This window comes from Paeniglutamicibacter gangotriensis Lz1y (genome assembly GCF_000348945.1).
Taxonomy (GTDB): domain Bacteria; phylum Actinomycetota; class Actinomycetes; order Actinomycetales; family Micrococcaceae; genus Paeniglutamicibacter; species Paeniglutamicibacter gangotriensis.
The window spans coordinates 57,672-114,556 of sequence record NZ_AOCK01000010.1 but is presented as its reverse complement, the minus strand read 5'-3'; the positions used below and the strand labels follow the sequence as shown (position 1 = coordinate 114,556).

Genomic DNA, 56,885 nt, shown 5'->3' with positions numbered 1-56,885 from the left:
GAAAGCGCGACATATCGCTTGAGCATCATGGATATTCTTGTCTCAGACCACCGCTGGTACGCCTATAGGCTGATCACCGCGCTTTTATAGGTCGAGCTGTTCCATTAGGAATGGTTTTCCGGAAGAAGCGCGGCTATGACTCTTTTGCACGGGTCACCGGCCAAAATCCGTATGCAGGTCTCGGTCCGCGGGGACAGCCTGAAGTCAGTTTCCAGTTTTAGAATGGTCTCTTGCCGAACTCTCAGCCCAGATCCAAGACGGTTCTTTCTACGCCAATCGCAGCCATCCTGAGTTCCAGAAGCCGCTTCAACAGCGCTTCTGTATGCCAAGGCAGCGCAATTTTCCAATGCGGGAGACACCACTCGTCCCACTCTGGTGCGCTCCGAAGAAGACCAGGGCTGAGTTCCGGATTACTCCCACAAATCCCCTAGTCGATTGGTCCACAAGTCTGGTTCCTACGAACCCGACACCGGCTTTGACTACACGTACAGCGACAGCGGCGCTATATATCGACGCTACTTTTTACGCCATGGTCACCAGCGGGTGGATGTTCGGGATCGTCCGTTCTTGCTGTTCTCCTGGTTCGCCCGGCCATCAAGGTCATCAGCACTTGCCGCAACCATGGATACACCGGCTTGCCTGGCGGCGTCATGCCACTCGTAGGTTCCCACATCGCTGCACGAATCAGGAGTGAGCTCCGGGACACCCACATTAAGTGGTGGGGCGAAACTGCTTTTCGCCCCACCACCGATCAATGATTCATGCCTAGACGGTAACTTCGGTCCTCCAGCCCGACTGGTATTCTTTCCGCGCAGTAACCGAGTACGGTGCTGGACTGACGATGACGCGGATTTCAATTTGCTGATGCGGCTCGGTCGAAGCCTTTCCGCTTCCGCCATCCGGCTCACCCCAGACCACGCGCAGTTCAGTTCCAATTTCAATGCTCTGATCCACTGTGGCCAGTGACAAAGCCGTACGCTCGTTGCCGCTGTACCCGGTGAATACCGACAGGCCTACAATTTTGCCCTCGGCATCGATCACTGAATCGAAACTCGACGAACCATAATTGGCATTGGGCAGGTCGAAGAACTGGTATCCATCGCTCTCGGTATCCAGCATCGAGGCCCAGATCTTCGTGACGTCTTCGGCGTTCCATGCCAGAGTCACTTTCTTGCGCTGCAATGCAGGGTCGATCTTTTCCAGTGCCTCACGACCGATGAAATCATGGTCGAATTTTACGAAGGATCCGTAGCCTAATTCCCACGGGTTCAGGTAGTAGTCTTCGATGTTCTCCGACACGAAACTACCGGCCACTGCATTGGTAGCTTCGTAACTATCAGTTCCCAGCCATTCCCGGTATGCCTTCATCTCGTCCCCCGTATAAATAGCCGGAAGCGGCGAAGGAATCCATCCGGACTCTAGGGTGTTTGACGAGTACGCACGTGCGCCCGCCGGCAGCAGACCGAACTCACGACCTGCAGCAAGAATGGTGGCGCGTACCATTTCATAGGATTCGTAGGGGCCCCACAGCTCCAGGCCAGGCGCGCCTGCCATTCCGTGGCGCAGCGTTCTGACTTGTTCTCCGCCGACGTTCATGTAGGACATGTGGAAGAATTTGAGCTTCTCAAGCGGCCCACCGTGCACCTTTTCAATAACCTTCCAGGCGTTCGGACCCTGAATCTGCAGACGCCAGTACTTCCGTTCAACGGCGTTGCCGTATGGACGGGACGGGGAACGATCATCCATGACATTCTTTACGTCATAGCCGCCAGTCTCGGCCTGATACTGCAACCAATTCGCGACCGGAGCCCGGCCCACGAAAACAAGCTCGTTTTCTTCCTCGCGGAATAGGATCCCATCGCCAATGACATGCCCAGCAGGTGTTACTGGCACGAACTGCTTCGCGGTGTTGACGGCAAAGTTTGCGACGCTGTTAATCCCAGTATCCGAGATCAGTTTGAGGGCATCCGGTCCAGAAATGAAAAGGTTGACCATATGATGGGACTGGTCAAAGAGGATCGCAGTTTCCCGCCAAGCACGCTGTTCACGGCGCCAGTTACTGAACTCGGGCGGTACCACCGGATAGATGTAGGCACCGATCTGCGAATTTCGCAGCATTTCGACGGTGTTCCCGGTCTGATCGAGCAATTCTTGCAGATTTTTCGCAGTCATGGATCTTCAGATCCTTCCCGGCTCAATGGCCAACGGTTTACTTGGAATAGCGTAATAGCGACTTTTGGCGCCATATCTCGGTTTTTTCAAGTTCATTAAAGGTAAAAACGTGGAAGTCAGTAATGTTGTTATCCGGCTGTCCGATGAAAGGCTTTAGCCCATTGACCAACTTGCCTGGGCTGTAGCCCCCGGGGACAAAGAAGCGCCAGAACATGTTCTGCTGCTTCTTGAGGAAATTCACGGAATCGCCTACGCCCGAAGCCATCGATATCCGCAACAGTTTTTGTCTGGTCACCGCGCCGGGCATGCCCACGCGTATGGGTAAGTTGACGCCATCTGCTTTAACCTCACGAGCCCATGACGCGATGGTCTTGGCGTCGAAACAGATCTGTGTGGCGATGTAGGTAGCGAGTTCAGATTTTTCCCGCAGAGAACTAGCAAGATTTGCTCGCGAGATGAAGGCATGTCCTTCGGGATAGCCGCCGATACCGACTTCGCCGAAATGATGACCGATCTCATCCAGCGCTTTCAGTAGATCGTAACCGTCTCGGAACTCGCCGGCCGCCTCTTTGGCATCACCACCAACGACGAATACCTCGTTGACGTTTGATGCCTTCATACGTGTCACGATCTCAGTGAGCTGGACCTTGTCCGTGATCATGCGTGCTGAAAGATGAGGCGCCACCTGATACCCCGCTGCAGCCAGGCGCTCGGTCAAGGCAATTGTCGCTTCAATACCTTTTGGTGGAGAAGCGGTGACTGTCAGACAAGTACTCTTTGGAATCCACGTAACGACGTTTTCCGCGGTGCTTTTGAATGGCAAGACTTCATAACCGAGATTGCCGAACACTGCTGGGAGGTCGCGCTGCAGTGGTGGACTTTTTTCTGAACTCATGAATTCGCCCCGTGTTTCTCGCGGTCGAACCGCTTATAAAAAATTGGAACGACACTTGCGCAGATAACGACCTGATGGTGCACGTCCACCTGCTGCTTGCATGAAACCGAGGATTTCTCCCACAACACCTTTCTCTCGGTGCGGGGCTGGACATATTCGATCTGATGAGCGAAGTGGCTGCAGTCAATCGATTCCCTCACCCTCTGGTCAGTCATCAGGACCTGGTCCATTTCTCTATCGGTCATAACCCCCTCCTCCTCGGTAGAATCCCCATCTGGGTATATAGGCCCTATTTGTCGGACTTGTCGATAAGGCGCATTGCACAAATGATGTGGCGCGTTAAAGTTTGCAAACATGGCCTGCTTTTCTAATGAGAGTTCATTAGCAAGTGAGTCTCGGTTCCCTGGGTTGAACCTGCGCCCAGATTTCGCTCAGTAGATCCACTGTGCTGACCAACCAGCTCCACGTTTTCAACTCGTTCATTTGAGCTTAGGACTGTGCCCGAGCCCACTCCTCGGTCATTTGTCCGAACTTCATGCGCGTCATTTGTCCTGAATTACTACAGGAACCATGCTGCTTGGCAGATGTTGCCGATTCCTTGCACACAGCGTCTCCACGAACATGTAAATAACCTGCATGTTCTGCCCGAACTCCTAGACCCGCGTGTGCATACTGATTGATCTGTTTTCCAGTTTCCAGCTCATGAGGCAGCCGGGCAGTTGCGTTGTGGAGAAAGGGAAGACTGGCCATCACGCGATCGTTAGAAGAAGCGCACGTGAGGTGGAAGGGCATGAAGCCACCATGACAAGAGGTGCCTGGCGGCACCTACGAAAGTGGCACTGGATGCAGATCAACAGGGTGACACTTCAAAAACCGTCCCTCTGACTAAGGAACAGTCGCCTACTGGTATCTGTGCGGCGACTACCAGCTATCCACAAATAGAGATGCAACGAATAGTCCAGACCTGCAAACATAGCCTGTGTCACACAGGTCCGGATTGGGCGCAGTCTCTACCCAATTTCCATGAAGCCGGCGCTGGATGACCACAGAAAACACTTGCTGAAAGGTCTCGCCACCCATGGAAACTACTGTCAAGAATCCCGCTCCACGAAGTCTGCGAACCGAGTTTTCCCAGGGCTGGCAAGTCCTCCTTTTCGCCACCGTTGGTGCCGGCGTGGGATTCAGCTCTCTCGGATATATTTTAGGTCCGCTCGTGGTTCCACTGCAGGAAGAGTTTGGGTGGGGCCGAGGAGAAATCACCTTGACCAGCCTCTGGAGTTCCTTGGGTATGGCTCTAGCGCTACCCTTCATGGGACGGCTATTGGACCGGTTTGGGGTCAAACGAGTGGCGCTTGTTTCTTTGCCGATGTTTGCGGCCGTGCTTTTCGCCCTCAGCCAATTTGAATCGACATTACTGATCTTTTTGGTTTTATACGGGCTGACAGGCATCTTAGGCGTGGGCACCTCCGCCGTGACCTATGCGAAGGCAATCGTCGAAAAATTCGACACCATGCGCGGGTTAGGTCTGGGGATCATGGCGACCGGATTAGGCGCCGCCGGCCTGACCCTGCCTCCGCTGGTAAGCGCGTTGGTTTCCCTCCATGGCTGGCGTTCGGTCTATTTTGCCTTGGGCCTCTTGGGGCTGGTGCCCCTCGTGCTGTTGATTTTCACCAAACTTCCTCATCTACCCCGTCAAAACCGAGTGCCTCAGGAGCACGCCGGATTCCCGGGGATGCCCCGTCCTCAGACAAAGTACGGACGCGAGTTCTGGACACTGATGGTGTCATTTTTCATGCTTGGCTGGGCATTGCTGACCATGGTCCCGCACTTCGTGCCGATGCTGATTGACTCGGGAATTACTCCCATGCGTGCAGCTTTACTCTCATCGTTTATCGGCGTCGGTACGGTGATTGGCCGCCCCATCATCGGATGGCTCATGGACAGGTTTTACGCTACCCACGTGGCAGTGCCGCTATTCGCAGCCACTGCATTGGGCTGTGTCCTGCTGTTGCTAGCCGGCCCGCAATATGCGGCGCTTACTGCGGTACTGATTGGTATCGGATTCGGTGCGGAAATCGACTTGATGTCCTATTTGAGTTCTCGCTACTTCCGCCCACACGAGTTCGGAACACTCTATAGCTACGTCTACAGCGCCTTCATGATCGGTTCGGCTTTAGGGCCGGTCGTTGCGGGATTCATTTTCGATAGCACAAAGTCCTACAACATCCCGCTGATCATGGCGACCACCCTGCTACTGCTCGGTTCCGTCGTTCTCTTGAGCTTGCCTCGATACGACCAGAGAATCTCCGAGCTCAACACACAGCCCACCACACCAGCTCTCAAATAAGGATCATGACCATGACTGCAGACTCGCCAACACCAACAAACCCTTACCTCGTTCCTCTCGCAGAGGATGTCTGGGCCTATATCCAACCCGATGGCGGTTGGATGGTGAACAACATGGGGTTCATCGCAGGCAAAGAAACTGTTTTCAGTGTCGATGTTACGTCCACCGAGCCCCGGACCCAGGCGTACTTGGAAGCTATTGACCAGGCGACAGGAAAGCCAGTCTCACATTTGCTGTATACCCACTCGCACCCAGATCACTGCAACGGGGCTTCCCTCCTGCCCCAGGCCGAGATCATCGCGCATCAAATGACAGCTACTGAATTGCAGCACCCGCACGGCGTGGAAGATCATATTTTCACAAAATTCGAAGTCGGCTCCGTTCAGATGCGCATGCCAACCAGGACCTACAGTGATCGGATCACGCTCAAGTGGGGCGAACGTGAGCTACAAATCGTCCATCCGGGACAGGCGTCCCACTCATCTGGCGATTCCTACCTTTTCTTGCCCGATGATTCGGTGCTCTTCGCCGGCGACCTCGTATTCAACGGAGGCACCCCGTTCGCTCTATCCGGATCCCTCTCGGGATGGATTGAAACCATCGGTCAGTTGCAGGCTTTGGGAGCCCGCACCATTGTGCCGGGACACGGCCCCGTGGGCGGACCTGAAATGTTAGAAAACGTTCGGGAATATTTGGAATTCGTGCTCGCAGCCTCGCACCGTGCCGTCGAGCAGGGGCTGAAGCCACTTGAAGCAGCCCTGGCCCTGGATTTGGGTAAGTTCGCTCAATTGATAGATGCTGAACGCATCGTGGGCAACTTGCACCGAGGCATGGCAGAAATTCAGGGCAAGGACATTCACTTTCCGACTGTGTTTCAGCAGATGTACGAATACAACGGCAGCCGTCCCTTGCTCACACATGCCTGAGCAAGACGCTGGTCCTAGAACCGGACAAACGACGCCGACAACGTCTTATTAGTCAGATGGCTGAGCATTCCATCAGCGGTCCAGCTCCGCCTGGGCCACAACCTTCGATGGGTCGGCCCGGGCCTGCTGTCCACCGGCCTTCGAGCAACTTGGTCCTGGGCCGGGCCGCTGACATGAGAAAACTGTTGGGAGATGTGGGCGAGTGCCTTCGAGTCCCGTAGGACCCGGGGCCGCCCTCTTGCCAGTTCTGCCGTAGTTAGCAAAATGCCGTGGGGGCTTTGCCCCCACGGCATCAATATTCTGCATGGCAGCGCGCGCTTCGAACGGCCAATATCTGCACGGCAAATCGTTTTCAGGCCTCAGAAGTCTGCCCCGCCCCAGGCACCACGATTTCCTAGATGAGGCATGGACCTTGGCTGAGCGGGGCCGCCAGCTGGAGCAGCAACAGCAAAACCTCATCGGGCTCAGCTATGTGAGTCGACTAGATGCCGTCCATTCGACGGAAGGTTGCATGGCGTACGTTCGGCTTTAGCTCGTCAAGAACTTCATGAATTTGTTGGCAGGCGCGCTGCACAACGGATCGTAGCCAGGAGTTGGCTGGGTCATCAGACCGCCCCGTATGCCAGAACATGCCTTCAACCAACACCGGTTCGGTCTCGATGGGGAAGTCAATGATGGCAAGGTTTGCACCCCGGGAGTACTTATAAGCGAGCATTCGTGGGACCAGTGCTAAGAGGTCTGTGCCTTCGACCAGCAGCGGCAGAGCAAGCAGGCCATGGACCCGCGCCGCGACGGTGGGCTGTCCTCCCAGCCTCTGCCAGAAAAGGTCCGCCGGGGTTCGGATCGTGCTGCCAAAAGTACCAACTGCTTGAGGTAACTGCAACAAGTCTTCTGCACTGAGATGTTTGGTTTCCAGCACAGGATTGTTGGCATCGACCACCGCCACAAAGCTATCCCTAAATACCGGTTTGTTGGCTCCTGGAAGGTCGTATCCCATCGGTCCGACCATCAAGTCCCAGCGTGAAGAGTCACCGGTATCCATGGCGGCCATGGACGTCGAAAGAATTTCGACGGAGACCGCTGGTGCTTCTTTCTGTAAGATCACACGCAGCGGTTCGGCGATCATGGTGGCCGCATAGTCGGATGCCAGAATGACGAATTTCCGATCACTCGTTCCAGGATCGAAACTGATATTGATCGAGGAGACCCGATCCACGCTGTGCATGGCAGCCTCTACCAAAGGCAAAAGATCCTGGGCCAGCGGCGTCAGTTCGTAACCCCGGCCAGCCCGCACCAGCAGCTGATCGTCAAAGTACCTGCGCATCCTGGATAGTGCGGCGCTCGTGGCCGGCTGGCTCAGCTCCAGCGCTTCCGCGGCCCGCGTCACGTTGCGTATTTGAAGCAGGCTTTGCAACGCTGGCAGAAGATTGAGGTCAAAGCTTTTCATGTAGCCAGCTTAGACTTCGATCTTCCGCGTTTCCCCGAGCGCCTGTCCCGCAGGTAGCTGGACAGGCCGACGGCCACCAGAAGGGCCAGCCCGTTGAACACCTGATCAACCCAATTCGCGGCTCCGCTGAGAATTAGACCGCTGACGCTGACTGCCACAAAGAGCACCCCAACCACGGTCCCCACGATATTGAATCGACCCGGTTGAATGGCAGTTGCCCCCAGGAATACCGCGGCAAGTGCGGGGAACAACAGGTAGGTGCCGTTATCGGCGTTTGCCCCTCCGGTCCGGGCGGCCAAAATGACACCAGCCAGCCCAGCCAACGTCCCCGAAATGGTGAACGCGAGCAAGGTATAGCGGTTTTTTGGCAATCCCACGAGTTCCGCCGCCCGCGCATTGGAACCGATAGCGTAAAGCGAACGTCCATAGGGAGTGTTAGTCAGCAAGTACCAAGCCATCAATAGCAGAACAATCACCACGAAGACCACCGATGGAAGTCCGAGCCATGTTCCTGACCCAAAAGCGGTAAAGGAGCGGGCAACCCCGATGATGGCCATGCCACCGGTGTACCACTGGATCAGACCACCCAACAGAGTCGCCATCCCCAAGGTGGAAACGAAGGCGTTCATTCCGAACCGTGCCACCAAGATGCCATTGACCGTTCCGATCACCGCACCGCTTGCTACCCCCAGCAGACAAGCGAGGGGAATAGGTAGGGAATACTCGGCCATTGCCGCGGCCGTGACCACGCTGCTGAGCACCGCAAGTCCACCGACTGAAAAGTCGAAATGGCCTGCGACCAAGGGGAAAAGCACCGCGACAGCCACCAGAGTAATGACCGCTTGGTTGCCTAAAACTACCGATACGTTTGCGGGGCTAAAGAACAGCTTCGAACTTTCTGGGTTCAGGGCGAAAAACCCGATGATCACCAGCAGCAGGATCGGCAGCGCGAAGCGTTCCAACAACGCGAGCGGATTTGCTCGCTGAACGTGTCGATCGGTGACCGACGTGTCTCTACTTTCAGGCTCCTGCGGAGGCTTCCTGACCGTTTGGGTGGCAGCCGTCTGTGTGGGTTCCATGGCTATTTGCCTTCCTTGATCTTGGATCTATGGTCCGTGTCCTCTGACATGACCATGGCCGCAAGCTGGCTGCGGTCCATCAAACTAGGTACGAATTCTCCGGTGATCGAGCCGTTGCGCAGGACCAGAATCCTGTCGCACACATCAACGAGTTCATCGAGGTCGCTGGAGGCCATCAAGACCCCGGCTCCCCTGGACACCAGTTGCTCCAAACTGGCGTAGATTTCACGGCGCGACATAACATCGACGCCCTGTGTGGGTTCATCGAGCAGGAGCAGGTCAGGCGACCGCTGCATCCACCGGGCCATAATGACCTTTTGCTGATTCCCGCCGGACAACGCTGAGACAAGGCTTTCGGTACCGTTGGTCCGGATCGAATGTTCATCGATCAAGGCTTGGGTTGCTGTCTGTTCCGCCTTCTTGTTGATGAAGCACTTCTTCCAGTAACTTCCGAGGACACTAATGGAGCTATTTTCTCGCACCGTCATGTCCACAAAGGCCGCATCGCGTGACCGGTTCTCTGGAACCATGCCGATCCCCCGCGCCATGGCTCCCCGAGGGGAGGACGGCACATAGGGTTTTCCCTTCAGGACCAGGTTTCCCCCGGCAGCGGCGACGTCCCCGAAGATGCTGCGCAGGATCCTTGAGCGGCCCGAGCCGGCCAGCCCGGCCAATCCGACGATTTCGCCCCATCCCACTCTCAGATTCACTGCCGAATGCGGGCCGACGGGCATGTCCCGCACCTCGAGAATGTGCTCACCCGAAGGCTGCGCTCGGAACGATTCCACTGCCGCCGACGGTTCCGGTGCCATGCCAGGTGGTTCGGCCTGGACGCCGGACATCATCTCGATGACCTGCCCCAAGTGCATGTCCCTGGCGTTACCTGCGCCCGCGACGATTCCGTCCCGAAAAACCGTGATGGCATCGGCGACTTCTTCAACTTCGCGAAACTTGTGGGTCACCAGAACAATCGTTTGGCCCTGGTCAGCACGTCTGCGCAGGGAGGACATGAGCTCTCGCGTCTCGTCCTCCGGCAACGAAGCAGTTGGTTCATCGAGGATGAGCGTGTATTCCCCGCCGCGCTGGTCGGCAAGTGCCCGCGCGATGGCCACCATAGTCTTTTCGCTGGGGCGCAACGCGCCCACCTCATCGGTGGGGCGCGCCGCGATTCCGTAGTCCTCCAGCAGTGTGGCAACCTTGTCCCGCAGCGCTTGCCAACGAATGGAACTCAGTTTTGTGGTCGGGAACCCCGAGGCAAAGGCAAAATTCTCTGCGATGGACATCGAGTCAAAAAGAGCCAGGTCCTGATGGACGAATCGAAAGTTCGCTGCTGCAGCGACCTTCGGGCTGATCTCAGAGGCTTGAAGTATGCGACCGTGAACCGATACCGTCCCGGTGTCCGCTGGATAGACTCCAGCCAGACACTTGATGAGTGTCGACTTTCCCGATCCGTTTCCGCCCAACAGTGCGTGGATGCTGCCCGCCGCCACATCGACATCAACCCCGCCCAAGGCTTGGGTGCCGCCGAACTGTTTGCTCAGCCCCTGCACGGAGATCGCCGCAGGGCCATGGCCACGAATGGCCATGGACTCGTACTGCACTGTCACTGTTTCCCCCACGCAGCAAGATAGGCCTGCTTGAAGTCAATCTGTGGGTTATAGCTAAAGTGCTCCCCCTTTTCGGGGACGTTGGTTTTGGCATCAACTACCTGCAGCCCAATGCCCGACGGCTGAATTTCCTGCTTGTCCATGAGCCGCAATGCAGCATCCACACCCGACCAGCCATTCCACTGCATGCTGAAGGCCACCGAGGCGTCCTGTCCCTGGCCCGCCTCGATCAAATCAATGTTGCTGCGCTCGCCGAAGGCTCCAATGACAGCCAGCTCATCCGAACGCTGGGAGGATTCGATGGCCTGCGAAAGGCCGGCCATGAACCAACCGTCGATTGGCACTGCGATGGCATTCGCGTCGCCGGCTTGGAGCAGTGCACTGGAAAGCTTCTGGGCCATGGCTCCGCTGGCTGCGTCCTGGTTGCCCAGTTTCAGTGTTCCAACAACTTCACAGGTATCGCATTCATCGAGTACCGAGTTCAGCCCTGCGCTAGACCATTTCCCGAAGAGAGCCTCAGAGAACGTCACCTCAAGCACCTTCGTGTCGCCTTCAGTTTGGCCAATGAGCCAGTGAGCCTGCAACTCACCGAGTTTGGTCCACCACGCCTCGTTGTCCATTCCCTCCATTTGCTGAGTGATGCCCGTGTAGAGGGGTTCGCCTCCGGTGACGTCACAGTCGTTCGCCCCAACACCGATGGTCATGATCCCGGCTTCTTTGGCCTCGGCGAGTGGCCCCTGGAAGCTTGAGCAGTCCTGCCCGATCACGAAGATGACGTCAGCGGATGCGGCAACACCCTGCCGGATGCAATTAGACCAGCCATTGGGGTTGAGCTGACCGTCGCAAATATTGGATTTCCAGCCGATGGCTTCGGCTGCTTCGGCTGCCGCTTCCGAGGGGGTAGAGCAAGTTGTCTGAGATTGTCCGCAGGAAACGATCCAGGCGGAGATGCCGTCGGGAACCGTGACCGGGTCCGAAGGAGGGGTGCCAACGACGCCGGCGTAGGCGGCTTCCAGTGCGCCAGAATCGGCCGTGTTGCTGCTCGGCTGGCTTGCATTTTCCTCGGCTTCGCTCGCGGCTGCGCATCCTGCCAGCGCGATTCCGAGGCTTGCCACGAGTGCAGTCAGGCCAAGCATTCGTTTCTTGTTGCGAATGGTGCTCATGATAACTCCGTTGTCAGCTCATACGAGTTGGTGGTGCAGATCACACCACCTGGGTCTACTGTGCGTACAGTTACTTATTTGGGGAAGGCCCCGTTCGAGATACTATGAATTCGCCTCATGGATACCTCGAGTGCTACGTGTACCTAGCGAAAGGAACCGTCGGCGCAGAATAATCGTGTTTCAAATCGACGTGGAGGCGCGGCCTCGATAGCACCCGAGGTACTTCTTCTGGGTTATCTCCCGTGGTCACCCAAGGGCACCGATGATCGCGACTGCATGAAGCCCCGTTCCTGCGCCTTGTGCCATCTGGGCGTCGAAGAACCCTAGTATCCGAAATCGACCATGCTCTTGTGCGGATACAACACCGACGCTTAGCAGCAGAGTGCCCTCAAACTGGACCGGTCACATCCGGACATTGGACATGCAGGGTGGCCGGAGCAATCGCGTCTCGGTGAGCCCGTGGGCCAGAACCGGTGAGCATCACGAGAGCTCCGGGAATCCGCCTCCATCACTACACATCTGCCCGAACGCGAAGGCGCGGCCGTGACCTCGCGGGAACCCTGGTAGTGGCCGTACGGCGCTCGCCGACCGTGTTGATGATCGTTCCGATGCCTTCAATGCTCATTTCCACCACGTCCCCGGTTTTCAGCGGTGGCGGTGTCTTGGCACCGTTTCGTCCCCACAGCTCAGCCAAACATCCGCTGCCGCAGGTTCCGGAGCCTAGTACGTCACCAGGGCGAACGACGGAGTCGGCCGAGGCATAGGCAACCAGCTCTGCGAACGGCCATCCCATATTGGACAGCAGATCCCTCCCGATCTCCTCACCATTGACGGTTACTTTCATTTGGATCGGGAGGAACCCATCGCCATCATGCAAATTTTCAAATTCATCTGCGGTCACGATCCACGGGCCAAGAGTGCTGGCGAAGTCTTTACCCTTGCAGGGGCCCAAGCTCACTTTCATCTCTCGCCGCTGCAGGTCCCGGGCCGTCCAGTCGTTGAAAACCATGTATCCAAAAATGTGGCGGTGCGCCATCCGTGTATCTAGGTTTCTGCCGTCGCTTTGCGGTACCGCACCAATGACCGCAGCCACTTCTAATTCAAAGTCCAGTTCCTCACAACCGGCAGGAATGCCGATCGTTTCACCGGTTCCTCCGATCGTATGTGGATTGGTGAAATAGAAGGTGGGCGCTTCGTACCACTCGGGCATGATGCCCGCGGCCCCGTCAACGGATTTCCGTACGCCTTCAACGTGCTCTTCAAAGGTCACGAAGTCCCGCATGCTGCGTGGTTCCAGCGGTGCCATCAACGTCACCTCATCCAGCGCCGTGCCCGCATCCGTTCGCACTATGCGTGAGGCCATTTCAAGTGTTGCTTCCAATCCCATGTCGAGGAGGTCCTGGGTGCACAATCCAGAATCCAGTCGGTGGCATTTGCCCTCATCGATGAACCCGCTGTAAACGGCTCCGTCCTGTTCTTTCCAACGTGCCACGATAGCCATGGGAATCAGCGCCTTTCCAAGGATTGTTGGGTGTTTTCTTTCAGTGCTGCCAGCGGCCGTAGCCCGAGAGACACAGCATTGGTGCGCAGGATGGCCTCGCGCTCGGCCGGGCTTATATCAGCTTCCGCCACCTCGATCGTGGGATCTTCGGTGCCCATGTCAAAGGGATAATCTGAACCGAGAATGATCCGTTCTATTCCCACCGAAGACGCGAGGGATACTAGCTCTACGGCGCCATGAACCAAGGAATCAAACCACAAACGCCCCAAGTAGGCTGATGGTGGTTCGACGCAGTCACGGGCTTCGGGCCGCATCCTCCAGGCGCGGTCCGATCTGCCGATCGCCCGCGGCAGGTAGCCGCCGCCGTGGGCGGCCAGAACCTTCAGGTCGGGATAGCGGTCCAAAACACCGGAGAAGATCAGGTGTGACAGCGCCACAGCATTTTCCGCGGGCTGTGCCACGGTGTTGGACAGATAGAAACGGTCCAGCCGGGCTTCGAGAGGACAGCCAAATGGATGCAGGAAGATCACAGCATCCAGTTCTTGGGCTCGAGCCCAGAAAGCATCCAGCCGAGTGTCGGATAGTTCGACGGTTCCACCCTGTCCGTCGGGAGCATAGGAACCTATTTCGACTCCCAGCAGGCCATTCCCGATGACCGCGTCATCGAGCATTTCAACCATCAGTTCGGGATGCTGCAGAGGCACCAGTCCCAAGCCATGAAATTTATCGGGGACCTGGTCAATATATTCTCGGACCAATCGGTTGGTCATCGTCGCGAGCTCTCTGGCGAGTTCCAGCTGCGCGAAGGCATAGTAATGCGATGGTGAGGGGGAAACTATTTGTACGTCAACGCCGCTTGCCTCCATTCGGGCAAGCCGGGTCGGCAGATCGGTCAACAGCTCCCAGCGTTCACGAATCATGGCCCCGGAGTATTTCTGCGACGTCGCTCCGTGGCGGATCGCATCCACCCGCCGATGTTCGGCCAGCCCCTCGGGATCCTTTTCGGAGACTAGTGCATCAAGCTGTGGAAATAGCACGTGGGCATGCACGTCAATCACCGGTAATTGGGCGCTCATGCCGGGACCACCAATCGGGCAGCCAGGGTTGCCAGCAACCCTGGGACATCGGCATCCTTGTTGCCGTCGAACAGCCACTGGCCTAGTTGCGCCGAGGCGTTCACCACCGCACCTGCCCGTTCGAGCCGACGGTCATGGAACTGTTCCCAGAGCCGCTCATCCAGTGTCTCGGAGTTGATCAGTAATTCGGCCAGGACTGCTGCGTCTTCCAGTGCCATGGCCGCTCCCTGGGCGATGGTCGGTGGGCAGCTGTGTGCCGCGTCCCCGATGATCACCGTGCGTCCGCGATGCCAGTTCCCTTCGACCAGGTGCGTGGTGAATCTGGTGTAGTTCACCTGAGCCCCGTTTTGGAGATATTTGCGGATCTCGGTCCAGGGCCCACCGTAATTGGCTGCCAGATCCGCCATGACCCCGGCATCGTGCACGTCGTGTCGGTCCTGGGCCTGCTCCACGAGGTAGGCGTACATGTGCTCCTCCCCCGTCGGGCAGTACCCTGCGATGTAGCAGGTTCCGCCGTAGGTAAGGTCAGTGCGCACAACCTCGGGCGGGCGGGGCACGAAGGCCCTCCAGATGCCCATACCTGTTGACTCGGGCTCGGTTTCGATGCCCAGGGCCCGGCGTACCGTGGAGTGGATGCCGTCGGCACCGATGAGCAAGTCGTAGTCATGTTTGTCCCCATCGGCGGTGTGCACCTGGACCCGGGTGCCATCGTCGTGGATGGATTCGACCGACTTTCCGTAGCTGATCTTCACGCCCGCTTCACGGGCCCGTTCGCGCATGATCGATGCGAGTTCGGGTCGATTCATGCCCAGGGTCGCCGGCAGGTCCTCCCCGCCCATGAGTGCGTCGTCGACGATGGCCAGCACCGTCCCGTTCGGATCCGGGGCACGGAGCCCCAGCTCATTGAACGCATATCCGTGCTCGGAGATCCGCTCCCATAGGCCCAGTTGCCGCAGTACCCGCAGGGCATTGCCTTGCAGCGTGATTCCCGATCCCCAGGTCGAGGGCGCATCGGTCTTTTCCAGAATTTCCACTTCAATGCCGGCGTCGGCCAGGAATATTGCCACTCCCAGTCCGGCGGCACCGGCACCGACGACGCCGACTTGCGATACTGCAGCCATCTGATTTTCTCCTTCGTTATTTGCCTTGGACGATTGCTCCTTGGAGAGCCCTCGGTTTCACCGGCGAGGCTCTCGGGTTCCCACGATTCTCTGCGGAGAAACCCCCGGTGCGCACCGGCGGCTGTGCGCACCGGCGGCTAGACATTCATGCGGGAGCACGCCCACTCCCCCACGCCGGCACCCACCCGGGGTCCGCTTACTACCGAACTTCGTCGCGGCACGGCACGTTTTGAGTGCCCAGCCCGGTGATGCTGCCTTCCATCACGTCGCCGTCGCGCAGCAGTCGCCCCCAGTGCGCACCGTTGCCCGAGGGAGAACCGGTGAGCACCAGGTCCCCGGGCATCAGCGGCATGTTCCACGAGGCATGGGAGACCAGTTGGGCCACGGTGAAGATCATGTCGGCCGTGGATTCGTCCTGCATGATGCGCCCATTGAGTTTTAATTGGACGGTCAGGTCCTGGGGGTCCTCAACGAATTTTGCTGGAACCAGCCAGGGGCCTGTCGGTAGGAAGCCTGGCGCGTTTTTGCCGCGGTACCAGTCGGTGCCGATGGCCGGCATGTCTTTGCGGAACACCAGGTCGCGAGTGGTGATGTCGTTGACGATGGTGTAGCCAAAGACGTGCTCGAGTGCCTGTTCGGGAGTCAGTCGGAAGGCACGCTTGCCGATCACCGCGGCCAGCTCGAGTTCCCAGTCATGGGTTTTGCTGTAGTGCGGGAGTTCAAGCTCTTCGTCGGGTCCGGCGACCGCGGCGGGGAGACCAATGAAGAAATACGGGAGACCTTCCTGGGCTCGCTTGTCCATGACCAGCGCTGTCGCTGCCCGGACTTCCGCCTCGTCTTCGCCCTCTTTTTTGTGGGAAACGGCCAAGTCGATCACGTGGGTGCGGTAGTTGGCGCCCGCCTGGATGATCTGGGCTGGTTGCACAGGCGCCAGGAGTGTGACCGTCTGTGCGTCGAGCCAGTCGTCCGTTGCTCCGGATGAGACCATCCGGTCGAGTTCGCCTTCCCAGCTCGACCAATCTCCGATGATCGAGTTGATCTGTCCCTCGAGCTTTTTGATGCGTCCGTCGACCAAGAGGCCGAGGTGCTCTTGTTCGTTACCGGGCTGCGCGAAGCGGACCAATGAGTACCCCATGGTCTTAGCCACGCCCTTGCTTCGCGTAGGGGTTGAGCAGCTCGGCCTTCATTTCATCCGAGGCACCTTCTTCGGTTGCGGTGAAACCGTCAGCGGGCGGGAAGGATTCGGTCAGGGAGTGTGGCATCGCTCCGTTGCGGTAGAAGTTGTTAGAGCCCTCGGCAGGAGTCCAGGTCTTGGCTTCCCAATCCGGGACGTAGTTGCGGTAGCCTCCGGAATTCAGCTCCACACGCAGGCCGCTTGGCTCGCGGAAGTACAAGAAGTTCTGCTCGCCGATGCCATGGATGGACGGGCCGTATTCCATGGGGGTGCCATTTTCCATCATGACGTCTGCGGTGCGCAGCAGGTCTTCGGTGGTGTCCACCCAGAAGGCGATATGGTTCACGCGGCCGGCGGTGTCGGAGGTGTCCATCACGACGCCGAGATCGTGGGACTTTTCGTTGGTGGTCAGCACGGAGAAGACCGTAATGGGGGCTTCTTCCAGCTCGGTGAAGGCCATGACGCGGAAGCCCATGGCCTTGTTGTGCCAGTCGGCGAAGGCCCGCACATCGGAGGCGGCCACGGTCACGTGGTCGAGGAACCTCGGGGCCGCTGCGTGGCTGCTGCGCTTCTCCGGGCGGTCCGGATAGATCGAGGCGAATTCGGTGTCGGCTTCAAAACGGTCGACCTCATAGAAAAGTCGCATGTGGTGCCCAAACGGGCCGGTGAATTCATAGGCGCGGCCGTAACCGACGCCGCCCTCGTTCCAGGTGCCCTGTACACCGTTCTTTTCGATCCGCGCGGCGATAGCTTCGAGCGCTTCTGCGCTGTTGGTGCGCCATGCCATGCGGGCAAGTGATGCAACGTCGCCGGGAACCACTACGAGGCTGTAGCGGTAGTAGTCGCCCCAGCAGCGTAGATAGACATTTCCGTCGGCGCGTTCGGTGATGCGCATCCCGAATTTTTCCTCATAGAAGCGTGCGGAAGCCTCGACATCGGGGCTTGTTACTTCGAGGTGTGCGAGATGGGAAAGTGGACGTTCCATGGATACGCCTTTCAGGTCGACGAGCGCTCCCTGTGAGCCTCACCACCATTCTGTGTCGATCTCAATATTTGCGGAACCGCCTCATGCGTATGCTAACTATCCGCCTTACAAATAATCAGACGCGTTCGAATACACACATTGTGGCGTGCCCGTGGAACGCACACGATGGGGGGATTCTTGAGGTGGAAAGCAAACCTTCATCTCGGCGAGCGCCCTTGCCTTTTCGGCCACGCTTGTCCGTGGCGGGCCAGACGCGACCAAGCCAATCCACGCGGTCGGTTGCCTGATGTTTGGGCTGGTGCTCAAGTTCATGGGTCGGCGTGCTCCGCTGGAGGCGCTGGTTCATTCGGTGTTCCGGACGCTGGGGCGCAGCGCGTAGCACCGTCCTTCGATCCTTGATTCGGAATCCCGCCGCGGACCGCAATGCTTTGTGGCAAGATCATGATTGATGACATCCACGACCAAGATATCTGGTGCCATGAATCACCATCCCCTCCGGGTGCCCGGTGATCCGTTGAGCCCCCGTGAACGCGCACTGCTGGACATACTGTGCTCGGGCACTTGGCGCGGAACCAGCGAGGCGCGCCAACAGCTGGCCCACGCCCGCTGGGGCGGACTGGAATTCGATGACTGCGAATGCTTCCTTATCGACGTGCCCGAAGAGCTGGATCTTCCAAGAATTCCCAAACGTTCGGGCGGGCCGTTTGCAACAGTGGAGGTCCTCGATGGAGAAACTGCCCTTGGCCATTTGAACCTCTGGGCGGTGGACGGATTACTGCATTCGGTGGACTACATGACGTTCGACGCCCCGGATGAGCAGCTCCCCGCCGCGGAGCTTCTCGGCGACGGACCCTTCAAAGGCTGAACAGGGGCACTGCCATGCTCGGGCCGTGGTCTGACGATCGAACCTGGCGGCGCGATTTCTGGCTTCCCACCGTCGCCGAACTTCCGGCGGTCCATCGCTTACCGTGATTCGGACACGAGCAGCTACGGGTCGACCAGCAGCGAGCGCAAAGATTCCCGTGTCGCCATGCCCACCTTCAGCACATCGAAGATCTCTTGGACTCCCCCGGCAACCTCGCGAACCAGCGGGAACTTGTCCGCCAACCCGGAATCAACCTGATTCCTCGTCCATTCGGCCTGTTGGTCGATCGTGGGTGAATGGTTCGCAACACCGGCCATGACGCGGACGGACGCGGCGTAGTCCGCGGCCACGAGAACTGGCTCCACGCCGGCGTTGCCCAGAAGCAATGCGCAGATCATCCCAGTGCGGTCCCGCCCCGCACTGCAGTAGACCAGCACGCCCGGGATGGCCGTGGCAATGGCGTCATGTGCCGCCTTCACCAAATGCGGCTGCAGACGCCAGTTGTGGCTCCAGTATTCGGGCGAATCCAGGATCGGGAAGCACGTCTGACGGAACTCGGGGTCTTCGTGGCCCTCGGTCGGCGCCTGTCGGATCGTGACCCCGGCGAGCGCTTCGGCCGGGACGACGGGATCAGCGGCTTGGGCTCCGGACTCATAGCCGCAGCGCAGGTCCACGATCGTGGACAAACCCCAGTGCCGAGCCGCGTTCCAGCCCAAGATGTTCAGGCGTTCACGGCGCGGACCTCGTGCGAGCCTTCCCGGAATCGTCGCGCCACCGCCGGCAAGCGATGTTGGTACCCCACCGAGGTCCCTGGCATTGGGCTATCCGTCCCATGCAAGATCATTCATCCAGCACCATTACGACGTTCAGCGATTGCGAACGGATGCGACGTTGAGGCTTGGAACGCACCAGGAAGTCGCAAGCCTTTGTCTGGCCCGCCGGCTCCGGGACTGCCTGCAGAGCCCCTGGCACGCACCTCCAAATATCTCCTGAGGCAAGGAATCTTGATACATTTGAACTAGTCATGAACTATTGAGTTATGTGTGCTGCAAAAATTCTTCCCCCAACGCGAACCGAAAACTTCTCAACTTTTCTACGCCACCCAAATAGTGTCATTGAGAAGTTGGAGCAGGGTGAAATTCGTTTGGTCCGCCGCGGTGCCGAAGACCTTGTCATTGCGCGAGTGAGCCAGAATAGCGAGAGCCGTGAGGCCTTGGAACATCTCGCAAGACTCATAGCAGCCAGCCTTGACGACGCGACTTGCGATCGGATGGCCAACAGTCTCGCGGACGAATACCCGTGGATTGAGTTCCTCCCTGTAGACGAGCGCCGGGAATTCGTCGGCAGCTACTTTCGACTTCTGCGCGCCAGTGCCAAGCTTGGCGCGTTTGGCCGAGTGACCGAGCTGCTGAACTCTTGGGAGGGGACCGCCGAAGCATATGCCCTCGGACTCGAACCGGTCGCTATCGATAAAGACTTCCTTGCCTCTGACAAAGCTTTGGTCCCGGCCCCCCGCGCATGATGGCGAAGAAGGACATGGAGGTTCTGCGACCTTCAAAAACCACGGAATACACACTGAGGTTCGGTTCCACTGCTGCCAGCAAGGGATGGTCCGATTTCAAAGCGACGGCAAACAATGCCTTAGCCGACGCGTGGGATCACCTCGTACGACACCGCGAGGAAAGTTCGGAGCGCTGCTACCCGTTAAAAGGCAAACATTTCGGCTCAGCGAACTTTGGCGAGCATAGCTACGTTCAATGGCAGTACAAGGTCACGGATGGCGGCCGGATCTGGTACATCGTTGTACCGGCGTCGAAAAAAGAAAAAGGCACCGGAACTGTCATCATCACACGATGTTCAACGAGCCATCCCAAGGAAACCGACTCCTGAGCCCAGTTCACCGCCTTGTCCGTGCACACCTGCCTAAATCGTTGGCATTGTGGTGGCCGACCCCAGCATTGCCGAGTTTTTCGCCCACAAGTGCCCCCGCCCCGGACCGCTATCGGACGGGTGCCGGTGGACTGCCTTGGATCTTCTCGGCCGAGAGCCCGTCACATAGCGTTCCCAAGAAATGCCGCGGAAGGAACGGATGGGCCCGCATCCCGTGGACCAGCCTCATGGGAACAGGAGGACGTCCACCAACGTGGCCACTCCCCGGGGCATGGCAGGGACCGAGACCGCTTTATAGGTGTCGCACCAGGGTGCCAGCGTCGAAATACGGTCCGGCGGGAACGAACCCGAGTCGTTCATAGAGGGATCGTGCAGGGTTTCCGGTCTCGACGCTGAGGCTGATGGCAGGCAACGCCCTGGATCGGGCATGTTCGAAGATCCCGGTGATCAGACGAGTACCGAGGCCGAGGCCGCGCTGCCCCTCGGCAACCCAGACGCATAGTTCGGGGATCGAGGCATCAACAAAACCGAACCCCGGATCTGCAGCGGTGAAGTAACGTAGCCACACGGCACCCACGGCAACCCCCTGCGCGTCCTCCGCGACGAGGCCGAAATCGAAAGGCCCGGGCCACCACGTGAAGTAGTGCGCGATGGCGGGAACCGCCATCGCCTGGTCGAGTGTGTACCGTGGACCCGCCCAGTTCATGTTCCCCAAGGTGGCTCGCGCCAGCAGCTCCTGCTCATCGGCCCGTAGAGCACGAATCATGGTCATTTCCCCCGCATTCATCCCCATGCCTGCCACACTACCCACTCAGCTCCGGCTCTTCGATGGTGCGACCGCCCCGGCCCGGTGGGCTAGGGACCGGAAATCAGCGTGATGGTCTGGATCAGGCCCGGAACCAGTACCAGACCCAGGACGCCCGAGGCGATGGCCCAACCGAGTCGCCCCGCACGGTGGGCAAGCCAGGCCCCCACCAAACCGAGAAGTATGGGCACCACCATGAACCCTGCAGGCAACAGTGCCCCGGTTCCTCGCCAGTCAGGCAGCAGCAGCGTGATGACCACGGCGCTCAGCATCAGGATCCACGTGGCAAGCGGTCTTCCGTTGCGGTGAGTCATACCGTTGGCCTCGGAACGCTGGGCGCTCATGGCGTGGTTCCTCTCAAATTGTTGATGTCCGGTACCGATAACGTCCCGTCACTCATGGTTGCCCGGTGTGTGGCCCTGACCCATTCGGTCTGCAGCTCACCGTAGAAATGCGGAAAAAGTTCCCCGGTCCCGCCATCCTCGAAGCGGATCTCGATGCCCGCGGCGGAAATCGCGGATGCGTCCAGCTCCAGCACCACCAGTTCCCCGGAATAATCGGCGTAGATAAATGATGCGACCGCAGGCAGCTGGTCTTCGGACGAACAGTGGATGTAGCCGACCTCGGCGAGCGTCGCACCACGGGTCGACTGCCGATAGACACCAGCTTCCTGGGCAGCCTCCCATGACTCGGTTTCGGTCAGGTGCAGGATTTTGGTCATGAAACCAGCTTAGTCAGTCCGTGTTGCATTCGTTCGTGCGAAACCACTGATCAAGGGCCCGGGTATCAGCCGCGATCCGTCCTTGACCTGATCTATTGGCATCAGCATGGCCAAGGGGCCTGTGGATCTTTGTGATCCACAGGCCCCTTGGCCATGTCCCTACTTCTTGTTCAGTTGCAGCCCCACGAGCACCGGGTCGTGATCCGAAGAGCGGAACTGGTCCGGGGCAAACAGCTGGGCCACGTTGTAGTTGAAGCGGCTGTATTCGTATGCCACGGACTCGGTGGCGTTGATGTTCCAGATGGTCTGGCCAGTGACGTGCTGCGCCACTTCGCGTGAACCAAAAATGTGGTCCAGCGAGCCGGTGCGCCCGGCAAAGAGGTAGCTCCGGGTCTTCGCGTCGGCTCCCAGATCCACGTATCCGGCCCGAGCCAGAACCTGGATCGGTTCCTCGGCGGAGTACGAGTTGAAATCGCCGGCCAACAGCACCTTGTTGGTGTTGTGCTTCTTTTTCAGTCCCTGGGCGAACCGCACCAGGGCCTCTGCCTGATCAACACGCGCGGCATTCCATGCCCCTGCGCCATCTCCCTTATCCGCGTTGTCCGAACCGTCCTGGGGATCCGATCCCTTGGACTTGAAGTGATTGGCCACCGCCAGGAAGCGGGTCTTGGAGTTGCCACCCACACGCTGGAAGGCCTGCGCTAAGGGTTCGCGGGCGTTATAAAATGCTGGGTCTTCCAAGATGGTCGATTTACCGATGGTTTTCACGGCGTCGGCCTTGTAGATCATCGCGGTGCGGATGACATCCTCGTCGGCCGGAACCGATGAGGGGCTTGGTACGTACTTCCACTGCTGCGTTCCTGCAGCCTGGTTCAGCGCATCCACCAAGGTGGCCAGCGCGTCATCGCGGTCCAACCCAAAGCGGGCGGAATTTTCGATCTCTTCCAAGACCACGACGTCGGCGTCGAACTTGTTCAGGGCCGAGACGATCTTGGCCTGCTGGCGTGCGAGGTTTTCGCTGTTGGCGGCGCCGCGGGCGTCGCACCCACTGCGCACGGTGACCGGCTGGCCCTCGCGGTCGGTGTAGTAACTACAACCATTCAGCTGGTCCCCGGTGGTGGTGAAGTAGTTCAAGACGTTGAAGCTGCCAACGCTGATGTTTCCGCCCACGGCCTCGGGCCCGGCATCCTTGACTTGGGCGAAGGCAGCCGGAATGTCGGCATCCTCGGCACCGACAACCTGGCCTTGTGGCTGCACCCGCCACTGGTCGTAGCGATAGTCCATGATGACCGGACCGGTGAAGGTGGCGGCGGCACCGACGCTCACGTGGTGATCGGCCGAGAGATACGGGAGGGGAATGGACTTGTTGGTGTTCGAACCCAGGAAGTTCACCGTGGCACCATCATCCAGCAGCAGCGCGCGCTCTTGATTCTCCGCTTCTAGGGCCACGGCTTCGGTACTGCCCGGTGCAAACGCATCGGTCGCCTGACGCAGGGTCCGCTCCCCCGGCAGGATCTCACTGGTTCCATGCGCCAGGGTGATTTCGCCGTACTGGTTCAGCGAGTAGTTATCGGCAACTGTCCACTGTCCCTGCGGATCGATCAGCATCGATTCAAAGCGCTCACGCTCATTGTCCGAGGAAGGAATCTCCAGGGCCAGCGGCTTGATGGCAGCTGCAGGTTCGGTGAGCAACTCAATGCCGGAGCCCGAAGCACTGAGCTGGGTCAGCCCAAAGTATTCGCTAACCGTTCCGCTGACCTGCACGTGGTCACCCACGGCAACCTTGTCCACGCCGCTGGGTGAGTATACGAAGATTCCCGAGCTTCCTTCAGGGGAAATCTCGCTGCCGCTGCCCGCGGTTTGGATGTAAAAGCCGCGAAAGCCGCCCTCGGAGTAGGCGCCTGTTACCACCGCGCGAACGGTGACCTGTTGGCCGACCATCTCGCTGGCTGTTCCCGTGCCCTGGACTTTTTCGATGGAGGTCACCTGGGTAACGGCCGCAGTGGCCGGAGCCATGGCCCCCAAAGCCATTGAGGCCGCAATGGTCGCGGTGGCCAACGCAATAGTTGCGCGGTTCTTCATGGATTTCCCCTAGCTCATGGTTGTCCCGTGGCGCTGTAGCGCACGGTGTATAGCCCGAACAGATCTGATCATTTCAAGGTGAACTGGGCATGAATGGGGGTTGAACCCCGCCCTGGTCCGCGCTTGATGGGCATTGAACCATCCAAGACCATGAGGTGACTCACGTCTAGCCTTTTGCTTTACTCACCCTCGGGAAACGGAGGCAAGCACCCAGATTCCGGGCGCCTGCTGCACGAAAGAACAGGGCCGAGCCCACATACTCAATAGGCAGCGGACCCTACGAGTCGACTCCTCGAAGAGCCTTGAGGTTTTCGGTCACTTCTTTTGCCAGACTTGGCCCCAATATTTCCTCGCTGCAGGTGGCGAGGTAGAGCTAACGCCTCTAAATCACCAGGGAGTAGCCGAGTACCACGGGAACGGCCGTCGAGAGGATGGTGCGGGCAAGATTGAACCGGTGCCACGGGATGTGAAACGATTTCCAGCTATCAGCAGCCGAACCGCTTCCAGCCTCGCTAGCCAGTTGATTATTCAGTGGGACATTGCCCAGCACGGTAATGCTGAAGGCCGCGATTCCCAAGGCTGCACCGATGACGCGAACTATGGCATCCGGGACCCAGTTACCGGCGGCCATCTCCATGACCACCAAGGCCACGGAGCCGATCAGGGAACCAAAGAAGATGATCATGAAGGGCCAGCGGACGGCTGCTATATTAATCCACTGCATCGCTGACACCGCTTCATGGGGCTGCGCCCTGCGCAATGCTGGCATGACGATTGCGGCGAAGGCGAAGTACACGCCCCCAGCGATCGCCGAACATGTTGACGTGGCGACGGTAAGGGTCATCAGCAGTGGTTCGTTCATGGTCGCCCACCTCCAGAATTCTGTTCTGTCGCTCCCGTGACAGTGCCATGGGAGGACGCGGAGTCGTGGACTGTCGAGCGCCGACACGTTGCCGTCAGATACATGAATCCGTCCTTGCTTATCTATCGTGGCGGCATGGACCCAAACGCTGGCGAGATGGACGGCGTGCCACTAGCGACTGTCGCATCGGGTGCCATCGGGGCAGCGAGCACCTCAGAACTTCGAGGCGGCGGCACGCACGGCGCGGGCAAAGAGGTCTGCGTCATCCATCGTGTTGTACAAAGCGGGTGTCACGCGGATGACTTCGCCACGTTCCACTCCGCCACGGCGGACGGCGAAGACGCCCCACTCATCGCTCAGGTACTTGGTGATGGCCGTGGACTGCGCGGAGGTGGTGTTGCCTTGGATCCGGAATGAGGTCAGGGCGCCGTACATGCTCGGATCCTCGGGTGTGAGGATCTGCAGGTTTGGCACGTCGAGGACCTGGTGCACCCAGCGGTCTCGGAGCAGCCGCAGGCGGGCCTGCTTGTTCGCGGCGCCCACCGCACGGTGGAAGTCCAACGCGGCGGGCACAGCCAGGAGGTTCGCGGAATTGGTCGTGCCGGTGTGGATCCGCGAGCGGACATCGTCTGTGCCGTAGTCCTCGTCAGCGAAATGCCTGTCGATATCTGCCAGCCGATCCTTGCGAATGTAGAGGAAACCTACCCCCAGCGGGGCACCCATCCACTTGTGCAGGTTGAATCCGATGAATGGGCTCTTCAAATCGGCGACGTTGAAGTCCAGCTGGCCCCAGGAGTGGGCGGCATCGATCACGGTGTCAACGCCTCGTGCGGCGGCCATCTCGGAGATTTCAGCGATCGGCGGGACCAGCCCGGTGCGGTGCGAGACATGCGTGAGAAGCAGGAGCTTGATCTTGGGGTGATCGGTGAGCAGTCGCTCGTAGTAGTCCAAGACTGACTGGCGAGTGGCTGGCTCGGGGATGGCCGTGCGGATAACCTCGACGCCACGACGGTCGCGCAGCCAGTTCATCGCATATTGCATCGAGTCGTAGTCCAGGTCCGCGTAGGCGACGGCATCGCCCGGAGCGAGCTTGTTGTACCCACCGATGATGGCCTGTAGCGCCTCGGTGGCACCTCGGGTCACGGCGATCTCATCGACCGAGCAGCCCAGCTCGGCAGCGATTCGTTCGCGCACCGCCGATGCCTCGGTTCCGAATTCGCGGCGCATGAACCAGGAGTTTTCTTCCTGAATCCGCGCTGTCGCCTGAGCGTAAGCGGTCCGAGCGTTTCTCGGGTTCGCCCCGAAGTAGCCGTTTTCGAAGTTGACCGTCGCATCGGTCATTTCGAAGTGCTTGGCTACCTGCTTCCAGTACTTCTCATCGCCAGCGATTTTGTCCGCGGAACCTTTCGGGGCGTTAGGCAGTTTGCGGCCCGCCGGGATCACCGAGGCGGCAGACGCGGCGGGCTTGGCCACCAGTCCGGCTAATGCGATGGCGCCTACTCCGGCCGAGCCCGTAAGCATTCGTCTGCGGTCAAAATCCATGGGGAACTCTCCTTGAGTTGGTGCAGCTTGCTCGGCTGCGAGCCAGCGGCACCCATCTTCTCCCCCGCGAGTGGCCACCAACTGACCTTCACGTATCCGCGGATCAAACAATGGGCAAACGAGGTCAGCAACCAGCTGGCACAGTGGCTCTAAACGCGGAAAAGAGGTGCGCAAAGCTCGGAGGCGGACATGTTGCTCGGCACCCAGAGACGTGCCTCAGCACAAAAAGAGAAGGGTTGCCGCTCTTCGTTCATTTCTGAATCGAGAGCAGCAACCCTTCTCTTGGGTAAAAGCCTTGGTTTCTAGGCCTTAGTCTTGGAGCTTTCCAGGTAGAACCCGATGGCTGTGCGCATGGATTCACGGGCGCGACGTCGGTCCCCTGCCGCGTCATAGGCCAGGGCCAGGCGGTGCCAAGACTTCCACGACGTGGGGTTCGCCTCGGCCTCTTCCTTGTATTGGACGAAGTCCTCATCGGCGGCCGCCTTGATGATGCGTCCCGACGGGGTGCGGGGCAGGTTGTCCTCGGGCAGCAACCCTTCGGCGCCCAGAATCGAGGCCATCTTCTGCGTACGGGCCCCGAAGAGCACCTCGCGGATCAAGATCCATGCGCCGATCAACGGGACCACCAGGGCGGCGACACCAATGATCTTGGCAACCGGTTCCTCGGCCGAGATAAAGCGGATCGCCGAACCGAAGGCAACCACCAGGTAAAACGCGAAGAGCAGCAGAATGGCGCCGACCCAGATCTTAGTTTTCATACTGTTTCTAGCGTCCCAACTCGAGGTAGCCGTCAAGGCCGTAGGTCAGCCCCGGGCGCGAAGCCACGGTGCGCAGGCCCAGCAGGACGCCGGGCATGAAGGAGGCACGATCGTAGGAGTCGTGGCGCAGCGTGAGTTGCTCACCTTCCCCTCCGAGCAGGACCTCCTGGTGGGCGACAAGGCCGCGCAATCTCACCGAGTGCACATGCACCCCGTCCACGAGGGCGCCGCGTGCGCCGTCGAGCTGGGTTTCGGTGGCATCCGGGCTCGGTGCCACGCCGGCGGCCGCACGTTCGGCGGCGATCAGCTCGGCGGTGCGCACCGCTGTGCCCGAGGGGGCATCAACCTTGTTCGGGTGGTGCAATTCGATGATTTCCACCGATTCGAAGTAGCGTGCCGCGGTCGCGGCAAAGGCGGAAGCCAATACCGATCCCAGGGCGAAGTTGGGGGCGATGAGCACACCGGACTCGGGGTTCTTGGACAGCAAGGCGGTCAAGGATTCGCGTTTGGCATCGTCCCAGCCGGTGGTTCCCACCACCGCGTGGATTCCGTGCTCAACAGCAAAACGCACGTTGGCTTCGGTGCTTGCCGGGACACTGAGGTCCACCACGTGGGTGGCCCCGGTCTCGAGCAGGATCTCCAGCGAATCTCCACGGCCCAGCGTGGCCACCAGTTCCATGTCGTTGGCGGCGCCAACGGCCTTGACGGCCTCGGCTCCCATTCGTCCGGATGCGCCGAGCACGGCGACTTTCAATGGTGCACTCATGGTTTCCAGCTTATCGGGAAACCGCTGCAGGCAACGATTCGATGGCTCTATCGGAAGGCAGGCGGGACATGGCAGCATTCTGGACTGCGATTCTGGCCCTTTGCCACCCGGGTACAACCACGTACGCGGCTCCGATCTTCCCGGTTGGCAGCGCGGGGACAGACCTCGGGTCAGTCAGCGGCGGCCCCGCAGCGTAAAGGGGCACCCGCCCGATGCCAGCACCGCGACCACAACGCCATCCCAGGCCCCAGGATGCGCCCTGGGCCGAAACCGGTGAGAGACCCCGCGAAAAATCGCCGGCCAAAAAGCTCCCGGTTCGTCATGGAAGATACTGCCAGGCCATCGGATCTAGGGCATCTCGCCGACTCACTGAGCATTCTTCTCAGCGATGAAGATCCCTTGGATTCTGGCCAGGCGCTGGCACCTCGGCGCGCAGGTGAAACCGGAGCTGGGCATGTATAGGGGACACACCAGCGAGACCTCGGCGCGCTCGGCCATCACCTTCCGGGCGTTATTCGGGGGTTCGAGCACCGCCGGTTGGCCGACGGGTGCCTGCTGGCCCAGCAGGCTGGATGGCCTCAGATCGCCGAAACCCGGGGATCGCCGGGGGCTCCTCGCAGCCGTGGGAGTAGTAGCATGGGCGGTGTGCCGGGAAGCCTGGTCGGCGGCGATACCGCCCCATACACGGGCGACCACGGATCCTGTCCGGAGGAACCTGCCATGCATGTCTTGATCATGTCGTTTGGTACCCGTGGCGACATCCAGCCCTACGCCGCCTTGGCCGGTGCGCTCGCCCGCGCCGGGCACGACGTCACCCTCGCGGTCCCCTCCGGGTTCGCGGATCTGGTGCAGCACGCCGGTCCCGGGACCATCACGCACCACCAGGCCGGTTCCACGATGCTGCGCTTGCTTCGGGAGGTCATGCCCGAGTTGAGCGGTCCCCTCGATGCACTCCGGACCCTGCGGATCATGACCTCCGCGATGCGCGAGCTGAACGCCGAGTGCTGGGCTGCCGCGCAGGCGGCGCGCCCCGACGTGCTCGTCTACCACCCCAAGTGTCTTGCCGGGGCGCACATCGCCGAGGCATTGGGCGTGCCCGGCGTGCTGTCCCTCCCACTGCCATTTTTCACCCCCACTCGTGCACACGCGATGCCGTTCTTCGGCGGTGCCTCCTTCGGTGCCTGGGGAAACCGCGCAACCTACGGGTTCAGACGGGCGGCCGGACTTATGTACGGCGGCATGATCAACGACTTCCGACGCGAGGTCGGTCTGGGTCGCATCGGTCGGCTCGCGGACCCGCTCCGGAATCCGGACGGCAGTCCGGTCCACGTCCTGTACCCGTACAGCAGGCACGTGGTGCCGGTCCCCGATGATTACCCGCCCTCCGCCCACGTCACCGGCTACTGGTTCCCGGAACACGGTGACCAGGACGCCTGGAAGCCGCCCGCGGACCTGATGGATTTCCTCGCGGCGGGCGATCCTCCGGTCTATATCGGCTTCGGTTCCATGGGCTTCGGCAAGGGAGCGGATAAGCGCCGGGACGCGATCCTGGCCGCGCTGCGGGTTCATGGCCTGCGCGGGATCGTCGCGACCGGGTGGGGCGGCATCACCCCCGGCAAAGCCGGGACCGACGAGGTCCTGGTGCTGGAAGGCGCACCCCACGAATGGCTCTTCGAGCGCGTCGCGGCGGTCGTGCACCACGGCGGTGCGGGCTCGACCGCGGCCGGCCTCCGTGCGGGGCGGCCGACGCTCATCGTGCCGTTCCTGGGTGACCAGCCGTTCTGGGGCGCGCGCATCCACGCGCTCGGCGCCGGCCCCTCCCCGCTGGCTGCCAGGAAACTGGGCACGGGCCTGGCCGACCGCTTGGGCGACCTCGTCCACACCGACTCCTACGCCACCCGTGCAGCCGAACTGGGTGCCGCAATCCGCTCCGAGAACGGTCTCGCCGCCGGAGTGCACATCTTGGAACAGCTCGCCGGAGTGGCTGCCGTCGACGAATAGTCCTTCTTGTGGCAGTCACCCGCCCGCTCGCGCCCACGCCCGGCCCCATATGGGCGGCACTACCGATGATGCAGGCGCCGGGGACGGTTCTCGGCTCGCCCTGGTGATGGTCGTCGAGCCGGCCTCTTGCCGACCCTCAACTGGAGGCCGGCGGGGCACTCACCAGGCATATATCTTCGATCTTTGGGAGGCTGCTCTACGCACCGAGGGGCGCCACGAGTAATGTGGAATAACCAACCACCAGGCATCGGAGATCTACATGGGTCGGACATCTGGAACACCGACAATTGTCGTAGGCGTGGATGGCTCGGACGCCTCCCTCGAGGCCCTCCGACAGGCCCGGTACCTGGCAACGTCCTTGAACGCCCGCATCGAGGCCATCGGCTGCTGGGAGAACCCCCGCATGTACGACGGCTACGTGGTGATGGGCATCGATGGATTCAGGGAAAGTGCCGAAAAGGTCGTTACCCAGGCCGTGAGAAGTGTTTTCGGGCCCGAGACGCCGCCAAACCTCCAAATCAGTCTGGTGCAAGGAAATCCGAAAACTTCACTCGTCAAAGCCAGCAGGAACGCGGATTTCCTCATCGTGGGCAGACGCGGCCATGGAAAAATGGGCCAGCTGTTGATTGGGTCGGTCAGCGCTTCCTGCATCGCACACGCCAAATGCCCCGTTCTGGTGGTTCACACCCCGCAGGACGACGAAAGCCACTAACCCGGGTCCTGAGCAGCAGGGGTTGCGAATCTCCGTTTTCTTGCCTGAAGACCCTCGGCCGGTCGAGACCTTAAGGCGCCGGGGCGTTGGGGGCCGCGACGACCGACCCCCAACGGGTGGCTGTTCCCTGGAGATTTGCCCGCTTGTCAGTTTCGCAGCCGAGGGCCGCGAGTCATGGTGATGGCCTACACCTGGTTCACGGCGATCCTTCGCGCATCATGGCCACTGCGGACCTGCCACCGAGGTCTCGGGCACAGGTCAGTGGTTGGCCGGAAATTTCCATGGAACGCAGCGATTTTTCACGCGCGTTCTCTCGCGCCGAACCTATGCTTATGGCGACGCGTATCCGCTGTACCGAAGGAGACTGGGGATGTCCCGCATTATTTCGACCGGATTGGCCAAGACCGGCCTCCTGCTCGGCTACAAGGTTGCCCGCGACACAGGCAACCGGCAGGCAGGCGGCGCTATTTTGGCAGCCTGCGGTCTGGCCGCCTTCACGGTCTGGAAAAACGACGCCGGAAGTTCCCGTGCAGCAGCCCTCACGGTTACGTATTTTGCGGCCTTCGGCGCGTCCCACCCTCTGGCGAAGAAGATTGGTGCGTGGCCGGCAGTCTTCACTGTCACCGGGGCCATGGCGCTGGCCTCAATGGTCCTGGGCGGGCGCCGCAAGGAGTCCTAGTTCGGGAGGTTCTCCGGCTACTGCATGGTGCCCCCATGGAACTTTGCTTTCGGTGCCGTTGCCTGTTGTTTCCCCCGGGCGGTGTGCGTATATCTGAGTCCTACCAAAATGTCCCGGTGAGAGTTGTCGTATATTCATGCCGATCGGGCATCTATCACCTGGAACATGTCACGTCGCATCTGCCGGGTGAATCGCAGCGGAAAATGGCAGGTTGTTTTGGCCGTTGTGAGTCACGCTGGAGGGCCAGAAATGCGGTGGGCAGGGAACGCCAGCACTGTCGCAGAGCGCGGGGAGAGCCGGACGGGTGAGGCTCGATGGTTGAGCCGATCGGGGGGCGGTCCGGTGTCCCACGTGGAGTTCAGGTGTTCGCCGTCGAGCACGCGCAAGGTCCCGGAAGCGGAACGCCTCACGATCAACTGCGTGGTGACCCGCACGACCTCGTGGCACACTCCGCGCAGCAGCTCCTCATCGGTGATGCCGGTGGCCGCGACGTAGCAGTGTTCCCGGAGACCAAGTTGTTGGTGCCCGGGAACCGATCCACGTCCAGCCCCGCGTCAAGGGTCTTCTGCTGTTCCGCGTCGTTGACGGGCCCCATGCCCTGGCTCAGGGACGCGCGGCCACCGGCGATGGCCACGGCACCGGTGGCGCGCAACGGTTCCAGAACCAGCTTCCGGTCCGGTTTGTCATGAGTCACCGTCAGCGAAGAGGAAGGATCCGCGTACGGGTGCTGCTGCGCTTCGTTGCAGGTGGCCGTCGAATGGTTGCTCGCCGTGGGGTTCGTTCGCTGATCGACGCCCCCGTGCACCGGCCTCTTGAGTCTTGGGCATCGGGGGAAAGATGCCGAAAGGATTGCCTCCACGTGCATGGGGCCTGCGTGGTTCTATTGCTCCTGCTGGTAGACATCCGGAATGCCGTCCGCGTCCGCATCGACGGCTTCCTGGGCCTGCAGTTTTTTGTATTGCTTGTTCCGGCTGCCGAGCAGGATCGAGGCGAGTACCGCGGCCAGGATGGAGGCGGCGAGGATGGCGACCTTCGCATGGTCGTTGGCGGGGTTTCCGAGTCCGAAGCTGAGTTCGGCCACGAGCAGCGAGACGGTAAAGCCGATGCCTGCCAGCAGGCTCACCCCCAGCAGGTCCACCCACTTGAGCTCCGGGTCCAGGGTGGCCTTGGTGAACTTGGAGGTCAGCCACGTTGCCGCCAGGATGCCGATCGGTTTTCCGAGCACAAGTGCCACAATGATGCCGATGGCCACGGGGTCGGTCAGCGCCGAGGCCAGGCCGTCGAGCCCGCCCACGGCGACGCCGGCGGAGAAGAACGCGAAGACCGGCACGGCGAATCCGGCCGAAAGCGGGCGGAAGCGGTGTTCGAAGATCTCGGCCAGACCTGGCCCCCCGGTGTGTTTTCCATGCTTGGTGCTGTGCAGGACCGGGATCGTGAAGGCCAAGACCACACCGGCGACGGTGGCGTGGATGCCTGAGGCGTGCAGCAGTGCCCAAGCGGCGAAGCCGATGGGCAGCAGGATGAACCAGGCGGCCGCCGACTTCATCCCGAAGAGGCGCCGGTATTTTTGGGCCAGGAACGCATAAAGCGCCAGCGGGATGAGGGTGAGCAGCAGCGCGGTGGTGTTGATCGTATCGGTGTAGAAGAAGGCGATGATGGTGATGGCCATGAGGTCGTCGACCACTGCCAGGGTCAACAGGAAGATACGCAGCGGCGTGGGCAGGTGGGAGCCGATGACCGCCAGCACCGCCACGGCAAAGGCGATGTCGGTGGCGGTGGGAATGGCCCAGCCGGAGATGGTCTCGGGATTCCCCCAGTTGATGGCCGCATAGATCAGGGCTGGAACGGCGACGCCGCCCACCGCCGCGGCGACCGGGACGACGGCCTTGCTGATCTGACGCAGGTCGCCGGCGACGATTTCGCGTTTGAGCTCCAGTCCGACCATGAAGAAGAAGACTGCCAGCAGGCCGTCTGCGGCCCAGGCCCCCAGGCTCAGCTCCAGGTGCCAGGGCTCAAAGCCGATTTTGAAGTCACGCAGGGCGAAATAGCTCTCGGACGCGGGAGAATTGGCCCATATCAGGGCGATGACCGCGGCGATGACCAACAGGATGCCGCCGACGGTTTCCTTGCGCAGGATCTCACCGATCCGCAGGGCCTCGAGGTAGCTGCCGCGCCCGATCAGGGAACGTGGGGAAGGAGCGTTGGTGCTCATGGAAAATAGGTCCTTACAGTGGGTTCGACAATTACATTGCCGACCAGACTTCCCGGCTCACCTTTCTTCAACCCTACGGCATATGGCTAGTGGCCTCCACCAAGTTTCCCGCCCATGCGTTCGCGCATTTTCAGGCTGGCGGCGTTCAGGCCCACGATCTCCACGGTCTTGCCATACTTCGCGTATTTTGCGGTGATGGCATCCAGCGAGGCGATGGTGGAGGCATCCCACAGGTGCGAGTTATACATGTCGATGACGATCCTGACGGGGTCCTCGGCGTAGTCGAACTGGGTGTAGAGGTCATTGGAGGAGGCGAAGAACAGTTCCCCGTTGACCTCGTACTTGGCGATCTGCTCGCCGAAGTGTTCCTCGAAGCGTCGTTCCACGGTGACCAGGTGGGCGACCCGATTGGCGAACAGAACCATCGCGGTGAGCACCCCGACTCCGACGCCAATGGCCAGGTTATGCGTGGCGACGGTGAAGACGACGGTGACAAGCATGACGGTGGTTTCGCTCTTGGGCATCATGCGCAAGGTGGAGGGCTTGATGCTGTGCCAGTCGAAGGTGGCCACGGACACGAAGATCATCACGGCCACCAGCGCGGCCATCGGAATCAGCGCCACGATGTCGCCCAGCGCGACGACCAGGATCAGCAGGAAGACCCCGGCGAGGAAGGTGGAAATGCGGGTCCTGGCCCCGGAGGCCTTGACGTTGATCATGGTCTGGCCGATCATCGCGCAACCGCCCATGCCGCCGAAGAACCCGGTGATGATGTTCGCCGCGCCCTGGCCCCAGGATTCGCGGGTCTTGTTGGAGCGCGTGTCGGTGACGTCATCAACAAGCTTGGCGGTCATCAGGGATTCGAGCAGGCCCACGAAAGCCATGGCCAGCGCGTAGGGGAAGATGATCTGCAGGGTCTCGAGGTTCAGCGGGACGTTCGGCAGGAACAGGGAAGGAAGGCTTTCGGGCATTTCCCCCTTATCCCCGACGGTCGGCACGGCCAGTGAAGCCAGGACCGTGATGAGGGTCAACACGACGATGGCAACCAGGGGCGCGGGAACCACCGTGGTGACCTTGGGCAGCCCGAATACAATCAGCAGGCCCAAGGCGGTGAGCGGGTAAACGAGCCACGGGACGCCGAGCAGCTCGGGGACCTGGGACATGAAGATCAGGATGGCCAGGGCATTGACGAATCCGACCATGACCTGCCGGGGAATGAAGCGCATCAGCTTGGCAACCCCCAGCAGCGCGAGGATGACCTGGAAGATGCCGGCCAGGATTACGGCGGCAATGAAGTAGTCCACGCCGTGGCTTTTCACCAAAGGGGCAATGACCAAGGCAATGGCCCCAGTGGCCGCGGAGATCATGGCCGGCCGTCCGCCGAGGAACGCAATGGACACGGCCATGGTGAAGGAGGCGAACAGTCCGAGGCGCGGATCGACCCCGGCAATGATGGAAAATGCGATGGCTTCGGGGATCAGGGCTAGGGCTACGACCAGTCCGGCGAGGACCTCGACCTTAAGCAGCAGCGGGGATTTGAGGGCGCGCAGGACTGATTGGCGTTCCTCCGGGGTTAGGAGCAGGTGCCCCGCGGTGGTTTTCGTGGCCATTGATGGCTCCGTTCACAATGAATTGGGCGCTCTCGGGCGCTCGGCGACATGAAATGATATGAGGTCGGCGCGTCTTGGCATGGAAGTATCAGACAGCGTCGGGTAATGGCCGCAGTGGAGCACCGAACAAAAAGAACTCTACCCTAACGTGAGGGTAGAGTTGACGATCTAGGAAGCAGGAGAACCCCATGACTGACATCCCACCCCCGGCGGACGAGGGGCAGAGAATGCACATCGGAGATCTGGCCGAAGCCACCGGCCTTTCCCAACGCACCATCCGCCACTACGACGAAGTGGGCCTCCTGCCTGCAACCACGCGCAGCGTGGGCGGGTTCCGGATTTACACCGACTCCGACCTGCAGCGCATGCTGGTGATCCGGTCCATGAAACCTCTGGGGTTCACCCTGGAGGAAATGGGCGAGCTACTGGACACCGTCGACACCCTGGCCAGCGACACGAAGAATGCGGAGGCCAGGGCCAGACTGGCAGACTTCATTGACCAGGCCAACGCAAAGCGCGACAAGCTGGCCCTGAACCTCAGCCGGGCCGACGCTTTCATCCAGGACCTGCAGGGCGCGTAGCACCATCGTCCGAAGCCGGTCGCTGAACCCTACCTGCGAACGGCCGGCTCCCCCGACTGTCCGAAAGACCACTCGGCCGCAGTTCAACCGCCGTGAACCGGCAACCAGTTTTCACGGAACCACTCGCACGTGCCTGGAGTCGCAGATCCCAGGCATTTTGAGACAAGCGCGGCGAACTCCTCCAATCGCCAGGAAGCAGCCCTCCGCGTAGGCGAGACTCGCTGGCGGCCACCTGCTTGGGATTGTTCCGGCAGCCTCCCGGACATCAGGCTGCTAGTCCGAGCTAGGAACCGATGGGCCCCAGTTCGTGCCCGGATTCATCGACGGGCACCAGAGCGGTGGCCACAGGTGTGCGCAGGGCGCCGGTGAGCCTGTCGATGGTGTCGCGGAAGTGATGTCGCAGTAGTTCCACCGCGCCCTCTCCGTCGCCCGCAAGCACTGCCTCTAAGCGTTCCCTGTGGGCACGGTGCACATCGGTGCGAATGATGTAACCTGCCGGACTGCCCAGGCTGGCTAGGCGAGTTTCCACGGCCAGCGTGGCCATGTATTTCTCCAGACGGAGGTTTCGGGCGGCCCTGACCGTTTCATAGTGGAAGTCTAGGTCGGCGTCACCAATGGAGCGCGGGGAGTCCAGCGCCTCGGGGCTCGCGGCAAACCGTTCGAGCCGGGCCAAGACCGCCATGGCGGCTTCCATTCGGTGCGCCCGCTCGGCTTCGGGCAGGCCGGCGATGACCCTGATGGCCGCGGCCTCCACCACCAGACGCGTTGCGTAGAGTTCCTTGAGCTCGGATGGGCGGACGCGGGCCACACTCATCCCCTGCCCGGGGCTGGACACCAGCAGGCCGTCCTGCACCAATCGTTGAGCAGATTCGCGCAGCGACCCACGGCTCACGCCCAGTTGTTTGGCCGCCTGCGCCTCTTGGATCGGGCTGCCGGGCATCAGCAAGCCCTCGTAAATGGCCTTGCGCAATTGGTGGGTGATCAGGTCGATCGTCGAGGAGCGCTGCACCCGGGCCATCCCTGATGCAGAAGATGGTTGGCCGATGATCATGGGTACTCCAATTCGTCGTGGACCGGTGCCGCGGTGGCAGTTTCCCTACCCCGGAGCGACATCGGCGGCCCCAATCGTAACTTAAACGTGATTTACGCCCGGGGTACGGTGCTTGCGGCAAAAACACGGGACGCCGGAAGCCTCACTTCGTTGTTATCTAGCGTAATTCGAGCGCGTTCCTCGAGTTTCCCATGGTTTAGTCAACAATCCAACGTCCGGAAAGTCGGATTGTCAATTGATTCTTTTGTGACTACGGTGATCTACACCATACGGATCAACACCACTCACCACGATCGGGTCGGGTCTGCCTTACACGGGTGCCGTTCCTTGGACAGGATTCGGTGCACGAGGCGGCTTGGCCATCGCACCCCGAAAGAGGTTCACCATGAAGCGCAGCTTCCGCCGTAGTCCCATGCTTACCGCAGGCGTAGTCCTTGCATCCCTGTCACTGGCCCTGACCGCCTGTGGCGGAACCACCACCACCGAGTCCGAGGGCGGCTCCGCCGCCGCACCGGCCGGCGAAGGAAAGCTCCAGGCGCTGAAGGACAAGGGTTCCATCACCGTCGCTATCGCCGGAGAAGCCCCGTACTCCTACGAAGAGAACGGCGAGGCCACCGGCGCCACTATCGCCCTAGCCAAGAAGATCTTCGGCGACATGGGTATCGCCGAGGTCAACACCGTGCTGGTGGACTGGAACGGTTTGATTCCAGGTTTAACCGCCGGTCGTTCCGACGCGGTCAGCGCCGGGATGTCGATCCTCCCGGATCGTTGCGCCAACGCCGACTTCGCTGACCCGGAGATCATGTACACCACCACGCTGATGGTCCAAAAGGGCAACCCCAAGGGCCTGACCGATCTTGATTCGGTCAAGGCAAAGATCGACGCCGGGGAAAAGATCAAGCTGGCCGTACTGGCCGGTGGCATCGAGGCCGGATACGCCAAGGCACTGGACCTGGATGTGCAGTCGGTTCCCGATGCACAGACCGGTATGGACACCGTGGACAACGGTCGTGCCGACGCCTTCGCGATGACCGCGATCTCGCTGAACTTCATGGCCGAGCAGAACCCGGATGCCAACGTCGAGACCACCGACGCCTTCGTGCAGGAGATCGACGGGGTCCCGCAGATCGGCGCCGGCTCCACCGTCTTCGCCCAGGGCGATGACGAGCTGCGCGAGGCCTACAACGAGGGCCTGGCCAAGATCACCGAATCGGAGGAGTCCTACCTCGAGGTCGTCGGTGAGTACGGATTCACCGCCGAGAACCTTCCTCCGAAGGATCTCACCACCGAGGAACTCTGCAAGGGCGCACCCGCCAAGTAGCCGTACCGGGAGCCCGCTTTCGCCGATAAGCGACAGCGGGCTCCCGGCTCCGGCCGGTGACACGACGATATAAAAGGAGTCCAGCACCTGTGGACGAAAAACTTGCGGCGCTAGTCGAGGCCATGCCGCGGCTGCTGGACGGAATCTCGGTGACCGTCCAACTCACCGTCTTGGGCGGGCTCGCCGCATTCGCCCTCTCGGTGGCACTTGGTCTGGCGGCCACCCATCCCTCGAAAGCCGCGCGCATCCCCGCGCGCATCATCATTGAATTCTTCCGCGGTACCTCGCTGGTAGTCCAGCTGTTCTGGCTCTTCTACGTGATGCCGCTGCTTGGTGTGGACATGCACCCGCTGGTGGTCGGCGTGTTGGCCTTGGGCCTGAACTACGGTGCCTACGGCGCCGAGGTCGTTCGTGGTTCCATTAACTCGGTCGCCACCGGCCAGTGGGAGGCCACCACGGCCCTGAGTATGGGATCGTTCCAGCGGATGCGCCGGGTGATCTTCCCGCAGGCATGGGCCCTGATGATTCCATCCCTGAACAACCTGCTCATCCACCTGATGAAGGGAACCGCGATCGTTAGCTTCATTACGATCGCCGACTTCACTTACCACCTGGACCAGCTCAAGCGCGTCACCGATACCGTGTTCTCCTACGGTGTGATCGGGCTGCTGAGCTACTTCGTCATTGCGCTGATCCTGACGTTCATCATGAACGCGCTGGAACGCCGCGCGAAGCGTCGGCTCGGCCAAGGCATCACGTTGAAGTCGGTCCTGAGCCCCGCGCCCGCGACGGCCACCCCGGGAGGAGGAGCTTAATGATTTCGATCACCACCGCCCTGGACTGGAACTGGGACACCACCTGGGATGTTCTTCCCACGCTGCTGTCGACCTTCCTCAAGGTCACCTTGCTGGTCACGGTCCTCAGTACATTGATCGCTGCCCTTCTGGGTCTGGTCATCGCCATGACCCTGCGGCTGGCTCCGAAGCCCATCGCCGTGACCGTGAAGTGGATTGCCAACTTCATTCGGATGACACCGATCGTGGTCCAGCTCTTGTTCGCGTACTACGCGTTCCTGTCGCTGGATGGGATCACGATCGGCATCCTGATCTTCGGCATCCACTACTCCACCTACATGTCCGAGGTCTACCGGGCCGGAATCGACGCGGTGCCTCAGGGCCAATGGGAGGCCACCACCGCGCTGTCGATGTCCACCCGGCGCACCTGGACCGCTGTCATCATCCCGCAGGCGTTGCGCGCCACCATTCCCGCGCTGGGCAACTACGCGGTGTCGATGTTCAAGGACACCCCGTTCCTGCTGGTCATCGGCGTGGTGGAGATGGTCAACGCCGGATTGATCTTCGGCGGAAACACCTACCGCTACATCGAGCCGCTGACCCTGGTGGGAATCATCTTCCTACTGGCCAGCTACCCGACCTCACTCCTGATTGGCAGATTGGAAAAGCGCCTTGCCTTCAACACCTGATTCCGCAACCCTCCCGGCGGCCACCACGGCCCCCGTGATCGAGTTCCGCGACATCGAGAAGTCCTACGGCGACCACTTGGTGTTGCACGAGCTGAACTTCTCCGTTGCCAAGGGTGACCGTGTCACCCTGATCGGGCCCTCGGGCTCCGGCAAGACCACCATCCTGCGTCTGGTCATGACCCTCGAGGAGGCCACCGACGGCTACATCTTCATTGACGGGCAGCCGCTGACCCACGAGGAACGCGGCGGCAAGCGGGTGGCCCGCAGCAAGAAGGACCAGAAGGACATCCGTAAACGGATCGGCATGGTCTTCCAGCAGTTCAACCTGTTCCCGAACATGTCGGTGCTCGAAAATATCATTGAGGCCCCGGTGCATGTGTTGGGCCAGTCCAAGGCCGAGGCCACCACCCGGGCCATGGAACTGCTGGAAAAGGTCGGCCTGGCGGACAAGGCGGAGCAGCACCCCACCTCGCTCTCCGGTGGACAGCAGCAGCGTGTGGCCATCGCCCGCGCGCTGGCCCTGGATCCGGAGATCTTGTTGCTTGATGAGGTCACCAGTGCGTTGGACCCGGAGATCGTTGGCGAAGTGTTGGGTATTCTGCGCAACATTGCCGAGACCACCGACATCACGATGCTGATCGTCACCCACGAGATGCAATTTGCCCGCGACGTTTCCAATCGCGTGCTGATGTTCGACGGCGGCAAGATCGTTGAAGAGGCTCCGCCGTCCGTGATGTTCAGTGACCCGAAGCACCAGCGCACCAAGGACTTCCTGCATGCGGTGCTCGGCGACGCCGAGGGCACCATCGGCACCCACTAGACGCGCGTGTGCCCCGTGGGGGGTATGGGCACACGCGCCCTGCGTTGTTCCAGAGGCAGGCATCGAACGGGGAGCTATTTGATCCCGTTCGGTGCCTGCCTCTTTTTGTGGGAGCACCAGAGATTAACGTTTCCGCTTCAACAAGGGGTCCCCGGTTCCGGCGCATCGAGGTCTTGACGGAATTCATGGGAATTCAGTAGTGATACCTGGCTTGCAAGATCGTGACGTAGTGGTCGTCCGCCATCTACACGCGCTGTTGGCTTGCCGGGTCAAGGCCCGATGAGCCCATTTTCGACGGTGTGGCCCTCACGGGCAGCTTCAAGGGCGGACAGCAAGCGATGAGCATTCTTGGGTGAGCTCAGCAGATAGCTGGTTTCGACCAGTGCGTCGTATTCGTCCTTCGACATCAGCACCCCTGATCCACGACTTGAAATGATCTCGACCTCGGTGTGGTCGAGGTTAACTCGCTCGATGAGAGCCAACGACTCGCGTTGGGCTTCGCTCGTTGTGATGGCCGTTGCTGCCTCCCTGCTGTTACAAGAAATGGTACCTCTTGGCCTTTGGAGCTACTTTGGGTGCTGGGCCGCATGGAGGCTTCGGAGTCTGGTGCAGGAATCGGTGTTCGGCTCAAAGCCATCCATGTGCGGGTCGATTTTCCTGCCTAAGACGGCCGTGATCACTCCTCTACCAAGGGTCCCCGTCTGACCTTCAGGCTCTCTTGGGACGTCGCGACTCTGCCGAGTGTGCGTAAGTAAATTCTGTGAGCGTGGAGCCATCGTCGCGTGCCGTTGGTGGTCTGCACCAGGCCTGGAGGCGCAGTAATCGAAGGTGGTTAAACCATCTCAACGTCAAATGAACAACATCGAATTCTCGCCTGGGGTACTGAACTCCGTACCGTGCACATGGCACTGCGCACATCCCTGTACAAGGCACGGCGCACCTTGGCAGCCGTGCCCTTGGCGCTGGCTGCATCACGCGAGTTGGTCGTGCATTGCCGGCATTTTTTCAACTTCCTGAACAGCCACCATCGTTCCGAAGACCACTCCGTATTCCCGTTGCTCGAGAATTCACACCCGGAGCTGGTTCCAGTGGTCAAGAAGCTGATGCAGGACCACGTGATGATCGAGAATCTGGTGCTGGAACTGGAAACCGCCATCGAGGCGGGGGCACGGTCCGACGGGTTGGAACAGCATCTCGATGGCATCGAAGCTGTCATGGAAACCCACTTTGCCTCTGAGGAGCGCCAGCTCGTTGCCATTCTCAACGCGACGACGGGGCTGGGGACGGATGCGGGCGATACTTGGCCGGCCGATGAAAACCTGACAAAGCTAGCCGTTGCTTACCGGATTGGTCCGCTGTCTGGACAGTTGCCGCGCAATCGATGGTCGATTGATGGCTCAAACGGAACGTCTAGGGACAGCTGTCAAGGTTCCTTCGTTGCTCCAGAGACGTGGTCATCGACAACGTTAAGCCTTGGCGCGGATCGCCTTGGCGGCTTTGAACGCCTCTTCGGCAACAATCTCATAGTTGTCGCGACCCTGTGTCAATGTCATCGAGTCGTCGCCGTACTTCGCGTAGGCCAAATCGACAAGTTCGCCAGGATCCTTGAAATCCAGGGTATTGATGATGTGGCCCAGATCGGCAATATCCTTGGGCCGTTCGGCTGCGACCTTCATAGCGGCAAGTGTTGGCAGGTCTGCCAGCTGAATGGCGGTCGAAGAGCCACCCGGAGCGGCCATCCATGTCGCCTCTTCCGGGCTACTTGCTCAACGGTTGCGGCACTGGCATAACGCGCGTCAATGTCCCCGGTTGCCCTGTCAATCAAACCGTGAAGCAGCAGAGCTGCTCCGCCGACGATCTGGATATCCAGGGCCACGCCTCGGGTATTCAACCTTGCTTCCAAGTCCGCCAAGAGACCGATGATGTCCTCAAGCCGGAAACCGCTCGGTCTCACGCTGTGACCAGATCACGTTCGCGGATCCAGACGTTCAGGTTTTTCATTTCTAGGGGTGTGTCTTTGCGAATCAATTCCTTCATGAGGTCGCCCACGGGATACAGCTTCTCTGACAAAAATACTGGTACGGCAGATGGTCGGATATTCCGCGTCCACGACGGGGCAGGTATACCGGTTTTATTCGAAACCCATTGGGTGATTGCACCCAGAGCGGTCAGGTATTCCTGGTCCTTGATACATGGCGCTGTGAACATGAGCGCGCGACGTGTCCTCAGCGAAGCGCTGGCGTATTCGCCGATCAGACGCAGAGCGAACTCGTAGTCTTCGGCCGCGAGCGTCTCTTCAAATTCCTTGGCGAATTTTTCTCCTGGGGTGCCCACCGATGCGGAGCCTGGAGCATCGAATCCGAGGATTTTTAGGGCACGAAGGGTGAGTCCGAGCGAAGCGGTTTCTTTTCCGGATTCCAATTCGACGACAAATTTACGGGACACTCCAATGGCATCGGCCAGCTCCTGCTGGGTGTAGCCGTATGCCTTGCGGCGATCACGAATTCTGCCACCTAGAGTGCCTGCTGAAAATCCATCGTTGTCCACAACCCCATCATGTCACCGATCGGTTACACCGTCTAGCGCTCCGTTCCCGTGCCCTACCGAATCTAGTCCAGCAAAGCTCAACCACGTGCCCCCCTGGAAAGCCCGAAGGGAGAAAACAGTACCAGTCAAATTTCGCGCACGGCGAGCCAAACAGCGAATACTCTCTGCCCACACGGCCCAAGTGCAACCCACGTCGTGTCCTTGGCCCGGTTTTCGCAGGATTTCCACGAGGATGTCACCCGTGCTGTGCTGGCCGAGATGGCACAGACCACCGCCGGTTCGGGGAATGGATGACGCCTATAAAGTAGCGATCTTCAAGGCCCGCACTCGGCTGGTATCGGCGATGATGATAGATGTACTTCCTTACCCTGCACCGGCGGGCCGCAAGTATTATGGAAACTCCCGGGGCCAGTTCTACCTCGCCTCCCACGCACTCGCGGCACCACACAAAGGGTCTACCGGACAACTTAGCGAGCGAGGTACGCCATGCTGGAAGAACACCCGCAACAGGCAGCCGATCTTCTGGATCCGCCATCCGGCGGACGTGCTGTGGCTGGCCGCCTGCATACGGGCTCCGCGAACTACAGGATCAGTAAAATGATCGGAGCAGGGCTTCGTTGGATTCCTGCAGATGATCAGTCATCGCCTGCCGGGCCCGTGCTTCGTCCTGTTCGGTAATGGCATCGAGGATTTCTTGGTGGGCATCGAGTTCGCTAGGCGACACAACGTGGTTGCTGGCCCGGGAAAACAGGTAGTGCATGCGAGTTGTCTCGTCGAAATAGGTGCACAAGAGCCGTTCTGCTCGTTTGTTTCCCGCGGTGGCCGCGATGGCCCGGTGAAAATCGTTTGCGGCTTGGAGTCTTTCATCGAATTCCAGGCTCTCATCGACTTGGCGGGCGAGGATTTCCCTCAGCTCCTCAACCAGCTCTGAGGACCTTCGACGCGCCGCGATCCCGGTGATCGGTGGTTCTATCGACATCCGCAGATCCATGACGTCGCGGATATCATTCATCCCCACGGGGCGAACCACGTATCCGCGCCGCGGGAACGCCATCACGAATCCCTCCCAGAGAAGGCCCTGGAGCGCTTCACGCACCGGGGTCTTTGAAACTCCAAGACGCAACGCAGTCTCCGATTCATGGATGACCTGCTCAGGCTCAAGTTTTCCGGTTACTATTTCTTGACGCAATATTGCCAGGACGCGTTGTGAGGCAGAAGCTTGCTCAGTCTCATCGATCGTTGCCATATCTGCCGCTCGCATAGGTAGTCCCCTAGTGAAATTCCATATAGAAGGGAGGCGCGAAACTGGTCGTTTCGCACCTCCCGCACTGATTAATCGTACCTGTTGGCGGTTTGCCGCTTCAGGTTCTGGTGACTAACGCCCGTTGATATAGAAGTCAGCAACTTCCGCGGTAACCCCATTTTCTTTCAAGACGCGATCGACGGTCCCGTTCTCTTTCGCTCGGGTGAAGTAGTCATCGATTGCCGCAGTGAATTCCGGGACATCCTTGGTATGCGGCCACGTGATCTCCAGCAAGCCTGTCAGTTCAGGATGATTGGGATCTTCCTCGATGATGCTGGTCTCGTAGCCTTCCTCGTCCTTGCTCAAGTTGAAGCTCATCATGGATTGGTTGGCGACTGCGTCGATTCGGCCTGCCTTGAGGTCTTCGAACGCGTTGGTTTCATTCTGGTATTCCTCGATGTTTTCAGCGCCGAAAGCATCCTTCAACGTTTCGACAAAGAAGGATCCGGAAAGGGCACCAATCTTGATGCCCTTCATGGATTCAATCGTGCCGTAGGAATCCGCGGCGGCCGAGGTGATCCCAAGTGCGTCATAAATGACGTTCCCCTCGCTCTGTCCAAACACCTCTCCACGCTTTTCGGTCTTGATATGTAGTCCACCAAACAAATCTGATTTGCCCTCGCGAAGGTCAAGTTGTCCGGCTGCTCCGGTCATCGGCTTGAAAAGTACCTTCAGGCAGTTCTCCTCGGCAAATTCTGTCAGAAGGGTGGCGTCGATACCTTCGAACGGTCCGCTATCGGAGAGCGCGTGGAACTTGGGTGCAGCGTTCATGGCTGCGACGTTCAGAACCCCCTCTTCGAGGGTGGGGAAGGTATGCAGCGGAGTGCAGTCTTCGGCGACGGTGCCCACCGTCGCACCTTCCGATTCTGGTGCCGAACTCGCGGAACAGCCCGTAAGCACGAGGAGGGCGGTGGCGGAAGCGGCGGCAAGCTTCGTCGCGGACTGGCGTCCGCGGCTCATAATTCCGGTCATCATTCTTTCCTTTGCGTTGGTGTGTGGTTCATTGAGTGATTTTTGATGCGGGAGTATTCAAGACACTGGCGTCAAAGCCGGTCTTACGCTGACGCCTCTGGCGTCTTCGGGCTGCCCCGGCACCGCCGTCAAAACTGGTCCCGGAGATTCTCGCGACCCGACGGTCAGCCAGAATCTCCATCCAAGCCAGTAACGAGGTGAACAGGAGATAGAGCAGTGCCGCGACAAGCAGCGGTTCAAGCACACGGAAGTTGATCATGCCGATGGAGTAGGCGCTTCCGAGAAGTTCCTTGGCACCAATGGCGTACGCAAGCGCGGTGCCCTGAAAGGTGATGATCGCAATCCCGATCACCGGGGGAACAGCGATATTCAGAACGTGTGGGAGTACCACGCGTGAGGTGATTTGTTTCTTGGTGAGCGCCAGGGCCTGTGCTGCTTCGACCTGGCCGCGCGGAACACTGGCAATGGATGCCCGGAAGATCTCAGCGGTGTAGGCCGCTGTTGTCACCCCAAATGCCGCGACGACTGCCGCGAACCTGTCCAGAGTGATGATCTCTGCGAGTCCGAAATACACGAGGTAGAGGGTCAGCAGAGCCGGAAAACCGCGGAATATTTCCACCAGTGCGATGGTCAGCCAGCGAAGTGCTTTGTTCGAGCCGTTCAATATCAGGCCGGCAACGAACCCCAACGGGATTCCGATCAAAATACTGACGGTCGCCATGAGTATGCTCAGCCAGAGTCCGGGCAGGAGGCTCACGATCATGTCCAGATATTCTTGCATCAGTACACAACCCTTTCTGAACCACGCTTGGCTCGAGAGCCAAGCCACCGGGCGAACATGCCAACCGGAACGGTAAGCAGCAGATAGACGATGCCGATCGTGAGAAAGGCCGTGATCGGATCGGCGCCGACCTGCACAGCGTTGTAGGCGTAGAAGACCATTTCATTCGCGCCGATGATCGACGCGATGGCCGTGTTCTTAAGCAGCGTGATGGAGTAGGCCGCGGTAGATGCGAGCATCACCGGGATCGCCTGCGGTAGAACCACCCGGAACAGGGCGTCCTTCTTGGTGAGCGCAACGGAGGCCGCGCCTTCCCACTGCCCGTTGGAAACAGATTCAAGCCCCGAACGAATGCTGTCCCCGATGTAGGCGGAGTTCACGATTCCAAGTCCCACCATCGCAGCCAGCACCGGGACTTCCGAGATAATGCCCAAGGAAAGCCCGAAGTAGATGATGATCAGCCAGGCGATGGGCGGAATGCCGCGTGCGATCCAGGCCCAGAGCGCGCCGATGAACTTGGCCAATGGATTCTTTGACCCACGAAGCATAGCGACAGGGATCGCGAGCACTACCGAGAGCAGAAATGCGCCGCCCCACATTTGTAGCGTGATCCAAAGTCCTTCTAGGACGTAGCTTGCTTCAAGCATTAGATCACTCCGCTAAGGGCGTTCACGAAGCGTCGGATGCGCTCGTTTGACGGGTCGGTCAGGATCTCGGCAGCTGGCCCGATTTCAAGCAGTTCCCCATCGGCGAGGAACATCGCGCGGTCCGCGGCTTCCTTGGCGAACTCGATTTCGTGCGTCACCGTCATCATCGTCATGCCACCCTCTGCGAGTTCTTTCATCACGCGCAGGACCTCAACCCGCATTTCTGGGTCGATGGCGCTCGTGGGCTCGTCGAAAAGGATGACCTCGGGGTCAAGGGCTAGCGATCGAGCAATGGCCACGCGTTGCTGCTGCCCTCCCGAGAGCTGGCTCGGGTGCTTGTGCATATGCTTTTTCAAGCCGACCCGCTCGAGCAGTTCCTCGGAACGGTCGACAGCATCGGTCTTGCTGCGTTCCAGCACCAAACGCTGGGCCAGACTCACGTTTTCCAGTGCCGTGTGTGTAGCGAAGAGATTGAACGACTGAAACACCATGCCCACGCGTTTACGCAGTGCACGCACCGATTTGGCGGGTGTTTTTTCTACGGCGTCGAATACCCGTTCCCCGTGAAGATCAATGGTGCCGTGGTCCGGGGTTTCCAAGAGGTTCAGGCATCGGATAAATGTGCTTTTTCCTGACCCGCTCGGCCCGATGATGGCGATGTGCTCGCCCTTCTTAACATCCACGCTGATCCCGTGAAGAATTTCCTTGCCGCCAAAACTCTTTCGAATTTGCTGGGCTGATAGGGCCAATGTGCCCTCAGGAGTCGTCGTCATCTCTTCATTCCTTCACATTGGTGCTGTTGCCTAACGGCGCCGGGGGTATGCCGGTGCCAAGTGACTACGGAGAAAGTTGAACCTAGGGATTTTCCAGCTTGGGGCGCCAGCTGCTTCGGGAACTTGGCGAAGCGGCCTATGGCCAGGTAAGTCGTTCGATGTGCTGCCTGGACGTCGTCACGCGAGGAAGCACGGTGGACCGAGCCATCAAGTGCAGTTCCTCCGCCGCAAGCGCTGAACCGTTGACACATTTGTTCTCCTTCCGGCCCTCAAGACCCGGGGTGTGATTTGGATCAACCTAGCATATTCCTAGTTTCGCAAATAGATATTCGCGTCATATATCTCAAATATAGCGTAGTGCAGGAGCAGTCTCTCCGATCTGTCCTAGGGTGGGTTCCATGCAACCAAACGCCCAAAAAACCACCGCTACAGTTCTGCAAGTCGGACCGATGCCACCCTTCGTCGAAGGGCCGCTGCATGAGGAATTTAACGTTCTCCGGTTGCCGGACGCCGAAGTGGAGAAGTTCCTTGCCACGAACTCGGGCCAAGTGGGCGTAGTCGTCACCACGAGTGTGACGGGGGTGGACGCTCACCTCATGCGAGCTCTTCCTGAGCTTCGCGCCATCGTCAATTTCGGAGTTGGTTTCGACAAGATCGATGTCCACACGGCAGACGAGTTGGGGGTTGTCGTCAGCAATACCCCGGATGTCTTGACCGATTGCGTTGCCGACATGGCGGTTGGTCTGCTCATCGATGTGGCTCGAGGCATTAGCGCTTCAGATCGTTTTGTTCGCCGAGGCGATTGGCTGCAAGGTTCTTACCCGCTCGGGACCAGGGTCTCGGGCAAACGCGTCGGGATACTCGGGTTGGGACGCATTGGCCTGGCGATCGCCGCTCGCCTGGAAGCCTTTGGCACCACCGTGGCGTATCACGGTCGCAGGCGCGTCGCTGATGTTACTTACCCCTGGCACGAGTCACTCACCGACCTTGCGGAGAATAGCGATTTTCTCATCGTGGCGGTCGCGAGCAACTCAGCAACGGCCGGCATAGTCTCTGCCGAAGTACTCGAAGCGCTGGGCCCCAAGGGGTACCTGATCAACATCTCTCGTGGCGCCGTGGTCGACGAAGCCGCCCTCGTGGATGCACTGGTACAGCAGCGCATTGCCGGGGCCGGCCTCGATGTCTTTGCCCACGAGCCGTATGTTCCGCAAGAGCTCCTGAATCTGGACAACGTGGTCCTCGCACCCCACACGGGCAGCGCGACCGCGGAGACACGTCAGGACATGGCCGATCTTTTCCTCACGAATCTCCGGCAATTCGTCAACGAAGGCACGTTGTCAACGCCGATTTCTTAGGCCCGATCTCGCATAGTTATCTCAGGTTTCGCACGAAAGCGTAGGAACAATCATGAACGATGAAATCACCCCACTCGTAGTAGTTGTCACTGGTGCTGGTTCGGGGATTGGTAAAGCTGTGGCAATACGAATGTTGGCTGCCGGTCACCGCGTGGTCCTCGCCGGACGCCGCGAAGAACCGCTACGGGTCACCGCCGACGGCTCACCTCGGGCGATGGTGGAACCGACGGATGTCACGGTCCCCGAACAGGTGAATCGATTGTTTTCCCGTGCTGTTGAGCGCTGGGGCCGCGTGGACTTGCTGTTCAATAACGCCGGTGTTCCCGGGCCCTCGGCGGGTGTCGACGAGATTGAACCCGAGGACTGGGACGCCGTGGTGGCCTTGAACCTGACGGCAGCAGCGATGTGTGCGCGCGCCGCGATGAAGGTCATGAAGGCGCAACAGCCGCAGGGTGGGCGCATCATCAACAACGGGTCGATCGCTGCCCACACGCCGCGTCCCCAGTCCGTCGCCTATACGGCAACGAAGCATGCCATTACCGGCCTGACGAAATCGATTGAACTGGACGGTCGCGCCCACGGCATCTCGTGCGGTCAAATCGACATCGGCAACACGGCGACGGAATTGGCGGATCGATTCTCGACGGGTCCCGGCGCGCTGCAGCCTGATGGTCGTCGCATGCAGGAACCAACTTTCCCGGTCGAGGAAGCCGCGCGAGCGGTGCAGTTCATGGCTGAGACACCGATGTCGGCCAATGTTTTCTCGCTGGTGATCACCGCGGCCGGCATGCCCTTCGTTGGACGCGGATAAAGGCGAGCACCTTTCCTACGGGCGGGCACTTCACCAAGGCAGGCATGCCCCGGTAGCTGTGGTTCACCCATGCTTCTCGGGCAGTCGGATGTGCCGTGGTGCTATTGACTGCAATGTCCTCCGCGGGGCCCGATACTCACGCAAGATCGATAATTGATCCCGTGAATGCGCCTGTGGTTTCTCATCAGCGACCCGTGTGGGAATGGACGAAAATTCATTTCCTGTACGAGACGCTAACGCAACAGGAAGCCTCGAAATTCGTCTGTAGAACCATATTTTTATAGTCGCGGATTTTCCCGACCAATGCTTTGGAATGGCAACTGATCCCCTGAATTTCAGCTGGTATTCCCACGATATTTCTGTAAGTTTGAATCAATCTAGGCCAGGAGGATGGATGTCACAGCGTGACCTGAACAAGGGTGCCGGAGCCCTGTTTCGCGATGAAGGGCAAGACGGACTGCTGCATCGAGCGTTCCTGCGTGGAGAAGGCTTCACCGAAGAAGAGGTGCGCCGCAGCCCGGTGATCGGCATCGCCAACAGCGCCAGCGAACTGAACCCATGCAATGCGGGTCTCAACGAGCTTGCCGAGCTCGTGAAGGAAGGGATCCGTGAGGCCGGCGGCTTGCCGCTGGAGTTTCCCACCATCTCGATTTCCGAGCCTTTTACCCGCCCAACAAGTCTGTACCTGCGCAACCTGATGTCGATGGATGTCGAGGAGATGATCGGGGCCACGCCAATCGACGGGGTGGTCCTGCTGGGCGGCTGTGACAAGACGATTCCTGCCCAGATCATGGGTGCCCTGAGCGCCAACAAACCTGCGGTGCTGCTCGCGGCAGGACCGCGCCCCGTTTCCTGTTTCAAGAAGAACAAAGAATTTACCGTTGACGATGTCTGGCCACTCTGCGAGGACCGACGGGTGGGGGCGGTCAGCGACGAAGACTGGTTGGCCCTAGAAGGAAAGGTGAACGTCGGGGTCGGAACCTGCAATGTCATGGGAACCGCCACCACCATGGCCGCTATCGCCGAAATGCTGGGTTTCGCCTTGCCTGGTTCGACGTTGCCGGCGGCAAACAGCCCCGAGCGCGCGGAGCTCGCACGGGCCACCGGTCGCCAGATAGTCCAGTCCGTAGCCGCGGAGTTGCTGCCCGCAGATCTGGTGACCGACGAATCCTTAGAAAACGCGTTCAGGGTTGTCTCGGCCCTGGGCGGATCCACCAATGCGGTCATTCACCTCGAGGCGATTGCCGGACGGGCGGGCCTGCGTATCGGCCCCGAACGCTTTGAGTCGTGGTCTGCGAGCACCCCCTATGTGGCCAATGTCAGGCCCAGCGGACAACGCCTCTTGGCTGACTTGGATGATGCAGGCGGCGTCCCGGCCATTGTGCAGCGAATCGGCGAAACGATCCACGGCGGTGTGGTGACGGCAAACGGCAACACCTGGGATCAGGTCCTGGCTGACCAAGAATTCCCCGTCAACGATGCGATCGCACCCGCTGGCGAACCGCTCTCCGAGCGGGGTGCCTTGGTCATGCTCCGCGGAAATCTGGCCCCTCGGGGCGCCGTGTTGAAGGCCGCCGGGGTGCACGATCCCAAACTCAAGGCGCACCGAGGTCGTGCCGTGGTCTTCGATGGCATTGACGACTTGAATACGCGCATTGACGATCCGGATCTCGATGTCGACCAGGACTCCGTCCTGGTCTTGCGCGGCATGGGCGTCTTGGGCGCCCCCGGCATGCCCGAGGTCGGCCACATTCCGATCCCCGCCAAGCTGCACCGCGCGGGGATTCGGGACATGGTCCGGCTCTCGGATGCCCGCATGAGCGGTACCTCCACCGGGACCGTGGTCGTGCATATCACCCCGGAAGCAGCCGCCGGTGGACCGCTGGGGATTTTGGCCACCGGGGACGAGATCGAGCTGGATGCAGCAGCCGGAACGCTGCGCCATTTCCTCTCCGAGGAAGAAATCTCTTCCCGGGTTCCCTTTGCCGCTCCCCCGATTCCGACCCGAGGCATGGGCTGGCTCCACCAACGACATGCCCTGCAGGCGGACGACGGCTGTGACTTCGATTTTCTCCGTGCCACCGGTGTGCAGTAGCTCCAGGATCGCGCGGACCGGTGAGCAGAACGACTGGTTGCAGCGCTTCCCCAGGATCAGGGCGTCAACGGGGGCGCCCGGGCCCGGGCGCCCCCGTTGACGCCCTGCATGACACAGCCCGGACCGGCGGCCCGGGGTGGGCTGACGATCCTCAAACACAATCCTCAAATGACACCCATGGGTGGAAAGGTCCTCACATGAAGAAGGTTGCACTAGTCACCGGAGCCTGCGGCGGTATAGGACAGGCCATTGTCCGAAGGCTCCATGCCGAGGGCTGGGATGTAGCGCTCAACGGATTCAACACCCAGGAATCCGGAAGCCAGGCAGCGCTCGAACTGACCGGAGCAATCTATATAGACGCCGATGTCTCCAGCTCCGCAGAAGCACAGCGAATGGTTCAGGAGACGGTTACGCATTTCGGACGCCTCGACGCAGTCATCAACAATGCTGGCGTCGCCAAACAGATCCCCCATGCCGACCTCGACGCCGTGGACGATGAATTCTGGGATTTCATCATGGCGGTGAACCTCAAGGGGCCTTGGAACATCGCCCGGGCGGCGCGCGCCCACTTGGCCCAGACTCGGGGCCAGATCATCAACAACGCCTCTCTTGCCGGGCTGGTCCCCTCCGGAAGCTCCATCCCCTATGCCGTGAGCAAGGCAGGGCTCTTGCACCTGACGCAATTGCTGGCAAAGTCGTTGGGACCCGAGATCCGGGTCAATGCTGTGGCGCCGGGCTATATCGATACCCCGTTGACCCACGACTGGGCGGAATTGCGAGAATACGTGGCAGAAAATGCCCCGGCCAAACGGCTGGGAAGTCCCGAAGATGTCGCCGAGGTGGTCCACGGGCTTTTGCAGATGGACTACGTCACCGGAACGACGATCCCTGTCGCCGGCGGCCTGCAGCTATTGTGAGGAGCATGATGGACCAAACCACGACACCGGACGGCACCGGCTCAGTGCAGCCGGTCGCAGAGCGCGAATCGGCTTCGGAACGAGTCCGCCGACTGATCCGCACCCAGATCCTGACCGCCCAGCTCAGCCCCGGGGAGATCGTTCTAGAAGCAGAGCTGGCCAAGAATTTCGGTGTGTCCAAGACCCCTGTCCGAGAGGCCCTGCAGATGCTCACCGTGGAGGGGCTGGTGACAGTGTTGCCCCGCAAGGGGTACATGGTGCGCACGCTGAGCATCAACGATGTACGTGATGTGATGGAACTGCGGTTGATCCTGGAACCTCCATTGCTTGCCTCGGCAGCCCGAAATACCAGCGATGAGCTGGTCGCTGAATTGCGCGCCCTGCTGGACCAACAATTCAATCCGGATCTGGATTTGGAGGGACGGGTGCAAGCCGCCAGGGAATTTCATTTAACCTGCGCGCGCGCCTCGCGTAACGCCCGAGCCGCAACGCTGGTGCGGATCCTGACCGATGAAATCAACCGACTCCACCATCTGATGCCGATGGTGGAGGACCATATTTCCTCCGCAACCGAGCGTGCCGCCCATGAAGCGATCCTTGAGTCCATTGCCCGCAGTGACGCAGCGGCCGCGGAGAGCCAAATGCGCGAGCACTTGATCGAATCCAACGCGGCCATGGTCGCGGCTTTTTATGGTGCGGCGTCCTTCTCATAGCAATATGGCTCCGGCCGGTGGACTCGAACCCTACTCATGCCCGCACTTTCTAGGGCATGGAGGCCGACCAGCGACATGCCTTAGACCGTTGCGCTGCTGACGTAGCCACGATCCTTATCCACGATGTTGGCCAGCGGATCGCCTGAGATGTAGGCATCGAGGTTGGCCAGGAATTGGTCGGCCAGGGCGTCGCGCCAACCGTCCACGTCCCCACTGAGGTGCGCCGAGATGTGGACGTTTTCCATAGTCCAGAAGGGGTGCCCCTCCCCCAGCGGTTCCACTGCCACGACATCCAGTGACGCCGCGGCGATCTGTCCGGTACGCAACGCCTCCACCAGTGCGGGTTCGTCCACCAGCGCACCGCGCCCGATATTGACCAGGTGCGCCGAATTTTTCATGGCCGCGAGCACCCCTGCGTTGATGAGGCCCCGCGTCGCTTCGGTCAGCGGTGCAGCAAGCACCACGTGGTCGGCCGCCCCGACATGCGCGGCAAGCTCGGAGGAGGCAAACACCGTGCCGAAGTCGGGGTCCGATTCGCGTGCCGTGCGACCAGCACCCGCCACTTCCATGCCCACGGCCCGCAGCAGCCGTGCTGTTGCCCGCCCGATTCCTCCGGTGCCCACCACGATGACCCGCGAGCCCGCGGTTCGGGTGGGTTCGCGGTGTTTCCAAATCCCCGCTCGTTGCAGGGATTTATTGGCGTGCAGCATTTTGTCTTGGGCCATGATGGAGGCCAGGACGAATTCGGCGATGGGCCCGTCGAAAACCCCGTGGGCGTTGGTCAGCGTCACCGGTGACGCGGCCAGCTCATCAAAGAGCATCGCATCCACTCCAGCGGCAGCGACGTGGACCCAGCGCAGCGCATCCGCGCCCCTCCAGGCGTCGGCGAGCGCCGAGGAAAAGAAGTCCCACATCAACAGCGCATCGGCTCCGGCCAACGCGTGGCCCAGGTCCTGGGCATGAGCCCTGACGATGTCCGCGCGTTGGGCAATGGCCTCGAGGTTGTGTGGATCCTCGATCCCCGGGGCCGTCAGCAGGACCAATTGCGGGCGTGGTTTCTGGTTCAGTGGCATGTCATTCACGCTATCGGCAAAAGGAATTGTTGACAATCTACCAAAGGGGGCCCCACGATGAAGACATGACGACCATGAGCCCCCTTCTCAAGCAAGCGACCCCCGTAGTGGTCGACCACGCCCTCGGATCCTGGATCCACGCAACGGACGGCACCGAATACCTGGACTTCACCACGGGCATCGGGGTCACCAGCACCGGACACTGCCACCCCAAGGTGGTCGCCGCCGCCCGCGAACAATGCGGCAAAATCATCCACGCCCAATACACCACCGTGATGCACCCGCCGCTGCTCGAACTCACCGAGAAACTTGGCGAGAAGCTGCCGGCGTCCATGGACTCGGTGTTCTATGCCAGCACCGGCTCAGAAGCGGTGGAAGCCGGGATGCGGCTCGCCCGCATGGCCACCGGCCGGCCCAATATCGTGGTGTTCCAGGGTGGGTTCCACGGACGCACCGTCGCGGCGGCCTCGATGACCACCGCCGGCACCAAGTTCTCCGCCGGATTCGCCCCACTGATGGCCGGGGTGCACATGTCGGTGTTTCCCTATGCGTACCGCTACGGCTGGGATGAAGACACCGCGGTGAAATTCGCGCTGAAGGAATTGGACTACCTGCTGCTCACCCGCACCGCCCCGAATGAGACAGCAGCGTTCCTGATCGAACCTGCCTTGGGTGACGGAGGCTACCTGCCCACCCCTCCGGCGTTCCTCGAGGGCCTACGCGAACGCGCCACCACGCACGGGATCATGCTGATCCTCGATGAGGTGCAGGCCGGCGTGGGGAGGACCGGGCGCTTCTGGGGTCACCAGCATTCGGCCGCCGTCCCGGACATCCTGCTCACCGCCAAGGGAATAGCCTCCGGCTTCCCCATCTCTGCAATGGCTTCCTCCACCGCGCTGATGTCCAAGGGCTGGCCGGGATCGCAGGGCGGGACCTACGGTGGCAACGCCGTCGCCGCCGCAGCAGCCGTGGCAACTCTTCAGGTGATCGATGAGGAGAACCTGGTGGAAAATGCCCGGATCCGCGGCGACCAGCTGCAGGCAGGCCTCAAGGACATCGCTACCCGCTTCCTCGCCATCGGGGATGTGCGCGGCTGGGGGCTGATGCAAGGCATCGAATTCACCACGGCCGAGGGAACACCCGATGCTGCCACGGCCTCGGCACTGCAACAGGAAACGACCAAGCACGGTCTGCTGACGTTGACCTGCGGACCCAACGGCAACGTGGTCCGTCTGATCCCCGCCCTGACGGTCAGTACCCAGGAGATCGACATGGGCCTGCAGCGCTTCGAAGCCGCGTTGGCTGCGCTCTCTTCCAAGGTTCCGGCTGGGCGGGGCTCTCGTCCATGACCCAGACCCGGATACCGGTCACGGCCGGCAGCGTCACCGAGCTGTTGCGCGCGGAATTGCTCGAGGTCGACACCTCCGCGCGCCGGCTGGCCGAATATTCCTTTGACGCCTCCAACTACCGGGTGCAACCCCTGGGCGTGATCTTCCCGCACGATGCCGCGCAGGTTGCCACGGCCATCAAGGCCTGCCGCGCCACGGATACGGCACTGACCTTTCGTGGCGGCGGGACCTCGATGGCGGGCAACGCCGTGGGACCCGGACTGATCCTGGACTTCTCCCGGCACATGCACGCGCTGCTGGGCCTCGATGCCCAAGCCGGCTGGGTGGACGTGCAGCCGGGCATGGTGCTGGCCAACCTCACCGCCGAGGTCGAGGCCCGCACTGCAGGAAAACTATCCTTCGCCCCCGACCCGTCGTCCAAGACCCGGGCCACCATTGGTGGGTCCATCGGCAACGACGCCTGCGGGAATCATTCGGTGCGCTATGGTCGCACCGGTGCACACGTGATCGAACTCGACGTGATCACCTCCGACGGGGCCAGGCTGACCGCCACGGCCACCGGGATCCACGCCACCGACCCCGATGATGACGCCGCAGTGCACCGCGCCGAGCAGCTCAGCGCTGATCTGGCCGCCCTCGCCCAGGCGAACCTGGGCATCTTCCGCACCGAACTGGGCCGGATCCAACGTCAGGTCTCCGGCTACCAGCTCGAACACCTGTTACCGGAGAAGGGCTTCAACATTGCCCGGGTGTTGGTCGGCACCGAGGGGACCTGCGCCGTGGTGGTGCGCGCACGTATGTCCCTGGTGCCTAAACCGGCCAGCGCGCTGCTGCTCTGTGTCGGCTACCCGGATGTGGTGCAGGCCGCCGAAGACATCGAGGCCATCCTGGAATTCTCCCCGGCCGCCGTTGAAGGCATTGACGAGTCGATCGTGGCCACCATGCGGGCACGTCGCGGCGAGGACTCGGTCATGGGTCTGCCCGAGGGCCAGGCCTGGCTGTACATCGACCTGGACGGGGACGATCCCACCGACCTGCAGCACCGGGCCGAGCAATTACTGGCGGCCCTGCGCGGTTCCGGGCGCATGATCGACGGGCGCACGGTCCCCGACCCAACCGAGCGGGCCTCGCTCTGGCGGGTCCGCGAGGACGGTGCTGGGCTTTCGGCCCGACTGCACACCGGAGGGGAATCCTGGCCCGGTTGGGAAGATTCCGCTGTGGCCCCGGAACGCTTGGCAGACTACCTGGCCGAGTTCCGTGAGCTGCTGGCCCTGCACGGGCTGCATGGAGTGATG

The 56,885-nt window shown here is 60.5% G+C and carries 53 protein-coding genes and 2 pseudogenes (1 of these 55 only partly in view); 21 read left to right on the top strand and 34 right to left on the bottom strand.

From position 1 onward, the window contains the following. Window positions 1–765: 765 nt before the first annotated feature. Genes ligM through ADIAG_RS15675 form a run of 3 tightly spaced genes read right to left on the bottom strand, consistent with a single transcriptional unit; the run spans window position 766 to window position 3,312 of the window. Window positions 766–2,172 (bottom strand): vanillate/3-O-methylgallate O-demethylase, encoded by a 1,407-nt coding sequence (ligM, locus tag ADIAG_RS15685; protein WP_007272401.1) that lies wholly within the window; start codon window positions 2,170–2,172, stop codon window positions 766–768. A gap of 37 nt (window positions 2,173–2,209) precedes the next feature. After that, entirely contained in the window at window positions 2,210–3,067 is an 858-nt protein-coding gene (locus ADIAG_RS15680) for a methylenetetrahydrofolate reductase (RefSeq protein WP_007272400.1), read from the bottom strand. Further along, window positions 3,064–3,312, bottom strand: coding sequence for a hypothetical protein (locus ADIAG_RS15675; protein WP_007272399.1), 249 nt, complete (start codon window positions 3,310–3,312; stop codon window positions 3,064–3,066). Before ADIAG_RS15675 ends, ADIAG_RS15680 begins: the two co-directional genes overlap by 4 nt. An 833-nt stretch (window positions 3,313–4,145) precedes the next feature. Between ADIAG_RS15675 and ADIAG_RS15670 the strand changes: the two genes are divergently transcribed. Then, window positions 4,146–5,414, top strand: coding sequence for an MFS transporter (locus ADIAG_RS15670; RefSeq protein ID WP_007272398.1), 1,269 nt, complete (start codon window positions 4,146–4,148; stop codon window positions 5,412–5,414). A gap of 11 nt (window positions 5,415–5,425) precedes the next feature. Next, window positions 5,426–6,340, top strand: coding sequence for an MBL fold metallo-hydrolase (locus tag ADIAG_RS15665; protein WP_007272397.1), 915 nt, complete (start codon window positions 5,426–5,428; stop codon window positions 6,338–6,340). Window positions 6,341–6,821: 481 nt separating this feature from the next. Here ADIAG_RS15665 and ADIAG_RS15660 read toward each other — a convergent pair whose 3' ends face one another. From ADIAG_RS15660 to ADIAG_RS15620, 9 genes are all read right to left on the bottom strand, one after another. Continuing rightward, window positions 6,822–7,787: a LysR family transcriptional regulator gene (locus tag ADIAG_RS15660; RefSeq protein WP_007272396.1), complete on the bottom strand. Its 966-nt coding sequence runs from the start codon at window positions 7,785–7,787 to the stop codon at window positions 6,822–6,824. After that, complete coding sequence (locus ADIAG_RS15655) at window positions 7,784–8,749, bottom strand: ABC transporter permease (RefSeq protein WP_161623973.1); 966 nt, start codon at window positions 8,747–8,749, stop codon at window positions 7,784–7,786. The genes ADIAG_RS15660 and ADIAG_RS15655 overlap by 4 nt, the downstream gene beginning before the upstream one ends. 119 nt (window positions 8,750–8,868) lie before the next feature. Then, window positions 8,869–10,473 carry a sugar ABC transporter ATP-binding protein gene (locus tag ADIAG_RS15650; RefSeq protein WP_235045934.1) on the bottom strand — a complete coding sequence of 535 codons (1,605 nt, stop codon included), beginning with the start codon at window positions 10,471–10,473 and terminating at the stop codon, window positions 8,869–8,871. Next, window positions 10,470–11,636 (bottom strand): substrate-binding domain-containing protein, encoded by a 1,167-nt coding sequence (locus tag ADIAG_RS15645; RefSeq protein ID WP_007272393.1) that lies wholly within the window; start codon window positions 11,634–11,636, stop codon window positions 10,470–10,472. Before ADIAG_RS15645 ends, ADIAG_RS15650 begins: the two co-directional genes overlap by 4 nt. Before the next feature lie 511 nt (window positions 11,637–12,147). Continuing rightward, entirely contained in the window at window positions 12,148–13,137 is a 990-nt protein-coding gene (locus ADIAG_RS15640) for a fumarylacetoacetate hydrolase family protein (RefSeq protein ID WP_007272392.1), read from the bottom strand. Between the two features lie 5 nt (window positions 13,138–13,142). Then, complete coding sequence (locus tag ADIAG_RS15635; protein WP_007272391.1) at window positions 13,143–14,213, bottom strand: amidohydrolase family protein; 1,071 nt, start codon at window positions 14,211–14,213, stop codon at window positions 13,143–13,145. Further along, entirely contained in the window at window positions 14,210–15,334 is a 1,125-nt protein-coding gene (locus tag ADIAG_RS15630; RefSeq protein ID WP_007272390.1) for an FAD-dependent monooxygenase, read from the bottom strand. The genes ADIAG_RS15635 and ADIAG_RS15630 overlap by 4 nt, the downstream gene beginning before the upstream one ends. A 199-nt stretch (window positions 15,335–15,533) precedes the next feature. Next, window positions 15,534–16,469, bottom strand: a complete 936-nt coding sequence (locus ADIAG_RS15625; RefSeq protein ID WP_007272389.1) for a fumarylacetoacetate hydrolase family protein — start codon at window positions 16,467–16,469, stop codon at window positions 15,534–15,536. Between the two features lie 4 nt (window positions 16,470–16,473). Further along, window positions 16,474–17,493, bottom strand: coding sequence for a VOC family protein (locus ADIAG_RS15620; RefSeq protein WP_007272388.1), 1,020 nt, complete (start codon window positions 17,491–17,493; stop codon window positions 16,474–16,476). Window positions 17,494–17,971: 478 nt separating this feature from the next. Between ADIAG_RS15620 and ADIAG_RS15615 the strand changes: the two genes are divergently transcribed. Next, window positions 17,972–18,358, top strand: coding sequence for a hypothetical protein (locus tag ADIAG_RS15615; RefSeq protein WP_007272387.1), 387 nt, complete (start codon window positions 17,972–17,974; stop codon window positions 18,356–18,358). A 122-nt stretch (window positions 18,359–18,480) separates the two neighbouring features. Here ADIAG_RS15615 and ADIAG_RS15610 read toward each other — a convergent pair. Further along, window positions 18,481–19,164, bottom strand: a pseudogene (locus ADIAG_RS15610) (tyrosine-protein phosphatase); the annotation flags it as partial. 233 nt (window positions 19,165–19,397) lie between these two features. Between ADIAG_RS15610 and ADIAG_RS15605 the strand changes: the two are divergent. Further along, window positions 19,398–19,880, top strand: coding sequence for a hypothetical protein (locus ADIAG_RS15605; protein ID WP_007272385.1), 483 nt, complete (start codon window positions 19,398–19,400; stop codon window positions 19,878–19,880). Between the two features lie 14 nt (window positions 19,881–19,894). Beyond that, window positions 19,895–20,248 carry a hypothetical protein gene (locus ADIAG_RS15600; protein WP_043475393.1) on the top strand — a complete coding sequence of 118 codons (354 nt, stop codon included), beginning with the start codon at window positions 19,895–19,897 and terminating at the stop codon, window positions 20,246–20,248. Between the two features lie 292 nt (window positions 20,249–20,540). Here ADIAG_RS15600 and ADIAG_RS15595 read toward each other — a convergent pair whose 3' ends face one another. The 8 genes from ADIAG_RS15595 to dapB all read right to left on the bottom strand — a co-directional run bounded on the left by ADIAG_RS15595 (window position 20,541) and on the right by dapB (window position 27,784). After that, the gene (locus tag ADIAG_RS15595; protein ID WP_200859407.1) at window positions 20,541–21,020 is read right to left on the bottom strand and encodes a GNAT family N-acetyltransferase; all 480 of its coding nucleotides are present in this window, start codon (window positions 21,018–21,020) and stop codon (window positions 20,541–20,543) included. 83 nt (window positions 21,021–21,103) lie between these two features. Next, window positions 21,104–21,397: a hypothetical protein gene (locus ADIAG_RS15590; protein ID WP_007272382.1), complete on the bottom strand. Its 294-nt coding sequence runs from the start codon at window positions 21,395–21,397 to the stop codon at window positions 21,104–21,106. Then, on the bottom strand, window positions 21,394–21,774 hold the full coding sequence (locus ADIAG_RS15585) for a DUF952 domain-containing protein (RefSeq protein ID WP_007272381.1): 381 nt from the start codon (window positions 21,772–21,774) through the stop codon (window positions 21,394–21,396). The genes ADIAG_RS15590 and ADIAG_RS15585 overlap by 4 nt, the downstream gene beginning before the upstream one ends. Window positions 21,775–21,933: 159 nt before the next feature. Then, window positions 21,934–23,856 (bottom strand): ExeM/NucH family extracellular endonuclease, encoded by a 1,923-nt coding sequence (locus tag ADIAG_RS15580; RefSeq protein WP_007272380.1) that lies wholly within the window; start codon window positions 23,854–23,856, stop codon window positions 21,934–21,936. Between the two features lie 382 nt (window positions 23,857–24,238). Beyond that, complete coding sequence (locus tag ADIAG_RS21030; RefSeq protein WP_007272379.1) at window positions 24,239–24,718, bottom strand: anthrone oxygenase family protein; 480 nt, start codon at window positions 24,716–24,718, stop codon at window positions 24,239–24,241. Between the two features lie 213 nt (window positions 24,719–24,931). Further along, window positions 24,932–26,260, bottom strand: a complete 1,329-nt coding sequence (locus ADIAG_RS15565; protein ID WP_007272378.1) for an aminotransferase class V-fold PLP-dependent enzyme — start codon at window positions 26,258–26,260, stop codon at window positions 24,932–24,934. Between the two features lie 302 nt (window positions 26,261–26,562). Continuing rightward, a complete protein-coding gene (locus ADIAG_RS15560; RefSeq protein ID WP_007272377.1) occupies window positions 26,563–27,018 on the bottom strand; it encodes a tetratricopeptide repeat protein in 456 nt (151 codons plus the stop codon). Window positions 27,019–27,025: 7 nt separating this feature from the next. Then, a complete protein-coding gene (dapB, locus tag ADIAG_RS15555; RefSeq protein ID WP_007272376.1) occupies window positions 27,026–27,784 on the bottom strand; it encodes a 4-hydroxy-tetrahydrodipicolinate reductase in 759 nt (252 codons plus the stop codon). Window positions 27,785–28,504: 720 nt separating this feature from the next. Between dapB and ADIAG_RS15545 the strand changes: the two genes are divergently transcribed. The 3 genes from ADIAG_RS15545 (at window position 28,505) to ADIAG_RS15535 (ending at window position 31,176) form a co-directional block, all read left to right on the top strand. Further along, on the top strand, window positions 28,505–29,785 hold the full coding sequence (locus ADIAG_RS15545) for a glycosyltransferase (RefSeq protein WP_043475386.1): 1,281 nt from the start codon (window positions 28,505–28,507) through the stop codon (window positions 29,783–29,785). Between the two features lie 259 nt (window positions 29,786–30,044). Continuing rightward, window positions 30,045–30,497, top strand: coding sequence for a universal stress protein (locus ADIAG_RS15540; protein ID WP_007272374.1), 453 nt, complete (start codon window positions 30,045–30,047; stop codon window positions 30,495–30,497). A 370-nt stretch (window positions 30,498–30,867) separates the two neighbouring features. Further along, a complete protein-coding gene (locus tag ADIAG_RS15535) occupies window positions 30,868–31,176 on the top strand; it encodes a hypothetical protein (RefSeq protein ID WP_007272373.1) in 309 nt (102 codons plus the stop codon). Window positions 31,177–31,406: 230 nt separating this feature from the next. Here ADIAG_RS15535 and ADIAG_RS22690 read toward each other — a convergent pair. The 3 genes and pseudogenes from ADIAG_RS22690 to ADIAG_RS15520 all read right to left on the bottom strand — a co-directional run. Continuing rightward, window positions 31,407–31,670, bottom strand: a pseudogene (locus ADIAG_RS22690) (hypothetical protein); the annotation flags it as partial. A 386-nt stretch (window positions 31,671–32,056) separates the two neighbouring features. Further along, entirely contained in the window at window positions 32,057–33,388 is a 1,332-nt protein-coding gene (gene nhaA / locus ADIAG_RS15525) for a Na+/H+ antiporter NhaA (RefSeq protein WP_007272370.1), read from the bottom strand. 86 nt (window positions 33,389–33,474) lie between these two features. Beyond that, window positions 33,475–34,998: a SulP family inorganic anion transporter gene (locus ADIAG_RS15520; RefSeq protein WP_007272369.1), complete on the bottom strand. Its 1,524-nt coding sequence runs from the start codon at window positions 34,996–34,998 to the stop codon at window positions 33,475–33,477. A gap of 188 nt (window positions 34,999–35,186) precedes the next feature. Here ADIAG_RS15520 and ADIAG_RS15515 point away from each other — a divergent pair, with 188 nt between their 5' ends. Then, window positions 35,187–35,579: a helix-turn-helix domain-containing protein gene (locus ADIAG_RS15515; RefSeq protein WP_007272368.1), complete on the top strand. Its 393-nt coding sequence runs from the start codon at window positions 35,187–35,189 to the stop codon at window positions 35,577–35,579. A gap of 283 nt (window positions 35,580–35,862) precedes the next feature. Here ADIAG_RS15515 and ADIAG_RS15510 read toward each other — a convergent pair whose 3' ends face one another. Then, window positions 35,863–36,630, bottom strand: coding sequence for a GntR family transcriptional regulator (locus ADIAG_RS15510; RefSeq protein ID WP_007272367.1), 768 nt, complete (start codon window positions 36,628–36,630; stop codon window positions 35,863–35,865). Window positions 36,631–37,015: 385 nt separating this feature from the next. Here ADIAG_RS15510 and ehuB point away from each other — a divergent pair, with 385 nt between their 5' ends. The 4 genes from ehuB to ehuA all read left to right on the top strand — a co-directional run bounded on the left by ehuB (window position 37,016) and on the right by ehuA (window position 40,254). Beyond that, window positions 37,016–37,951: an ectoine/hydroxyectoine ABC transporter substrate-binding protein EhuB gene (ehuB, locus tag ADIAG_RS15505; protein ID WP_007272366.1), complete on the top strand. Its 936-nt coding sequence runs from the start codon at window positions 37,016–37,018 to the stop codon at window positions 37,949–37,951. Between the two features lie 89 nt (window positions 37,952–38,040). Continuing rightward, complete coding sequence (gene ehuC, locus ADIAG_RS15500; protein ID WP_007272365.1) at window positions 38,041–38,766, top strand: ectoine/hydroxyectoine ABC transporter permease subunit EhuC; 726 nt, start codon at window positions 38,041–38,043, stop codon at window positions 38,764–38,766. Next, complete coding sequence (gene ehuD / locus ADIAG_RS15495; protein ID WP_007272364.1) at window positions 38,766–39,434, top strand: ectoine/hydroxyectoine ABC transporter permease subunit EhuD; 669 nt, start codon at window positions 38,766–38,768, stop codon at window positions 39,432–39,434. The genes ehuC and ehuD overlap by 1 nt, the downstream gene beginning before the upstream one ends. After that, complete coding sequence (gene ehuA, locus ADIAG_RS15490; RefSeq protein ID WP_321162833.1) at window positions 39,418–40,254, top strand: ectoine/hydroxyectoine ABC transporter ATP-binding protein EhuA; 837 nt, start codon at window positions 39,418–39,420, stop codon at window positions 40,252–40,254. Before ehuD ends, ehuA begins: the two co-directional genes overlap by 17 nt. A gap of 269 nt (window positions 40,255–40,523) precedes the next feature. Here the strand turns inward: ehuA and ADIAG_RS15485 are convergent, their stop codons facing one another. After that, a complete protein-coding gene (locus ADIAG_RS15485) occupies window positions 40,524–40,766 on the bottom strand; it encodes a type II toxin-antitoxin system Phd/YefM family antitoxin (protein WP_268744254.1) in 243 nt (80 codons plus the stop codon). Window positions 40,767–41,150: 384 nt separating this feature from the next. Between ADIAG_RS15485 and ADIAG_RS22550 the strand changes: the two genes are divergently transcribed. Further along, complete coding sequence (locus tag ADIAG_RS22550) at window positions 41,151–42,044, top strand: hemerythrin domain-containing protein (RefSeq protein WP_321162832.1); 894 nt, start codon at window positions 41,151–41,153, stop codon at window positions 42,042–42,044. Here ADIAG_RS22550 and ADIAG_RS22450 read toward each other — a convergent pair. The 7 genes from ADIAG_RS22450 to ADIAG_RS15450 all read right to left on the bottom strand — a co-directional run bounded on the left by ADIAG_RS22450 (window position 41,927) and on the right by ADIAG_RS15450 (window position 47,277). Continuing rightward, the gene (locus ADIAG_RS22450) at window positions 41,927–42,208 is read right to left on the bottom strand and encodes a DUF6036 family nucleotidyltransferase (protein WP_321162831.1); all 282 of its coding nucleotides are present in this window, start codon (window positions 42,206–42,208) and stop codon (window positions 41,927–41,929) included. The two genes, ADIAG_RS22550 and ADIAG_RS22450, sit on opposite strands and share 118 nt — an antisense overlap. Further along, the gene (locus ADIAG_RS15475) at window positions 42,205–42,801 is read right to left on the bottom strand and encodes a helix-turn-helix domain-containing protein (protein ID WP_007272360.1); all 597 of its coding nucleotides are present in this window, start codon (window positions 42,799–42,801) and stop codon (window positions 42,205–42,207) included. The genes ADIAG_RS22450 and ADIAG_RS15475 overlap by 4 nt, the downstream gene beginning before the upstream one ends. 589 nt (window positions 42,802–43,390) lie before the next feature. Beyond that, the gene (locus ADIAG_RS15470; RefSeq protein ID WP_007272359.1) at window positions 43,391–44,047 is read right to left on the bottom strand and encodes a GntR family transcriptional regulator; all 657 of its coding nucleotides are present in this window, start codon (window positions 44,045–44,047) and stop codon (window positions 43,391–43,393) included. Between the two features lie 129 nt (window positions 44,048–44,176). Then, window positions 44,177–45,064 (bottom strand): substrate-binding periplasmic protein, encoded by an 888-nt coding sequence (locus ADIAG_RS15465; RefSeq protein ID WP_161623971.1) that lies wholly within the window; start codon window positions 45,062–45,064, stop codon window positions 44,177–44,179. A gap of 40 nt (window positions 45,065–45,104) precedes the next feature. After that, the gene (locus ADIAG_RS15460) at window positions 45,105–45,839 is read right to left on the bottom strand and encodes an amino acid ABC transporter permease (protein WP_161623970.1); all 735 of its coding nucleotides are present in this window, start codon (window positions 45,837–45,839) and stop codon (window positions 45,105–45,107) included. 17 nt (window positions 45,840–45,856) lie between these two features. After that, window positions 45,857–46,504 (bottom strand): amino acid ABC transporter permease, encoded by a 648-nt coding sequence (locus ADIAG_RS15455; protein ID WP_007272356.1) that lies wholly within the window; start codon window positions 46,502–46,504, stop codon window positions 45,857–45,859. Then, window positions 46,504–47,277: an amino acid ABC transporter ATP-binding protein gene (locus tag ADIAG_RS15450; RefSeq protein ID WP_007272355.1), complete on the bottom strand. Its 774-nt coding sequence runs from the start codon at window positions 47,275–47,277 to the stop codon at window positions 46,504–46,506. The genes ADIAG_RS15455 and ADIAG_RS15450 overlap by 1 nt, the downstream gene beginning before the upstream one ends. A gap of 398 nt (window positions 47,278–47,675) precedes the next feature. Here ADIAG_RS15450 and ADIAG_RS15445 point away from each other — a divergent pair, with 398 nt between their 5' ends. From ADIAG_RS15445 to ADIAG_RS15425, 5 genes are all read left to right on the top strand, one after another. Beyond that, window positions 47,676–48,632 carry a 2-hydroxyacid dehydrogenase gene (locus ADIAG_RS15445; RefSeq protein WP_007272353.1) on the top strand — a complete coding sequence of 319 codons (957 nt, stop codon included), beginning with the start codon at window positions 47,676–47,678 and terminating at the stop codon, window positions 48,630–48,632. A 52-nt stretch (window positions 48,633–48,684) separates the two neighbouring features. After that, the gene (locus ADIAG_RS15440; RefSeq protein ID WP_007272352.1) at window positions 48,685–49,443 is read left to right on the top strand and encodes an SDR family oxidoreductase; all 759 of its coding nucleotides are present in this window, start codon (window positions 48,685–48,687) and stop codon (window positions 49,441–49,443) included. Window positions 49,444–49,837: 394 nt separating this feature from the next. Next, on the top strand, window positions 49,838–51,538 hold the full coding sequence (locus tag ADIAG_RS15435) for a dihydroxy-acid dehydratase (protein ID WP_007272351.1): 1,701 nt from the start codon (window positions 49,838–49,840) through the stop codon (window positions 51,536–51,538). 197 nt (window positions 51,539–51,735) lie between these two features. Next, entirely contained in the window at window positions 51,736–52,455 is a 720-nt protein-coding gene (locus tag ADIAG_RS15430) for an SDR family NAD(P)-dependent oxidoreductase (protein ID WP_007272350.1), read from the top strand. A gap of 5 nt (window positions 52,456–52,460) precedes the next feature. Then, the gene (locus ADIAG_RS15425; protein ID WP_083874191.1) at window positions 52,461–53,168 is read left to right on the top strand and encodes a GntR family transcriptional regulator; all 708 of its coding nucleotides are present in this window, start codon (window positions 52,461–52,463) and stop codon (window positions 53,166–53,168) included. An 80-nt stretch (window positions 53,169–53,248) separates the two neighbouring features. Here the strand turns inward: ADIAG_RS15425 and ADIAG_RS15420 are convergent, their stop codons facing one another. Continuing rightward, window positions 53,249–54,241, bottom strand: a complete 993-nt coding sequence (locus ADIAG_RS15420) for a D-2-hydroxyacid dehydrogenase (protein WP_007272348.1) — start codon at window positions 54,239–54,241, stop codon at window positions 53,249–53,251. 65 nt (window positions 54,242–54,306) lie between these two features. Here ADIAG_RS15420 and ADIAG_RS15415 point away from each other — a divergent pair, with 65 nt between their 5' ends. Together ADIAG_RS15415 and ADIAG_RS15410 are read left to right on the top strand one after the other, a co-directional pair. After that, on the top strand, window positions 54,307–55,590 hold the full coding sequence (locus ADIAG_RS15415) for an aspartate aminotransferase family protein (protein ID WP_007272347.1): 1,284 nt from the start codon (window positions 54,307–54,309) through the stop codon (window positions 55,588–55,590). Next, window positions 55,587–56,885: the 5' end (the start) of an FAD-binding and (Fe-S)-binding domain-containing protein gene (locus ADIAG_RS15410; RefSeq protein WP_007272346.1), read on the top strand. It continues 1,674 nt past the right edge of the window; 1,299 of the gene's 2,973 nt are visible here — the first part of the coding sequence; the start codon lies at window positions 55,587–55,589; the stop codon falls past the right edge of the window. The genes ADIAG_RS15415 and ADIAG_RS15410 overlap by 4 nt, the downstream gene beginning before the upstream one ends.

Coding starts and splice junctions, on each gene's coding strand:
- ADIAG_RS15535 (WP_007272373.1), top strand. CDS start 30,868: ATGTCCCGCATTATTTCGACCGGATTGGCCAAGACCGGCCTCCTGCTC.
- ADIAG_RS15590 (WP_007272382.1), bottom strand. CDS start 21,397: ATGAGCGCCCAGCGTTCCGAGGCCAACGGTATGACTCACCGCAACGGA.
- ADIAG_RS15585 (WP_007272381.1), bottom strand. CDS start 21,774: ATGACCAAAATCCTGCACCTGACCGAAACCGAGTCATGGGAGGCTGCC.
- ADIAG_RS15645 (WP_007272393.1), bottom strand. CDS start 11,636: ATGAGCACCATTCGCAACAAGAAACGAATGCTTGGCCTGACTGCACTC.
- ADIAG_RS15595 (WP_200859407.1), bottom strand. CDS start 21,020: ATGACCATGATTCGTGCTCTACGGGCCGATGAGCAGGAGCTGCTGGCG.
- ADIAG_RS15470 (WP_007272359.1), bottom strand. CDS start 44,047: ATGGCAACGATCGATGAGACTGAGCAAGCTTCTGCCTCACAACGCGTC.
- ADIAG_RS15640 (WP_007272392.1), bottom strand. CDS start 13,137: ATGGCTATCGTGGCACGTTGGAAAGAACAGGACGGAGCCGTTTACAGC.
- ADIAG_RS15580 (WP_007272380.1), bottom strand. CDS start 23,856: ATGAAGAACCGCGCAACTATTGCGTTGGCCACCGCGACCATTGCGGCC.
- ADIAG_RS15630 (WP_007272390.1), bottom strand. CDS start 15,334: ATGGCTGCAGTATCGCAAGTCGGCGTCGTCGGTGCCGGTGCCGCCGGA.
- ADIAG_RS15420 (WP_007272348.1), bottom strand. CDS start 54,241: ATGCCACTGAACCAGAAACCACGCCCGCAATTGGTCCTGCTGACGGCC.
- ADIAG_RS15565 (WP_007272378.1), bottom strand. CDS start 26,260: ATGGATTTTGACCGCAGACGAATGCTTACGGGCTCGGCCGGAGTAGGC.
- ADIAG_RS15425 (WP_083874191.1), top strand. CDS start 52,461: ATGATGGACCAAACCACGACACCGGACGGCACCGGCTCAGTGCAGCCG.
- ehuB (WP_007272366.1), top strand. CDS start 37,016: ATGAAGCGCAGCTTCCGCCGTAGTCCCATGCTTACCGCAGGCGTAGTC.
- ADIAG_RS15540 (WP_007272374.1), top strand. CDS start 30,045: ATGGGTCGGACATCTGGAACACCGACAATTGTCGTAGGCGTGGATGGC.
- ADIAG_RS15455 (WP_007272356.1), bottom strand. CDS start 46,504: ATGCTTGAAGCAAGCTACGTCCTAGAAGGACTTTGGATCACGCTACAA.
- ADIAG_RS15635 (WP_007272391.1), bottom strand. CDS start 14,213: ATGAGCGCCCAATTACCGGTGATTGACGTGCATGCCCACGTGCTATTT.
- ADIAG_RS15660 (WP_007272396.1), bottom strand. CDS start 7,787: ATGAAAAGCTTTGACCTCAATCTTCTGCCAGCGTTGCAAAGCCTGCTT.
- ADIAG_RS15605 (WP_007272385.1), top strand. CDS start 19,398: ATGTGTGCTGCAAAAATTCTTCCCCCAACGCGAACCGAAAACTTCTCA.
- ADIAG_RS15430 (WP_007272350.1), top strand. CDS start 51,736: ATGAAGAAGGTTGCACTAGTCACCGGAGCCTGCGGCGGTATAGGACAG.
- ADIAG_RS15460 (WP_161623970.1), bottom strand. CDS start 45,839: ATGATCGTGAGCCTCCTGCCCGGACTCTGGCTGAGCATACTCATGGCG.
- ADIAG_RS15545 (WP_043475386.1), top strand. CDS start 28,505: ATGCATGTCTTGATCATGTCGTTTGGTACCCGTGGCGACATCCAGCCC.
- ADIAG_RS15680 (WP_007272400.1), bottom strand. CDS start 3,067: ATGAGTTCAGAAAAAAGTCCACCACTGCAGCGCGACCTCCCAGCAGTG.
- ADIAG_RS15560 (WP_007272377.1), bottom strand. CDS start 27,018: ATGAAAACTAAGATCTGGGTCGGCGCCATTCTGCTGCTCTTCGCGTTT.
- ADIAG_RS15600 (WP_043475393.1), top strand. CDS start 19,895: ATGGAGGTTCTGCGACCTTCAAAAACCACGGAATACACACTGAGGTTC.
- ADIAG_RS15435 (WP_007272351.1), top strand. CDS start 49,838: ATGTCACAGCGTGACCTGAACAAGGGTGCCGGAGCCCTGTTTCGCGAT.
- ADIAG_RS15515 (WP_007272368.1), top strand. CDS start 35,187: ATGACTGACATCCCACCCCCGGCGGACGAGGGGCAGAGAATGCACATC.
- ADIAG_RS15625 (WP_007272389.1), bottom strand. CDS start 16,469: ATGGGGTACTCATTGGTCCGCTTCGCGCAGCCCGGTAACGAACAAGAG.
- ADIAG_RS15440 (WP_007272352.1), top strand. CDS start 48,685: ATGAACGATGAAATCACCCCACTCGTAGTAGTTGTCACTGGTGCTGGT.
- dapB (WP_007272376.1), bottom strand. CDS start 27,784: ATGAGTGCACCATTGAAAGTCGCCGTGCTCGGCGCATCCGGACGAATG.
- ADIAG_RS15675 (WP_007272399.1), bottom strand. CDS start 3,312: ATGACCGATAGAGAAATGGACCAGGTCCTGATGACTGACCAGAGGGTG.
- ligM (WP_007272401.1), bottom strand. CDS start 2,172: ATGACTGCGAAAAATCTGCAAGAATTGCTCGATCAGACCGGGAACACC.
- ADIAG_RS15465 (WP_161623971.1), bottom strand. CDS start 45,064: ATGAGCCGCGGACGCCAGTCCGCGACGAAGCTTGCCGCCGCTTCCGCC.
- ADIAG_RS15665 (WP_007272397.1), top strand. CDS start 5,426: ATGACTGCAGACTCGCCAACACCAACAAACCCTTACCTCGTTCCTCTC.
- nhaA (WP_007272370.1), bottom strand. CDS start 33,388: ATGAGCACCAACGCTCCTTCCCCACGTTCCCTGATCGGGCGCGGCAGC.
- ADIAG_RS15450 (WP_007272355.1), bottom strand. CDS start 47,277: ATGACGACGACTCCTGAGGGCACATTGGCCCTATCAGCCCAGCAAATT.
- ADIAG_RS15510 (WP_007272367.1), bottom strand. CDS start 36,630: ATGATCATCGGCCAACCATCTTCTGCATCAGGGATGGCCCGGGTGCAG.
- ADIAG_RS15415 (WP_007272347.1), top strand. CDS start 54,307: ATGACGACCATGAGCCCCCTTCTCAAGCAAGCGACCCCCGTAGTGGTC.
- ehuD (WP_007272364.1), top strand. CDS start 38,766: ATGATTTCGATCACCACCGCCCTGGACTGGAACTGGGACACCACCTGG.
- ADIAG_RS15620 (WP_007272388.1), bottom strand. CDS start 17,493: ATGGAACGTCCACTTTCCCATCTCGCACACCTCGAAGTAACAAGCCCC.
- ADIAG_RS15520 (WP_007272369.1), bottom strand. CDS start 34,998: ATGGCCACGAAAACCACCGCGGGGCACCTGCTCCTAACCCCGGAGGAA.
- ADIAG_RS15670 (WP_007272398.1), top strand. CDS start 4,146: ATGGAAACTACTGTCAAGAATCCCGCTCCACGAAGTCTGCGAACCGAG.
- ADIAG_RS15615 (WP_007272387.1), top strand. CDS start 17,972: ATGAATCACCATCCCCTCCGGGTGCCCGGTGATCCGTTGAGCCCCCGT.
- ADIAG_RS21030 (WP_007272379.1), bottom strand. CDS start 24,718: ATGAACGAACCACTGCTGATGACCCTTACCGTCGCCACGTCAACATGT.
- ADIAG_RS15445 (WP_007272353.1), top strand. CDS start 47,676: ATGCAACCAAACGCCCAAAAAACCACCGCTACAGTTCTGCAAGTCGGA.